Source organism: Paenibacillus cineris (genome assembly GCF_018333335.1).
GTDB lineage: Bacteria > Bacillota > Bacilli > Paenibacillales > Paenibacillaceae > Paenibacillus_AQ > Paenibacillus_AQ favisporus.
The window spans coordinates 3,970,700-4,028,370 of record NZ_BORU01000001.1 but is presented as its reverse complement, the minus strand read 5'-3'; the positions used below and the strand labels follow the sequence as shown (position 1 = coordinate 4,028,370).

55 protein-coding genes (2 of these 55 running past the window's edge) are annotated in these 57,671 nt (G+C 54.9%); 42 read left to right on the top strand and 13 right to left on the bottom strand.

What is annotated here, in order from left to right:
- From KI379_RS18790 to KI379_RS18755, 8 genes are all read left to right on the top strand, one after another.
- Positions 1 to 91 carry the final stretch of a DAK2 domain-containing protein gene (locus KI379_RS18790; protein ID WP_212984406.1) on the top strand. The gene continues 1,715 nt to the left of window position 1, outside the view, so the window shows 91 of its 1,806 coding nt (coding positions 1,716-1,806); its start codon lies beyond the left edge, outside the window; its stop codon occupies positions 89 to 91.
- Between the two features lie 58 nt (positions 92 to 149).
- A complete protein-coding gene (locus tag KI379_RS18785) occupies positions 150 to 1,007 on the top strand; it encodes a DegV family protein (RefSeq protein WP_212984405.1) in 858 nt (285 codons plus the stop codon).
- Positions 1,008 to 1,020: 13 nt separating this feature from the next.
- Entirely contained in the window at positions 1,021 to 3,072 is a 2,052-nt protein-coding gene (recG, locus tag KI379_RS18780) for an ATP-dependent DNA helicase RecG (RefSeq protein ID WP_212984404.1), read from the top strand.
- A gap of 62 nt (positions 3,073 to 3,134) precedes the next feature.
- Complete coding sequence (locus KI379_RS18775; protein WP_212984403.1) at positions 3,135 to 3,422, top strand: stage VI sporulation protein F; 288 nt, start codon at positions 3,135 to 3,137, stop codon at positions 3,420 to 3,422.
- Between the two features lie 309 nt (positions 3,423 to 3,731).
- Positions 3,732 to 4,520, top strand: coding sequence for a gluconate 2-dehydrogenase subunit 3 family protein (locus KI379_RS18770; protein WP_212984402.1), 789 nt, complete (start codon positions 3,732 to 3,734; stop codon positions 4,518 to 4,520).
- A gap of 67 nt (positions 4,521 to 4,587) precedes the next feature.
- On the top strand, positions 4,588 to 6,267 hold the full coding sequence (locus KI379_RS18765) for a GMC family oxidoreductase (protein WP_076169949.1): 1,680 nt from the start codon (positions 4,588 to 4,590) through the stop codon (positions 6,265 to 6,267).
- A 68-nt stretch (positions 6,268 to 6,335) separates the two neighbouring features.
- Entirely contained in the window at positions 6,336 to 6,527 is a 192-nt protein-coding gene (tatA, locus tag KI379_RS18760) for a twin-arginine translocase TatA/TatE family subunit (RefSeq protein WP_076169950.1), read from the top strand.
- A gap of 42 nt (positions 6,528 to 6,569) precedes the next feature.
- Complete coding sequence (locus tag KI379_RS18755) at positions 6,570 to 6,956, top strand: cupredoxin domain-containing protein (RefSeq protein WP_076169951.1); 387 nt, start codon at positions 6,570 to 6,572, stop codon at positions 6,954 to 6,956.
- Positions 6,957 to 7,083: 127 nt separating this feature from the next.
- Here KI379_RS18755 and KI379_RS18750 read toward each other — a convergent pair whose 3' ends face one another.
- Positions 7,084 to 7,758, bottom strand: coding sequence for an SOS response-associated peptidase (locus KI379_RS18750; protein WP_089548130.1), 675 nt, complete (start codon positions 7,756 to 7,758; stop codon positions 7,084 to 7,086).
- 302 nt (positions 7,759 to 8,060) lie between these two features.
- On the opposite strand from KI379_RS18750, the gene KI379_RS18745 reads away from it, so the two are divergent.
- The 8 genes from KI379_RS18745 (at position 8,061) to KI379_RS18710 (ending at position 18,790) form a co-directional block, all read left to right on the top strand.
- Entirely contained in the window at positions 8,061 to 9,329 is a 1,269-nt protein-coding gene (locus tag KI379_RS18745) for a DNA polymerase IV (protein ID WP_212984401.1), read from the top strand.
- A complete protein-coding gene (locus KI379_RS18740) occupies positions 9,326 to 9,820 on the top strand; it encodes a hypothetical protein (protein WP_212984400.1) in 495 nt (164 codons plus the stop codon). Before KI379_RS18745 ends, KI379_RS18740 begins: the two co-directional genes overlap by 4 nt.
- A gap of 876 nt (positions 9,821 to 10,696) precedes the next feature.
- Positions 10,697 to 12,931, top strand: coding sequence for a hypothetical protein (locus KI379_RS18735; protein WP_076169955.1), 2,235 nt, complete (start codon positions 10,697 to 10,699; stop codon positions 12,929 to 12,931).
- A gap of 36 nt (positions 12,932 to 12,967) precedes the next feature.
- Complete coding sequence (locus KI379_RS18730; protein ID WP_076169956.1) at positions 12,968 to 14,161, top strand: HEAT repeat domain-containing protein; 1,194 nt, start codon at positions 12,968 to 12,970, stop codon at positions 14,159 to 14,161.
- Positions 14,162 to 14,204: 43 nt separating this feature from the next.
- Complete coding sequence (locus tag KI379_RS18725) at positions 14,205 to 15,572, top strand: glycosyltransferase family 2 protein (protein WP_179232149.1); 1,368 nt, start codon at positions 14,205 to 14,207, stop codon at positions 15,570 to 15,572.
- A gap of 49 nt (positions 15,573 to 15,621) precedes the next feature.
- A complete protein-coding gene (locus KI379_RS18720) occupies positions 15,622 to 16,428 on the top strand; it encodes a response regulator (protein ID WP_116229606.1) in 807 nt (268 codons plus the stop codon).
- A 69-nt stretch (positions 16,429 to 16,497) separates the two neighbouring features.
- Positions 16,498 to 17,859: a nucleotide sugar dehydrogenase gene (locus KI379_RS18715; protein WP_076169958.1), complete on the top strand. Its 1,362-nt coding sequence runs from the start codon at positions 16,498 to 16,500 to the stop codon at positions 17,857 to 17,859.
- A 16-nt stretch (positions 17,860 to 17,875) separates the two neighbouring features.
- Positions 17,876 to 18,790, top strand: a complete 915-nt coding sequence (locus KI379_RS18710) for a hypothetical protein (RefSeq protein WP_076169959.1) — start codon at positions 17,876 to 17,878, stop codon at positions 18,788 to 18,790.
- Positions 18,791 to 18,924: 134 nt separating this feature from the next.
- On the opposite strand, the gene KI379_RS18705 is transcribed toward KI379_RS18710, so the two are convergent.
- Positions 18,925 to 19,308, bottom strand: coding sequence for a hypothetical protein (locus KI379_RS18705; protein ID WP_105444604.1), 384 nt, complete (start codon positions 19,306 to 19,308; stop codon positions 18,925 to 18,927).
- A 221-nt stretch (positions 19,309 to 19,529) separates the two neighbouring features.
- Between KI379_RS18705 and KI379_RS18700 the strand changes: the two genes are divergently transcribed.
- Positions 19,530 to 20,027, top strand: a complete 498-nt coding sequence (locus KI379_RS18700) for a Crp/Fnr family transcriptional regulator (RefSeq protein ID WP_076169961.1) — start codon at positions 19,530 to 19,532, stop codon at positions 20,025 to 20,027.
- 286 nt (positions 20,028 to 20,313) lie between these two features.
- Here KI379_RS18700 and hmpA read toward each other — a convergent pair whose 3' ends face one another.
- Complete coding sequence (gene hmpA, locus KI379_RS18695; protein ID WP_089548125.1) at positions 20,314 to 21,516, bottom strand: NO-inducible flavohemoprotein; 1,203 nt, start codon at positions 21,514 to 21,516, stop codon at positions 20,314 to 20,316.
- A gap of 654 nt (positions 21,517 to 22,170) precedes the next feature.
- Between hmpA and KI379_RS18690 the strand changes: the two genes are divergently transcribed.
- On the top strand, positions 22,171 to 22,875 hold the full coding sequence (locus tag KI379_RS18690) for a YitT family protein (protein ID WP_212984399.1): 705 nt from the start codon (positions 22,171 to 22,173) through the stop codon (positions 22,873 to 22,875).
- A 150-nt stretch (positions 22,876 to 23,025) separates the two neighbouring features.
- Here the strand turns inward: KI379_RS18690 and KI379_RS18685 are convergent, their stop codons facing one another.
- Positions 23,026 to 23,490, bottom strand: coding sequence for a DUF2188 domain-containing protein (locus KI379_RS18685; RefSeq protein ID WP_076169964.1), 465 nt, complete (start codon positions 23,488 to 23,490; stop codon positions 23,026 to 23,028).
- 127 nt (positions 23,491 to 23,617) lie between these two features.
- On the opposite strand from KI379_RS18685, the gene KI379_RS18680 reads away from it, so the two are divergent.
- Positions 23,618 to 24,409, top strand: a complete 792-nt coding sequence (locus KI379_RS18680; protein ID WP_089548123.1) for a lipid II flippase family protein — start codon at positions 23,618 to 23,620, stop codon at positions 24,407 to 24,409.
- Between the two features lie 130 nt (positions 24,410 to 24,539).
- On the opposite strand, the gene msrA is transcribed toward KI379_RS18680, so the two are convergent.
- Both msrA and KI379_RS18670 read right to left on the bottom strand, forming a co-directional pair.
- Entirely contained in the window at positions 24,540 to 25,505 is a 966-nt protein-coding gene (gene msrA / locus KI379_RS18675; RefSeq protein WP_212984398.1) for a peptide-methionine (S)-S-oxide reductase MsrA, read from the bottom strand.
- Between the two features lie 84 nt (positions 25,506 to 25,589).
- Entirely contained in the window at positions 25,590 to 26,204 is a 615-nt protein-coding gene (locus KI379_RS18670; protein ID WP_145947556.1) for a TVP38/TMEM64 family protein, read from the bottom strand.
- 398 nt (positions 26,205 to 26,602) lie between these two features.
- Between KI379_RS18670 and KI379_RS18665 the strand changes: the two genes are divergently transcribed.
- The 3 genes from KI379_RS18665 to KI379_RS18655 all read left to right on the top strand — a co-directional run bounded on the left by KI379_RS18665 (position 26,603) and on the right by KI379_RS18655 (position 28,648).
- Positions 26,603 to 27,289, top strand: coding sequence for a TerC family protein (locus KI379_RS18665; protein WP_076169968.1), 687 nt, complete (start codon positions 26,603 to 26,605; stop codon positions 27,287 to 27,289).
- Between the two features lie 92 nt (positions 27,290 to 27,381).
- Positions 27,382 to 28,347 carry a Gfo/Idh/MocA family protein gene (locus KI379_RS18660; RefSeq protein ID WP_212984397.1) on the top strand — a complete coding sequence of 322 codons (966 nt, stop codon included), beginning with the start codon at positions 27,382 to 27,384 and terminating at the stop codon, positions 28,345 to 28,347.
- The gene (locus KI379_RS18655; protein WP_076169969.1) at positions 28,340 to 28,648 is read left to right on the top strand and encodes a hypothetical protein; all 309 of its coding nucleotides are present in this window, start codon (positions 28,340 to 28,342) and stop codon (positions 28,646 to 28,648) included. The genes KI379_RS18660 and KI379_RS18655 overlap by 8 nt, the downstream gene beginning before the upstream one ends.
- Before the next feature lie 99 nt (positions 28,649 to 28,747).
- On the opposite strand, the gene KI379_RS18650 is transcribed toward KI379_RS18655, so the two are convergent.
- From KI379_RS18650 to KI379_RS18640, 3 genes are all read right to left on the bottom strand, one after another.
- A complete protein-coding gene (locus tag KI379_RS18650) occupies positions 28,748 to 29,821 on the bottom strand; it encodes a glycosyltransferase WbsX family protein (RefSeq protein ID WP_212984396.1) in 1,074 nt (357 codons plus the stop codon).
- Between the two features lie 75 nt (positions 29,822 to 29,896).
- Positions 29,897 to 31,072 (bottom strand): glycosyltransferase family protein, encoded by a 1,176-nt coding sequence (locus KI379_RS18645; protein ID WP_212984395.1) that lies wholly within the window; start codon positions 31,070 to 31,072, stop codon positions 29,897 to 29,899.
- A gap of 179 nt (positions 31,073 to 31,251) precedes the next feature.
- Entirely contained in the window at positions 31,252 to 32,100 is an 849-nt protein-coding gene (locus tag KI379_RS18640; RefSeq protein WP_076169972.1) for an AraC family transcriptional regulator, read from the bottom strand.
- 155 nt (positions 32,101 to 32,255) lie between these two features.
- On the opposite strand from KI379_RS18640, the gene KI379_RS18635 reads away from it, so the two are divergent.
- The 9 genes from KI379_RS18635 (at position 32,256) to infC (ending at position 39,920) form a co-directional block, all read left to right on the top strand.
- On the top strand, positions 32,256 to 33,305 hold the full coding sequence (locus tag KI379_RS18635; protein WP_076170166.1) for a Gfo/Idh/MocA family protein: 1,050 nt from the start codon (positions 32,256 to 32,258) through the stop codon (positions 33,303 to 33,305).
- A 49-nt stretch (positions 33,306 to 33,354) separates the two neighbouring features.
- Positions 33,355 to 34,122 (top strand): sugar phosphate isomerase/epimerase family protein, encoded by a 768-nt coding sequence (locus KI379_RS18630; RefSeq protein ID WP_076169973.1) that lies wholly within the window; start codon positions 33,355 to 33,357, stop codon positions 34,120 to 34,122.
- A complete protein-coding gene (locus KI379_RS18625) occupies positions 34,115 to 35,209 on the top strand; it encodes a Gfo/Idh/MocA family protein (protein WP_076169974.1) in 1,095 nt (364 codons plus the stop codon). Before KI379_RS18630 ends, KI379_RS18625 begins: the two co-directional genes overlap by 8 nt.
- Before the next feature lie 62 nt (positions 35,210 to 35,271).
- A complete protein-coding gene (locus tag KI379_RS18620) occupies positions 35,272 to 36,240 on the top strand; it encodes a sugar phosphate isomerase/epimerase family protein (protein WP_089548117.1) in 969 nt (322 codons plus the stop codon).
- A 12-nt stretch (positions 36,241 to 36,252) separates the two neighbouring features.
- Entirely contained in the window at positions 36,253 to 36,984 is a 732-nt protein-coding gene (locus KI379_RS18615) for a ThuA domain-containing protein (RefSeq protein WP_076169976.1), read from the top strand.
- Positions 36,985 to 37,257: 273 nt separating this feature from the next.
- A complete protein-coding gene (locus KI379_RS18610; RefSeq protein ID WP_076169977.1) occupies positions 37,258 to 37,578 on the top strand; it encodes a winged helix-turn-helix transcriptional regulator in 321 nt (106 codons plus the stop codon).
- A gap of 165 nt (positions 37,579 to 37,743) precedes the next feature.
- On the top strand, positions 37,744 to 38,466 hold the full coding sequence (locus KI379_RS18605; protein ID WP_212984394.1) for a hypothetical protein: 723 nt from the start codon (positions 37,744 to 37,746) through the stop codon (positions 38,464 to 38,466).
- A 130-nt stretch (positions 38,467 to 38,596) separates the two neighbouring features.
- Positions 38,597 to 39,325, top strand: coding sequence for a hypothetical protein (locus KI379_RS18600; RefSeq protein ID WP_076169979.1), 729 nt, complete (start codon positions 38,597 to 38,599; stop codon positions 39,323 to 39,325).
- Positions 39,326 to 39,437: 112 nt separating this feature from the next.
- Positions 39,438 to 39,920, top strand: coding sequence for a translation initiation factor IF-3 (gene infC, locus KI379_RS18595; protein WP_089548114.1), 483 nt, complete (start codon positions 39,438 to 39,440; stop codon positions 39,918 to 39,920).
- 63 nt (positions 39,921 to 39,983) lie between these two features.
- On the opposite strand, the gene KI379_RS18590 is transcribed toward infC, so the two are convergent.
- Positions 39,984 to 40,868: a hypothetical protein gene (locus KI379_RS18590; protein ID WP_212984393.1), complete on the bottom strand. Its 885-nt coding sequence runs from the start codon at positions 40,866 to 40,868 to the stop codon at positions 39,984 to 39,986.
- Between the two features lie 435 nt (positions 40,869 to 41,303).
- Positions 41,304 to 42,020 (bottom strand): Crp/Fnr family transcriptional regulator, encoded by a 717-nt coding sequence (locus KI379_RS18585; RefSeq protein ID WP_145131877.1) that lies wholly within the window; start codon positions 42,018 to 42,020, stop codon positions 41,304 to 41,306.
- Between the two features lie 246 nt (positions 42,021 to 42,266).
- Here KI379_RS18585 and KI379_RS18580 point away from each other — a divergent pair, with 246 nt between their 5' ends.
- From KI379_RS18580 to KI379_RS18550, 7 genes are all read left to right on the top strand, one after another.
- Entirely contained in the window at positions 42,267 to 43,652 is a 1,386-nt protein-coding gene (locus tag KI379_RS18580) for an ABC transporter substrate-binding protein (protein WP_179232148.1), read from the top strand.
- A gap of 126 nt (positions 43,653 to 43,778) precedes the next feature.
- Positions 43,779 to 44,663: a carbohydrate ABC transporter permease gene (locus tag KI379_RS18575; protein WP_076169984.1), complete on the top strand. Its 885-nt coding sequence runs from the start codon at positions 43,779 to 43,781 to the stop codon at positions 44,661 to 44,663.
- Complete coding sequence (locus KI379_RS18570) at positions 44,663 to 45,490, top strand: carbohydrate ABC transporter permease (protein WP_089548111.1); 828 nt, start codon at positions 44,663 to 44,665, stop codon at positions 45,488 to 45,490. The genes KI379_RS18575 and KI379_RS18570 overlap by 1 nt, the downstream gene beginning before the upstream one ends.
- A gap of 25 nt (positions 45,491 to 45,515) precedes the next feature.
- Positions 45,516 to 47,363, top strand: coding sequence for a cache domain-containing sensor histidine kinase (locus tag KI379_RS18565; protein WP_212984392.1), 1,848 nt, complete (start codon positions 45,516 to 45,518; stop codon positions 47,361 to 47,363).
- A complete protein-coding gene (locus KI379_RS18560) occupies positions 47,338 to 48,126 on the top strand; it encodes a response regulator transcription factor (RefSeq protein ID WP_306433679.1) in 789 nt (262 codons plus the stop codon). Before KI379_RS18565 ends, KI379_RS18560 begins: the two co-directional genes overlap by 26 nt.
- A 45-nt stretch (positions 48,127 to 48,171) precedes the next feature.
- Entirely contained in the window at positions 48,172 to 49,785 is a 1,614-nt protein-coding gene (gene nagZ / locus KI379_RS18555; protein WP_212984391.1) for a beta-N-acetylhexosaminidase, read from the top strand.
- Between the two features lie 286 nt (positions 49,786 to 50,071).
- Positions 50,072 to 52,558: a stalk domain-containing protein gene (locus KI379_RS18550; RefSeq protein WP_212984390.1), complete on the top strand. Its 2,487-nt coding sequence runs from the start codon at positions 50,072 to 50,074 to the stop codon at positions 52,556 to 52,558.
- Positions 52,559 to 52,704: 146 nt separating this feature from the next.
- On the opposite strand, the gene KI379_RS18545 is transcribed toward KI379_RS18550, so the two are convergent.
- Together KI379_RS18545 and KI379_RS18540 are read right to left on the bottom strand one after the other, a co-directional pair.
- Complete coding sequence (locus KI379_RS18545; protein ID WP_244879330.1) at positions 52,705 to 53,763, bottom strand: FecCD family ABC transporter permease; 1,059 nt, start codon at positions 53,761 to 53,763, stop codon at positions 52,705 to 52,707.
- Positions 53,760 to 54,773, bottom strand: coding sequence for a FecCD family ABC transporter permease (locus KI379_RS18540; protein WP_076169990.1), 1,014 nt, complete (start codon positions 54,771 to 54,773; stop codon positions 53,760 to 53,762). The genes KI379_RS18545 and KI379_RS18540 overlap by 4 nt, the downstream gene beginning before the upstream one ends.
- 300 nt (positions 54,774 to 55,073) lie before the next feature.
- On the opposite strand from KI379_RS18540, the gene KI379_RS18535 reads away from it, so the two are divergent.
- The 4 genes from KI379_RS18535 to metG form a co-directional block, all read left to right on the top strand.
- A complete protein-coding gene (locus KI379_RS18535; RefSeq protein ID WP_076169991.1) occupies positions 55,074 to 56,051 on the top strand; it encodes an ABC transporter substrate-binding protein in 978 nt (325 codons plus the stop codon).
- A gap of 140 nt (positions 56,052 to 56,191) precedes the next feature.
- Entirely contained in the window at positions 56,192 to 56,659 is a 468-nt protein-coding gene (locus tag KI379_RS18530) for a Fur family transcriptional regulator (RefSeq protein ID WP_076169992.1), read from the top strand.
- Between the two features lie 4 nt (positions 56,660 to 56,663).
- Positions 56,664 to 56,945, top strand: coding sequence for a membrane protein insertion efficiency factor YidD (gene yidD / locus KI379_RS18525; RefSeq protein ID WP_212984389.1), 282 nt, complete (start codon positions 56,664 to 56,666; stop codon positions 56,943 to 56,945).
- A 447-nt stretch (positions 56,946 to 57,392) separates the two neighbouring features.
- Positions 57,393 to 57,671, top strand: the beginning of a protein-coding gene (gene metG / locus KI379_RS18520) for a methionine--tRNA ligase (protein ID WP_212984388.1). It continues 1,704 nt past the right edge of the window; 279 of the gene's 1,983 nt are visible here — the first part of the coding sequence; its start codon is at positions 57,393 to 57,395; the stop codon falls past the right edge of the window.

The window sequence follows — 57,671 nt, the reverse complement described above, 5'->3', positions numbered from 1 at the left end:
GTGGCTGGCAGAGCAGTACCCGGATGCGGAAATTGAAGTGCATCAGGGCGGACAGCCGCTGTACTATTACATTTTTTCAGTGGAATCTTGAAGAGCAGCCTTGGGACCGAAAATCGAAGTTTGAATGAAAATGAAGGAGGCCCCATTCGATGACCCAACCGGTAATTGTAACGGACAGTACGGCCGACATACCCGAGGATATCGCGAAGCAGCATGACATTCACGTCGTTCCGCTCCGGCTGATGTTCGGCGAGGATACCTTTGAAGACGGCGTGGATATTTCCGCTGAGGTGTTCTACAAACGGCTTGTCCAGTCCGAGCAGCTTCCGACTACGTCGCAGGCTTCTCCAGCAGATTATATGCAGGTTTATCAAGAAATTATGAATGAATATCCGGGCTCGCCGATTATTTCCTTTCATATTTCTTCCGGGCTGAGCGGCACGTATCAATCGGCCACGATTGCCAAGTCCATGCTGGAGGGCGACCCGGATATTACGATCGTCGATTCCAAATCGGCGTCCTACGGATTCGGCCTGCTGGTCGTGCATGCAGCCAGACTGGCTGCCGAAGGCAAAACTGTAGAGGAAATCGTGCGTTCCGTTGAAGAGGTACGCAGGCAGCGCAAGCTGTATTTTCTCGTGGACACGCTGGAATATTTGCAAAAGGGAGGACGAATCGGCAAGGCGGCGGCCATGATCGGCAACCTGCTGAACATCAAGCCGATTCTGTCCATTGACGAAGAAGGCATTATTTATGCGGTGGAGAAGGTCAGAGGCCGCAAGAAGGCGCTGGCCCGGATCCTGGAGCGTTTTCGGGAGGATTTGGGCGGCGTTCAAAACATCAATGTGGCAGTGGGCCATACGGCCGACCCGGCTTCAGCCGAGCCCGTGCTTGAGGATCTGTCGCGGGACTTCCGGCTGCAGGAGGTCATTCTGACGAACATCGGACCGGTCGTCGGAACCCATGTCGGGCCCGGGACGCTGGCCGTGTTTATATGGCCCGCTTAAATGAGGGATAACCATGAGTCTGAGTCTTGAACAAATATCGGTACGGCAGGTCCGCGGCGTGAGCGCCCTCAAGGAAGGGGAGCTTCACGCCTTTGGCATCTTTACGGTGAAGGATTTGCTGGAATATTATCCGTTCCGGTACGAGGATTACCGGCTCCGTTCGCTGCAGGACGTGAAGGACGGGGACAAAATTACGATCCAGGCGAAGGTGATGGGCGTTCCCGTACTGCAGCGGTACGGGCGAAAGTCCCGCCTCAGCTGCAAAATGATGGCTGAGGAATGGATGTTCACCGCCACCTGGTTCAATCGGCATTTTCTGAAGGATCAGCTGACCTCCGGGCGCGAAATCGTGCTCGTCGGCAAATGGGACCAGCGCCGTATGCAGCTGACCGTGTCGGAATCGGAGTTTCCGGACCAGGGGGCATGGCGCAGCGGTACGGTGCAGCCGGTCTATTCGGTCGGGGGCAAGATTACGCAGACCTGGATGCGCAAAACGATGACCCAGGCGCTCGAGCAGTACGGGGAAATGATCCCGGAAATTTTGCCGGAGGAACTGCTGCGGAGGTACCATCTGATGCCGCGGAAAAAGGCGATCGCCACGATCCACCAGCCCCAGGATACCGGGGAAGGGCAGCAGGGGCGCGAGCGGATGGTCTATGAGGAGCTGTTTCTGTTTCAGTTGAAAATGCAGGCGTTCCGCGCCCTGAACCGGGAGCGGATGGACGGCGTCGTCCATACGGTGGACAACAAAACGATGCGCGAGTTCGTGCGCAGCCTGCCGTTCGAGCTCACCGATGCGCAGAAGAAGGTCGAGCTCGAAATTTTGCAGGATATGCGCTCGCCGCACTGCATGAACCGGCTGTTGCAGGGAGACGTCGGCTCCGGCAAAACGGTGCTGGCCGCGATCGCCTTGTACGCGTCGGTGCGTTCGGGCTATCAGGGCGCGCTGATGGTGCCGACCGAAATTTTGGCCGAGCAGCATACGCGCTCGCTGCAGAAGCTGTTTGAGCCGTTCGGCATCACCGTCGGCCTGCTGACCGGCAGCGTTACGGGGCGCAAGCGCAAGGACCTGCTCGCCTCGCTGCAGATGGGCTTGACCGACATCGTCGTCGGAACGCACGCCCTGATCCAGGAGGACGTGTTTTTCCGCAAGCTGGGCGTGGTGGTTACCGACGAGCAGCACCGGTTCGGTGTCAACCAGCGCGGCATTCTGCGGCGCAAGGGGTATAATCCGGACGTGCTGACGATGACCGCGACGCCGATCCCGCGGACGCTGGCGATTACAGCGTTCGGCGATATGGACGTGTCCACGCTGTCGGAGCGCCCGAAAGGACGGATCCCGATCACGACGTACTGGGTCAAGCACAATATGCTCGACCGGGTGCTGGGCTTCATCGCCCGCGAGGTGGACCAGGGGCGCCAGGCGTACCTGATCTGTCCGCTGATCGAGGAGTCGGACAAGCTGGACGTGCAGAACGCGATCGATCTGCATGTCCAAATGCAGCAGGCGTTCCCTTCCTACAAGGTGGGCCTGCTGCACGGCCGTATGACGCCGGCGGAGAAGGAGGAAGTGATGCGGGCCTTCTATGAAAACGAGGTGCAGCTGCTCGTCTCGACCACGGTCGTCGAGGTCGGGGTGGACGTGCCGAACGCGACGCTGATGGTCATTATGGACGCGGACCGTTTCGGCCTGTCACAGCTGCATCAGCTTCGGGGCCGTGTCGGACGCGGCGAGCACGCTTCCTACTGCGTGCTGATCGCCGATCCGAAGTCGGAGGTCGGTCAGGAGCGCATGAACGTCATGACCGAGACCGACGACGGCTTTGAAGTATCCCGGCGCGACCTGGATCTTCGCGGACCGGGAGATTTCTTCGGCACGAAGCAGAGCGGTCTGCCCGAGTTCCGCCTGGCGGACATGGTGAGTGACTTTGCCGTGCTGGAGCAGGCGAGGGATGACGCCGCCCGGCTGGTGGCGGATCCGGCGTTTTGGACCTCCCCGGCATACGGGCCGCTGCGGGACTATTTGCAGCAGGAGCAGATTTTTCAAGGAGATTTGGTCGATTAGGTCAGTGGACAACCCCTCCCGTCATATACTTAGTTGGACTGCATTAGACGGGAGGTGCCAATATGGGTTATCAGCAGTACGGAATCAGCCCCCAATTGGTCGCACGGATCAAGCTGAAGATGAAAAATCCGGCCACCAAGGAGCGCATTAAAAAATTGATCGAAGGCGTAAACAAACAGGACCTGCAGGATCCGGCCAGGGTACAGCGGCTGGTCAAGTCGGCATCGTCCATCATGAACGAGAAGCTGACCGGCGCCGAGGAAGGACAAATCGTCCGGTTTGTGATCGCCCAAAAGATCGATCCCAATAATACGTTCCACCTGATCAAGTTGTGGGGAATGTTTCGCTAAAAAAGCATACAAGCGCTTAGAATGCAGCCCTCCGGGAGAAACCCGGGGGGCTTTTTTTTGTATTCAAAGCAGGCAGCAGCGAGACCTGCCCGAACTTCTTGACGTATTAGGCTGTCAGGTGATTTGCGGACTCTCTTCCTTTGAAGATCATTGCAGCGGTTGTGATGGAAACCGCGAGGTTAGTCCTAGTCATTTGGTCGCAATATGACGTCTGATGTCAGATATTGCGTTTGAAACAGAGAAATTTTGGGTAACTGATTCGAAGTGGTCTTCTTTATTGCATCCACAATATTCATAATTGGAGGGATCATGTTGCCAGGACTGAAATTGGGGAAGAGCAGCAAGCCGGCCCGGTCGAAAGAACCGGATGAATCCCGGCGGAAATTTTTGAAAGCCTCGGGAATGACGCTTGGCGGTCTGGTCGTCGGCGGTGTGTTCGGGGGCGTCCTGACGGACAGTCTGGAGAAAAATCAGGCCCCCAAGACGGCGCCTGCCGACAGCAAGCCTGAGGCTTCGCTGCAGGATGCGCTGATGTTCTTTAACCAGGAGCAGTTTAAAATGACCGAAGCGGCGGCCGAAAGGATTTATCCCGAAGATGAGAACGGTCCCGGTGCCAAGGCGCTGGGCGTCGCCTTTTTTATTGATCATCAGCTCGCAGGACCATGGGGCTATAACGCGCGGGACTATATGATGGGTCCTTTTGTCCAGGCCAAGGCAACGCAGGGGGAGCAGTCGCGGCTGAAGCGCAATGAGATGTTCACGCTGGGCCTGGAAGGACTGAAGAGCTACTGCCAGCAAAAGCACCAAAAGGCTTTTACGGAGCTTGAGGGCCAGCAGCAGGACGAAGTACTGACCGCCATGGAGAAAGGGGACAAATTCCCCATGCGCGGGGTGACGAGCAGCAGCTTCTTCAACATGCTGAAAAATTTGACGATCGAGGGCGTATACGCCGATCCGCTCTATGGCGGCAACCGGAATATGAACGGGTGGAAGATGCGGAATTTTCCGGGCAACCAGATGAGCTACGCCCAGCAGATTACGAAGGAAGGGCTGGTCCAGATCCAGCCGAAAAGCCTGCAGGCTCACATGAGCGAATAAATTTCACAGATATAAGGGGACATCAGAATTGGCCAAATTACCTAAAGTACCAGTGGTTATTGTTGGAATGGGCTGGGTCGGCGGCATCATTGCGGCCGAGCTGACCAAAGCGGGCGTCCAGGTCGTCGGACTGGAGCGCGGAAAAAGCCGGAGTACGGAAGATTATTTCATGGATCATGATGAGCTGCGGTATGCGCGGCGTTTTGAACTGATGCAGGACTTGTCCAAGGAAACGATCACGTTCCGCAATACGGAATCGATGAGGGCGCTGCCGATGCGCAGCTATGGATCTTTTCTGCTGGGGGACGGGCTCGGCGGTGCCGGATCGCATTGGAACGGGCAGACGCACCGCTTCCTGCCGTATGACTTTGAGATTTACAGCCAGACGGTCGATCGGTACGGAAAAGGCAAAATCCCCGCCGGCATGCAGCTGCAGGACTGGGGAATCACGTATGATGAAATCGAGCCGTATTACGACAAGTTCGAGCAGATGGCCGGCATTTCCGGGGAATCGGAAGCGAACCCGATGCTTGGCAAACGGTCCCACCCGTTTCCGACGCCGCCGATGAAAAAAACGCCTATCCTGCAAAGGTTCGAGGAGGCTTCCAAAAAGCTCGGGTACCATCCGTACATGATCCCTTCGGCCAACCTGAGCGAGAACTACAAAAATCCGGACGGCGTCTCCCGTGCGGCCTGCCAGTACTGCGGATTTTGCGAGCGGTTCGGCTGCGAGTACGGCGCCAAGGCGGATCCGGTCGTGACGGTGATCCCGACGGCGATGGCCACCGGCAAGCTGGAGGTGCGCACGTTCTCAAACGTGACCGAAATTCTCCATGACGGCAAAAAGGCGACCGGGGTTGTGTACATCAACACGGTAACCGGGGAAGAGGTGACCCAGCCGGCGGACGTGGTCATTCTCGGCAGCTTCGTGCTGAATAACGTGCGCCTGCTGCTGAGCTCCAAGCTCGGAACGCCCTATGACCGGAAAACCGGCCGGGGAACGATCGGCCGGAATTATGCGTATCAGGTCAACTCCGGGCACGCGGTCGGCTTTTACGATGATGAGGAATTCAGCACGTTCATGGGCGCCGGGGCGCTCGGGATGGAGTTCGACGACTTCAACGGGGACAACTTTGACCATTCCGATTTGAAGTTTCTGCACGGGGCGGGCATCCGGATCAGCCAGAACGGCCTGCGCCCGATTGAGAACAATCCGGCGCCGAAGGGCACGCCGACCTGGGGCAAGGAATGGAAGAAGACCACGCTGAAGTACGCCAACCGCGTGCTGACCGTTGCGACGCAGGGGGCAAGCTTGCCCTGGAAGCACCACTATTTGGATCTCGATCCGACCTATAAGGATATTTACGGCAAACCGCTGCTGCGGATTACGTTTGATTTCGAAGATCAGGACCGTGAGCTGACGAAGTTTCTGGCAGACAAGGCCGGTGAGGTCATGAAGGAGATGGGTCCTTCCCATGTGGAGGTCAAGGACAAGCTCGATCCGTACAATATCGTTCCTTACCAATCCACTCACAATACCGGGGGGGTCATTATGGGCGCGGACCCGGAAACGTCGGCGGTGAACAGTTACCTGCAGATGTGGGAAGCGGAGAACGTGTTTGTGGTAGGTGCTTCGGCATTTCCGCATAACAGCGGCTACAATCCGACCGATACCGTCGGCGCGCTTGCCTACCGGGCGGCGGAAGGGATCCAGAAGTATTTGAAACAGGGAGGCATGCTTGTCTGAACAGGCAGTGCTTTCGGGCTACTGCGTGACGGTCATGCGACTTCAAAATGGAAAAGGAGGGATCGGCCATGCTTTCGACGATCGGAATACCGGGGCTGCTGCTGTTGCTGCTGCTCGTCCTGCTGCTGTTCGGGCCGTCCAAGCTGCCGCAGCTCGGCAAGGCGGTGGGAACGACGCTTCACGAATTCCGCAGCTCTGCGCGGCAACTGACGGAAGAGGATGAGGAGAAGCAAGATGCGGGGCGCCGCCAGGAAGGATAAACAGAACAACATACTTATTTATTTTAAATGGAGGGATTTAACATGAAAAAATGGATGCTGATGGGACTTACACTGCTGCTGGTTTTTGTGCTTAGCGCCTGCGGAAGCAGCGGCGGAAGCGGGAGCGGCTCGTCGGACGAGTCTTCGTCTTCCGGCGGCTCGGACGGCGTGAAAGAAATTAAGGTGACGGCGTCAAACTTTAAGTTTGAGCCATCCGAGATCAAGGTCAAAAAAGGCGAAAAAGTCAAAATTACGCTGGAGAACAAAGATGGAAACCACGGTCTGGCCATTCCCGATTTCAACGTGGACCTGCAGAAGCCAAGCTCGGCAGAATTTACTGCCGATCAAGCAGGTGAGCATGAGTTCCACTGCTCCGTCATGTGCGGTGCCGGCCACAGCGATATGAAGGGGACCCTGATTGTTGAATAAATTGACTTGGCAGATGATGGAGCACCGGACTGCCTTCTGACGACACAGGAGGCAGAATCGAGAAAGCGCCGCCCAGCCGGACCGTAAAGGTTCGCGCAAGGCGGCGCTTTTTTTTGCATATATACGGTTACGCGCCTTCCGGCACCCGTTCGATGCAATCGGGCGTATCGTTTTTAACCGAATTGACCGTCCTTGCGACCGGGTAAGCTTCCATTTCCTCCGCAGGATAGGGCACCAGCAGCTTCTGCAGGGCGTTTACGTCCGTCTGCCCTCGGTCCAGCCAGGCCATTTCGTCCTCCGGGCGCAAAATGACGGGCATCCGGTCATGGATCGGCGCCATCAGCGCATTGGGCCCGGAAGTGATGACTGTGCAGGTGCTCAGCTTGCTGCCGTCCTCCTGCAGCCAGGTGTCGTAGAGGCCGGCCATGCTGAAGATTCCCCCACCCCGGAGGGTAATCCGGTAAGGGACTTTGCCGCTGTCGGTTTTCATCCATTCATAAAATCCGTCGGCTGGGATCAGGCACCGCTTCCTCGCAAAAGGCAGCTTATAGGCCGGCTTGTCCGCCAGCGTTTCGCTTCTGGCGTTGATCATCCTGCTCCCCATGCTGCTGTCCTTGGCCCAGGACGGGACCAGTCCCCATTTAAGCTGACCGGCGCGAAGGCTGCTTCCATCATGAATGACGGCCAGTACGTTCTGCGCCGGAGCGATATTGTAACGGGGATGAAAGTTCAGCGCAAGCTCAAGCTCATAGCGCAGCATCAATTCTTCCATCGACACGGTCAGTGTATAACGGCCGCACATCAGGCACTCCCCCTTTTGTGGAATGATCGTTGTAAACAGTGTACCGCGGGATGCCGGTTTACGCCAGCCTGTCTGCCAGCAGCAAGGGAAGGCTGTCAAAAAATACATTTGCATAGAGAACATGTGTTTGGTATATAATACGAATATACGTTCGCTTACCGAGTGAGCATGCTTCGTGGAGAGGGAAGCGGCCCGGATCGTTTTTTTCGACGAGCGGTCTTTAGGGTGCTGGAGCTTCTCGGAGCTGCCCGGCCCAAACCGGTTTAACGAAATGCCAAAGTGGATGTGGAGGGTGTGTGCGCTTGAGCAGATCAAAGGAGAGAATTATATTTTTGGCCGATTGTCAGAGCTTTTATGCAAGCGTAGAGAAGGCGGATCATCCGGAGTATAAAGACAGGCCGCTCGCCGTTGCCGGAGACCCGATGCGCAGATCGGGCATCATTCTTGCCGCATGCCCGATCGCCAAGAGCTACGGGGTATCGACCGCCGAACGGCTGGGGGAGGCGCTCAAGAAGTGCCCGGATCTCGTCATTATGCGTCCAAGAATGCAGCATTATATCGATGTCTCGCTTCAGATTACCCGGATTTACGAGGAATATACCGATCTGGTCGAAATATTCAGCATCGACGAGCAGTTTCTGGACGTGACCGGCAGCCTGGCTCTCTTCGGCGACCCTGTGAGCATTGCGAAATCGATCCAGCAGAAGGTGATGGAGGAGACGGGAGTCTGGGTGCGGGTCGGCATCAGCTCGAACAAAATTTTGGCTAAAATCGCCACCGACATTTGGGCGAAGAAGAACAAGGAGGGCATTTTTATACTGCCCAAAGCCGACATCGAGAAGAATCTGTGGCCGCAGCCGGTCCATAAAATGTTTGGAGTGGGCTCGCGCATGACGGCCCATTTTGCCAAGCTCGGCATGACGACGATCGGGGATGTGGCGAGAACGCCTCTTCCCCAGCTGAAGGATAAATTCCGGGCCCGGTTCGGCAAGCAGTCGGATATCCAGGCCGAAGTGATGTGGCGCACCGCCAACGGCATGGACGACAGCAAGGTGACCCCGGAAACGTTCGACAAGCCTCCCAAATCGGTCGGGCATATGATGACGCTGCCCCGGGACTACGTCATCCCCAAGGAGGTCGACACGATCCTGCTGGAGCTGACGGAAGAAGTATGCCGCGACTGCCGCCGGAAGGGCTATATGGGCTCGGTCGTCACAGTCAGCTGCATGTGCAGCCCTTATGACGCGCCGACAGGCTTTTCCCGGCAAATGAAAATGCCGGATCCCACGAACAACACGAACAAGGTGTATGAAGCCGTAAAAGCGATTTTTTATAAGCACTGGGACCGCATGCCCGTTAGGCGCGCCGGGGTCATGCTGAGCGAGCTCAGCGACGACCGGAATTACCAGCTGACGCTGTTTGAAGACCAGGAGCGGCTGCGGGCTCTGGAAAAGGCGACGGACCATATCAAGCAGCGGTACGGCAGCATGGCGATCGTAAGAGCCTCTTCCCTTACGGGCGCCGGCCAGGCGGCGGAGCGGTCCATGAAAATCGGGGGGCATTATAAATGAGCAAGAAGCTTGAGAATAACGGGATTTGGGAATCCAGCCGCATGATGCTGCCACAGCACCGGGAGGAACTGCTGAAGCGGCGCTCGCAGCAGCCGGAGGAGCACCGGCCGCCCCGCAGGGAGGACCTGGAGCTGATGCGGGACAGAATCCTGCTGCCGGTCATGATATCGATTGTGAAGAAGCGGATCCAGGCGATCGAGGCGTCAAGCGAGGCCTTGAAGCACCTTTATTCGAAGGTGGCCCAGGTCCTGCTGCAGGACATCCAGAAGGATTTGTCCAAGGTGGAGCAAACCATGCTCGATGAGCGCATCGATCTGACCCAGGAGGGAAAGGACACCCAGATGATCTGGTACCGGTATTCGTTTCATGGGTATGAGGATACCTTCACGATCACGCGGGATTATATGCGCACGGAGGTCAGCGTAAGAATCGGACGGTACTCGGACCGGCTGATTACGGCATTGTACGCCCGTCTGCAGGATCATAAGTAGAAATAACCGAATGGAGCCCGTTGTCTTGTCTGGGAGACAACGGGCTTTTGGCCGTGTCGTATCTGGGCGAGATCAAGATCGGCGGACATCCAGGCCGCTGTGGCCATAACGATGGATAGGAAGCGTACAGCAGAAATTACCAGGTTCAGCCGCCGGGATTCAGGGTAGGTATGGGAGTGGAACGCCCAGGAACGGAATGGGGCCTGTTTCCTATTTTGGAAATCCGGGGGATCATACGTTTTGCAATTCGGCGGGAAAAAGGCCGCCAATGGTAAATTTCAACAAATTGCGATTTTAAAAAAAGCCCCCATATCGATTGATTTTTGAAAAACCTGCCCGATGATCCTAGTCAAAAAGGAGCGGGGGAACGGGGAGGAAGGACCACAAAAATGACCGAAAAGTCTGGTAATTGAAATCCAGTAAATGGAATGATTTGGTGAAAAAAAGACAGGAGGTCCTACCCGGGACCACGTTCTCATTTTTGTAATGTGACATAAATTGGCAAACGTTGATGTGACGCGGTTTTTCGCTGTCGCTTTATCGGACTATGGTATCAATTTTGTAATCTTTATGGATAAAGCTGTTAAATAGACCACAACTTTAGCAATTTTGAGGCGTATAAATGTCCAGTTAACCTGTCGCCTCAAGGCTTGGTTTACGTTTCTTTGTTATTCGTAACGGGGCCGGTTGACAGGGGATGGCAGGGCTCTATGGTCCGCACGAGGGAGTGGCGGGCTAGGTCGACGGGGTGGGAAATTTCCAACTACTAGCCTAGTTTACAGATCGGGGCCGAATAGTTAAAAATTAGATTTAGGCGAAGGCCAAGCCCCGGACCGATGAGGCAAAAATCGAAAACGAGGTGGGAACGAAGAGGCGATGATCAGACGTAAAACACTATTTATTTGGATCACGGCGGCTGCGGTTCTCATAGCCGGAGGCGGGGCGGCGGGACTGATGTTGAAGAACCCGACGGCTGCGGCCTACAAAGATCCGGACGGTACGAGATTTACGTTTAAAACCCAGGGGGACCGTTTCCTGAAGTACGAGAAGGACGGGACATGGAAAGAGATATTCGTTAAAGGCGTTAATCTTGGCGCCACGGTACCGGGACATTTTCCGGGGGAGCTGCCGGCGACCGAGGAAGATTATCTGCGCTGGTTTAAAGAAATTGACGACATGGGCGCTAACGTCATACGGGTCTATACGATTCACCAGCCCGTATTCTATCAGGCTCTCGTCAAGTACAACAAAGACAAGGGGGACGACCCTCTGTATTTTATGCAGGGGATCTGGTCGCCTGAAGAACAGCTGATCGAGCAGCAGGACGCCTATTCGGGGGATATTACGAAACAGTTCAAAGAGGAAATCAAGAAAGCGGTGGCCGCGGTATACGGCGATGTCACGATCCCGCAGAAGCAGGGTGCGGCAAGCGGGGAGTACAAGGCGAATGCCGGCAAGTACTTGATGGCATGGCATCTTGGAACCGAATGGGACCCGGGTATGGTCAAAAATACGAACAAGGTGCACAGCGACGTGAAGGCCTATCAGGGCAAGTATTTTTCGGGTACAAAAGACGCGGCTCCGTTCGAAAACTGGCTGGCCAGCTTGCTTGACTATACGGCCGAGCAGGAGGAGCATTACGGTTGGGAGCATCCCGTGACTTTCACCAACTGGGTCACGACCGATGTGCTCAGCCACCCTGGCGAACCGCTGTTCGAGGAAGACATGGCGAGCGTTGATGCCCGGCATGTTCAGCCTACCGGCTGGAAAGGCGGTTATTTTGCGGCCTATCACGTCTATCCGTATTACCCGGACTTTTTCCGGACGGATTCGACGCTCCAGACGATCAAGGACGACCAGGGGAACTACAATACCTACAAAGCTTATCTCCGTCAGCTAAAGGCCAAGTATAAGGACATGCCGCTGATGGTCACGGAGTACGGTGTTCCTTCTTCTGTCGGCGTGTCGCATTTTGGCGCCGGAGGGCGCGACCAAGGCGGCCATAACGAACAGGAACAGGGAGTGATCGATGCATCCCTGACCAAAGACATTCACGACGAAGGCTACGCTGGCGCCATCCTGTTCATGTGGCAGGACGAATGGTTCAAGAAAACCTGGAACACGATGCCGATGGAGCTGCCTGAAGACCGGAGGTCCTATTGGATCAATGTTCTGACCAATGAGAAAATGTTCGGCCTGCTCGGCATGCTGCCGGGCAAGGAGAAGCTGATTACGATTGACGGCAATCTCACCGACTGGGACAGGCTCCCGGAAGGGGAAGTACAGCACTGGCAGGGCAAGATCCCGGGAGTCCAGGATATGAAAATTACGCATGATGAGGGCTACCTGTACATCGGCATGAAGCTGGATCATCCATTTGATCCCGCCAAGTCGAAGCTCTACATCGGTGCCGACACGATCACAGGCGGCAACCAGCCGTCCGCGAAGCAGCTTCCCGGGAGGAAGCTGGAAGGCGGGGCGCCCGAGACGCTGATCGAAATCGGCAAGGACGAGGAGTCCCAGGTGGAAATCGCGGCCGATTATGATTTTCACCAGCGGCTGTACGGCAAAGACGGTTATTGGATGCTGCCCGAGGCCGAGGCAGGAAACACGGCGCCGTTCCATCCGTGGAAGCTGGCGATCAGCCTGCTCATGAATCCGCCGGATACGCGCTTTTCGCATCCGTTCATCGACAAGACGATTGGTACGCTGAAAAGAGGGACGACGGACCGCAGCAAGGAGACGTTCGACTCGCTGACTTCTTGGCAGTACAGCGGTGATTCGATAGAGATGCGAATCCCGTGGATGCTGCTGGGCTTCTCGGATCCGAGCTCCCTTCAGGTCATCGACTACGGTCCGCTGAAGGAACGGAGTTACTTCGGCACGACCACAACCGACGGGATACGGCTTATTCCGTGGATCGTCCAGCGTGACGGAAGCGGCGTGTCCTGGCCCGGAGGAGACCAGAAGACGCTGAACGTGCAAAGCCTGCCGCTGTATACCTGGAAGCAGTGGGACACGGTGCAGTACAGTGAACAGTTGAAGCAGAGCTATTACATCATGAAGGATGCTTTTACGAAAATTTCCGGCCCTAAAGAGAAAAAGGAGTAGGAGAATTGACTTTCTAAAAAGGAGGAACCTGCTAACATGTTTCATTTAACCGTTGCCTATATTTTCATCTATGTGTGCCTCGGCTTGATTGCCCTAGGGATTCTGCTGTTGTTCCAGATGAAAATATCGCATAACCGGGAACAGCGGAACCGTGAAGCGTATGCGAAGAAGCATCATGACTACTTTGTGTACGTTCAAGCCAATCTGCAGGACAATGTCGAATTGAGGCTTCCGCCCGGCAAGCTGAAGAAGCTTGAGAAGAGAGTGATTCAAGATAAATTCATCGAGTGGATCGAGCAGTTTAAAGGGGATTACCGTTCCAAGCTGATCGAGCTGTGCCGTGAGGCCGGCTTTGTGGAGGAGGACCTGAAAGCACTCCGCAGCATCCGGTACGGCCGGAGGCTGGAGGCGGCCTACCGTTTGGGAGGCATGCGCGCACCGGAGGCGGTGCCGATGCTGCAGAACATCCTGCAAAAACGCAAATACAGCTCGCTGTCGATCGTTCTGGCCCGCTCTATTGCGAAAGCGGCTGATAACAGCGAGGATCTGCTCCAGATGCTGCGCGCCCTCTTGTCTCACGGCAAGCCGATCCATAACCTGGCGGCGGATATTATGCTGGAGACGGGGCTCGATTCGAGTGCGATTTTGCTCAAGCTGCTGAACGACTCCGATTCCGCGCTGGTCAAGGTGGGACTGGTGGCCATGTGGGGACAGGCTGTACCGGAAGTCATGCCGGTTCTGGGACGTTTGGTCGGTGCGGAAGAGAAGGACGTTCGCGCCGAAGCGGTCAAGCTGTATCTCACTACAAATCCAGCGCTCAAGGACGATACGATCGCCCAGCTGATGAGCGACCGAAGCTGGGAGGTCCGGGCCGAGGCGGCGAGAGCGCTTGGCCAGCTGCACGCCGCAGGCAGCATTCCGCTGCTGACCGATGCGCTCCGCGACTCCAGCTGGAAGGTGCGCTATAACAGCGCCGAGAGCTTGGCGGAGCTGGGAGAAGCCGGCTTTGAGGCCCTGTGCCAGGCCGCGCTGACCGGCGCCGGCATCCAGCGCGAGGCTGCGCTGCACCGGATCGAGCTGGTGATGGAAAAGGAGCGCGAGCACAGCGCGATCGAACAAATGGTGGCTTACAACAAGAAACGGCTTCTGTACGACCGTTATTTCGGCGTGAAGCAGCCGGCCAAACGGGTTGGCGGGGTAGCCGCTGTAGGAGGGGATTACTCTGCTTAGAGACATACTAATGTATTACGGCATGGTCGCCGTGTATTACGTCATGATCGTTAACATTTTGTACTTTACCATTATGATCCTATCGTACCGGAATATCGGGACCATCTACCGGAGGTCCAAATATTCCAATTACAATACGCTGTCCGGCTCGGAGCTGGTGCCGCCGGTATCGCTGCTGGTGCCGGCCTTCAATGAGGAACTGACCATCAGCGAGAACGTCAACTGCCTGCTGACGCTCAACTATCCGACCTACGAGGTCATCGTCATTAACGACGGGTCCAGCGACAATACGGTGGATGTGCTCATCAAGGAGTTTCGGCTCAAGAAAATGCCGAATCCGGAGTTCCGGGGGACGATCGACACGCAGGAGATTCGAGGCGTTTATCATAATCCCGATTATCCCTCCCTGTTTGTAATAGATAAGGAAAACGGCGGAAAGGCCGATTCGCTGAATGCCGGTATCAACTTGTCGCATTATCCGCTGATCTCTTCCATCGACGCGGACTCGCTGCTGGAGAAGGATGCCCTGATCCGCATGGCCCGCATGTACATGGAGAATCCGGAGGAAATGGTGGCGATCGGCGGCGACGTGCGTATTGCCAACGGCTGTCTGATCGAGAACGGTGCGGTGCAGAAAGTGTCGCTGCCGCGCAAAATCTGGCCGATGTTCCAGTCCATCGAGTATATGAAAGCCTTCCTGGGCGGACGGATCGGCTGGAGCCACATGAACGGCCTGATCATTGTCTCGGGCGCGTTCGGCCTGTTCCGCAAGGACTATGTCATTGCTGTCGGCGGGTACCGCGGCGGTTATCCGGGAGAAGACATGAACATCATCATCAAGCTTCACCGGTACATGCTCAGCCATAAAATCCCGTACAAGGTAGCTTTTTGCCCTGAAGCGGTCTGCTGGACGCAGGCACCGGATACGTACAAGATTATCTCCAACCAGCGCAAGCGCTGGGGGCGGGGAAATCTGAAGAACATGATCGAGAACCGCGGAATGCTGTTCAATCCGAAGTACAAGGTCATGGGTATGATCACGATGCCTTACAACGTCCTGTTTGAAACGTTAAACCCTTATTTTAGAATCACGGGCCTATTGGCTCTGGTAGGATATACGCTGCTGGACATGACTCACTGGCGCATTCTATTGACTTTCTTCCTTCTGAACTTCCTGAGCGGCTATCTGCTCAGCGTCGGTGCCATCATCCTGGAGGAAATCGCCTTCCGGCGATACAAGAAATTGTCCGATCTGTGGAAAATGCTGCTGTTCTCCGCGCTGAAGTTTTTCGGTTACCATCAGCTCGGCGTGCTGTGGCGCGTCCAAGGACATATCCAGTATCTCCAGAACAACAATTCCTGGGGAACGATGACCCGGCAAAGCTGGAGTGAAGAAAGCAAAACGGCCTGATGGGCCCCGATTCAAAGATTTATACATTTGAGAGAGGTGGGAGTGGATTATGCCGCAAACCGTAACTTTACAGAGAGAACAGACGACCGATGTGTACCACCATCTGGGAGAACGTTTGAAGGAAACGTCGCCGGACACTTGCGGAATCATGTTTCTGTACAGCAGTGCGAACCCTCCGCAGCTGGAAGAGCGGGTTCGGGAGATTTTGCAGCATGGTTCCGGGCTCGACTATGAGGTGCTGAAGGATGCGCAAACCCGGACGCTGGCGATTCTGCTGCCGGGACTTACGCTGGATGCGGCCCATTACCAGGCGCTGCTTCTGAAGCAGCAGCTGCAGGAGACGGTGAAGGATGCCGATCCGCGGATTACGCTGACCGTATTCCCGGGGCAGGTCGAACCTACGCCTGGCGTTCTCAAACAGATGGCCGAGTCTACAAAGCTCAGCACATCGTCCGATATTCATATATTTACGAAAGAGGAGGCCGCGGAAGAGGCCGGAAGAATTTTGATCGTCGACAATGACGCCACCGTCCGCGAGTTTCTCCAGATTCGTCTGAAAATGCAGGGCTACGAGACGCTGGCCGCTCATGACGGCACGTCCGCCCTGGAACTGATCGAGAAATGGGAGCCGGATCTGGTGCTGACGGAGCTCAACCTTTACGGGATTGACGGGCTGCCGTTCATTCACCAAATCCAGCAGCTGCCGGTCGACAACACGCCGAAAATCGTCGTGCTGACCGAACAGCGCGTGGAGCAAACCATCAGCCAGTGCTTTAAACACGGAGTAGACGACTATGTGACCAAGCCTTTCTCTCCGGTAGAGCTGGATGCCCGTATACACCGGTGCTTTCACTAAATCATCCGCTTTTCTTGAGCGTTACTTAGCAGCAGACCAAAACTTACATCTAATGGAGGTTGAGTGCTTGTGAATCACGAATATGAGCAGTTGTTGGAAGGAATTAAAACCAAAAAGGCCGTATTGGGCGTAGTAGGACTGGGATACGTAGGACTTCCGCTGGCCGTGGAAATGGTCAAGCAGGGCTTTACCGTAATCGGTATCGACGTGGATCCTGCGAAAATCGATAAAATCTATCAGGGCGAATCCTATATCACGGATATCTCTTCTGAAGACTTGGCCGCGGTCGTGGCTAGCGGACGCTTCAAGCCGACGACGGACTACAGCATGATCGCCGTCATCGACGCGCTCAGCATTTGCGTGCCGACACCGCTCAGCGAAAACCAGGATCCGGATACGTCCTACATTACGAGCGTTGTGGATCAAATCAAGCTGCACATGAAAAAAGGCATGCTGATTACCCTGGAAAGCACGACTTACCCGGGTACGACCGAAGAGCTGATCCAGACGGAAATCGAAGCGCTCGGCTACAAGGTGGGCGAAGACTTCTTCCTCTGCTTCTCTCCGGAGCGGGTGGACCCTTCCAATGTGCGCTTTAACACCTTCAATACGCCAAAAGTTATCGGCGGTACGACCGAAGCCTGCCTTGAGCTGGGGACGGCGCTCTACTCCCAGTATGTACAGACGGTGGTGCCCGTCACTTCGCCGAAAGTGGCCGAAATGTCCAAGCTGCTGGAAAACACGTTCCGCAGCGTAAACATTGCCTTCATCAACGAAATGGCCATGATGTGCGACCGCATGGGCATCGACATTTGGGAAGTCATCGACGCAGCGGCAACCAAGCCGTTCGGCTTTATGCCGTTCTATCCGGGTCCTGGCATCGGTGGACACTGCATTCCGCTCGATCCGATGTACCTGTCTTGGAAGGCGAAAGGCTTCCGCTTCTACAGCAAATTTATCGAGCTGGCACAGTCGACCAACGACAACATGCCGTATTACGTTATCGGCAAGACGTCGACGATTCTGAATGAATACGCGAAGTCTATCAAGAAATCGTCGATTCTCATCCTCGGCATGGCTTACAAGCCGGACATCAGCGACCTGCGCGAATCTCCGGGGCTTGAAGTCTACGAACTGTTCAAAGAGAACGGCGCGAATGTGGAATACTACGATCCGTACGCTGTCAGTTTCCGCGACAAACACGGCGAGACCGTGCACAGCGTAGCCTACGATCCGGCGCAGTTTAAAAAATACGACTGCATGGTGCTGATCACCAATCACAGCGGACTCGACTACGGCGAAATCGCGGCGATGGGCGTGCCGATCATCGATACGCGCAATGCATTCAAAAACTACACCCTGCCTCATATTTATAAAATCGGACATTCGGTGCAGCACGTGGAAGAGCCGGATGTGGCGTTAATCGTATAATAAAGGAGGGGATGGTTTGGGAGAGCTGCTCAAAAAAGCGAAAATCCCGGTGATCATAGTCATCTGCGGCTTGCTGCTCCTGCCTCTCCTGTTAAAATCGTCAACAATGGAAGATCAAAAAGCGACCTGGCTGTGGGATACCGAGCTGATCAAGGATCCCGGCAAAATTATAGCATTCTGCAGGGAGCAGAACGTAGGCACGATCTTCCTTCAGGTTCAGAAAAAGGTTAGCGATGAGGACTACCGCCGCTTTATTGCGGCAGCCTATGAGGAAGGCATTGCCGTGCATGCGCTGGACGGGCAGCCCGATTGGGCCTATGAACGCCAGAGCAGGGAGGCGGATCAATTTCTGCAGTGGGTGTTTGATTATAATGCAAAAGCAGCCCCAAGCGAGAAGTTTACCGGCATCCAGCTGGATGTGGAGCCCTATCAGTTAAGACGCTGGCAGAGGGATCAGGACGGCGTAGTCCGCGAATGGAGCAGCAATGTGGAAAAATGGGTAGCCCAGGGCAAGGAGAATGGCCTGTACATGAGTGCGGCCGTTCCCTTCTGGCTGGGCAACGTTAAGGATGCCAACGGCAGCGGGAACCTGAGCCGGTGGATGATCAGCCAGTTTGATGCCGTCGCCGTCATGTCGTACCGGGACAGTGGACGGAAGATTTACGATGTGGCCCGCGAGCAGTTGGATGAAGCGGACCAGCTCGGTAAATCGGTATGGATCGGCATGGAGCTGGGCGACACCGAAGAAGGTTCGCACATCACGTTTTTTGGCAAGGCCGTGCCTGTGATGGAGGAAGAGATGAAGTCTGTGAACAGTTTGGGCGACAGCCATCCTTCCTTTGCCGGACTGGCGGTACACCATTATGAAATTTGGCAGGACAAAATCGCTTCAGCGGCTTCGGACGAGAAGCCCGAGAAGTCCAATCAGTAAATGAAATCAGGCGTGCGAAGAGGGAAACCATTCGCACGCTTTTTTTCGTGGATGGAGAGCAGCCTCGGCACCGCACAAGGTTGAACGCATATCGCACACCGATATAAAAGACCCCGCTTGCCGGGGGCTTCACTTCAGGCATCCGGCAGCCGGATGCCGAGATAACGGCTGAGCACGAGGCCCGATTCCGCCTGCACGTACGTCCAGAGCATGGCGAACCGCCGCTGGTATCCGCGGCATAGATACGACGCCTCAATGCCCTTGGCGGTCCGGGTTTCCTCGTAGACCCGAATGCCTCGGGCCTTCATCTCGCGGCGGATCGACGTCAGGCTCGCCATAATCTGATCCTGGATGGACGACAGGGCGCGGATATACAGCTGTGCCATCTTCAGCGGGACCGTGCCGATCAGGCGAACGTCCTGCTCCAGCGCATCAAGCAAAACCACGTGCAGCAGGTAGGCTTTGACCAGACGGCCGTCTTCTTCCGAGGGGGCCGGAGGGGAGAGGGATGCTTTCATGAGGCATGGCACTTCCTTACTAACAGTATAGGAACATACGTTCTAATTATACTCATGTTAAGGCAAAAGTATTCGGGAAGGCAATAACGAATTTATGGAAGCGCGCAGAGTTTCGGTCCGGACGGGTGGATTTGGTATAATAATGAGAAGCGTAGCTTCGCAGAAGCGGCATTGAACAAAAGAAACTTGGAATCGCGGAACTTTAGGTTGGAGGAAAAATCATGTTTTTGAACAAAGGAGAAATATTATTCAGACAGGGGGACAGCGGGGAGTTTTTATACCATATCAAGAGCGGCTTGTTCAAGGTAACACGGCTCCATAAAAACGGGAACAGCGTTCTGTTTAACGTGCTTTATCCGGGGGAAACGGTGCCTCACCATTCGTTGATCACCCCGAAGGATACCCACGGTACGGCAACGGCCCTGATGCGCAGCGAAGTCGAGAAAATTCCGGCAGAGGAGTGGTACCGCGAGCTCAGGGAGCATCCGGAGAAGGCGCTTGAAATCGCCCTTTTGCTGCAGGAAAAGGTGCGCTTTATGCAGCAGCGGATCGACCACTTAACCGTCGGAACTCCGGCCGAGAGGCTGGCGCTGCTGACCGATTGGCTGGACAGCTACGCCCACGGTATCCACTTTACCGAGCTGCTGACCCAGGAGGAGATCGGCCAGCTGATCGGGGTACGCAGGGAAACGATCAACCGGCTGCTTCGAGGGCATTAACATAGCGCCATCCACTCATCCGCCATACGCAAACGGTCCGGTAAACAAACAAAAGGGCTGCCCATTCAGGTTCTCTGAACCTGGGGCAGCCCTTTTGTGCATTTTAGTAAATCGTATTGGCCGGTTTGGAAATCGCATAGGCTAACTCAGTGCATTGCATTTGCTAAATCAGCGCATCGCATTGACCAATCCGTGCGTTGCATTGGCTTCAAATGACACCGTAGTCCGATAGGCGGGTTATCCCGCGAGCTGACAAGCTAACCGAGCTTGGCCCGCCGCCGATACGTTAGTCGAGCTGGCCTGCCGGGCCGAAAAATTCGTAATGGATCCGCTCTGCGGGGATTCCCAGCTCCTTAAGGGCGCTGTAGACGGTGCGCATGAACGGAACCGGACCGCAGAAGTAAAAATCAGCGTTTGGATCGACGATTTGCTGCAGCCATGCAGCGTCGATATATCCGGTTTTATGGCAGCTGTCGCCTTCAAGCGGTGTCTCATAGCAGAGGTAGGAGGACATTTGCGGATGCGCGCCTTCAAGGTCGGCGATATGCTCCTTCATCGCATGATGGCTTCCGTTTATCGCGGCGTGAACATAAGTGACTTTACGGGCCGGCTGTTCTTTCAGCAGCGTCTCCAGCATGCTGACCATTGGCGTCAGGCCGACCCCGCCGCTGATCAGCACGACGGGAATGTCTTGGGTCTGATCCAGCGTAAACGTGCCTGCCGGTGCACTGATTTCAAGGACGGTGCCTTCTTGGGCATGCTCGTGCAGATAGTTGGAGACGACGCCTGCCGGTTTACCCGGCGCGGCATCTTCGCGGCGCACCGAAATCCGGTAGGAAGAACCGCCCGGCGCAGTGGACAAGCTGTAGTGGCGGATCTGTGTATACGGCTGGCCTTCAGGCTGAACGCGGACCGTGATGTATTGTCCCGGTAAATAAGAGGCGATCGGTCCGCCGTCTTGCGGTTTTAAATAGAAGGAAGTGATCACTTCGCTCTCCTTCACTCTCCGTTCCACGACGAATGGGCGGAAACCGGACCAGCCTCCCGGTGCGGCTTCAGCTTCCCGGTACATTTCCGCTTCCACGCTGATAAATGCGTTTGCAATGACGCCGTAAGCCTCTTTCCAGGCTTCAAGAATTTCCGGTGTGGCCGCGTCGCCAAGAACTTCCTTGATGGCCCCAAGCAAATACTGCCCGACGATCGGGTAATGCTCCGGCTTGATTTGCAGCGCCCGGTGCTTCTGCCCGATCTGCTTGACGGCTGGAATAATATCCTCGAGATGATCGATATGCGCGGCTGCGGCATAGACGGCGCCCGCCAAGGCGGCCGACTGCCGTCCTTGACGCTGGTTGGCATGGTTGAATATGTTCAGAAGCTCCGGATGATCCTTGAAGAGATTGTTATAAAAGACGGATGTAATGGACTGTCCGTGTACTTCCAGTACCGGAACGGTCGATTTGATCGTATCAATGGTTTGTTGGCTCAGCATAAAGGGTTCCTTCTTTCAACGTAATATTTAACGATTTCATACGTTAAGTATAGAAAAGCCGACCACCCTTTATTGTGATTTCAGTCACATAAAAAATTGACATTGTGTGAACTTGAATTTACGTTCTGAAGACATGATCCGACGGAATAGGGCATAGGATATGACACGGTATCACGGTATCATTCCTGAAATCTGGATGACAGCGCCTGCGGCATAGAAGCCCTTCTTTTAGATATAAGAAAAGGTATAAGTTTCGGAGACTGGTTTCCTTATATCGCAACCAAAACTATCATATAAACGCGGTCCGGCTTCTTGGAATGCACGACGATAGACGTTTCTAACGCATTCTCCTCAGCAAGCTGTTTAGCAGGCAGTGCAACTGTGGTATAATAAGTATAGAAGTTATCAAACAAAAGAAAGGATCAGGATACCATGTGTCCCCGAAGGAACATTCCCCAAAGGACGATTTGGAAACGTTATGATCTCTCTTACACTTAGCTTCCATCGTAGAGAACAAGCGCCCGGATATTGGGTTGTGACAAACTTCTCGCGAAAGAAGGAAGCTTAAGATGCGAAGGACTCGGTCCTACAGGTTTCTTCCCGCGGAAGTTAGTCGCGTCCCTGACCAACTAACTACGATGAGGGGTAACCTGTATGAGGAAGAAAGACCATGTAATTTCAACGCTTCGATCAATCGCTATTATGATGTTAGGTACTTTTTTGCTGGCTTTTACGTATTATCACATTAATTTTCAGAATCATCTGTCCGAGGGCGGCTTCGTTGGCCTGTCGCTGCTCGGCAAGTACGCATTCGGATTTGACCCGGCAGTGACCGTGCTGATCCTGGATATTCCGGTGATCCTCGTTGCGCTGCTGCTGAATGGACGCAAATTTATTGTGAACACGCTTGTGGCGACCGTTTCGTTTTCCGTTTTTTACGATCTGATGGAACGCTACTCTGCGCTTGACATCAATCTTCACGGCAACCTGCTGCTTGCAGCGCTGCTGTCAGGCGTCTTGTCCGGCTTTGCAACCGGACTGGTACTGCGGTTCGGAGGAGCGACAGGCGGCGACGATATCGTGTCACTGCTGCTCAGCCGTCTCACCGGCCTTAAAGTCGGCACCGTATTTATTCTGCTCGATGCGGCCGTCCTGCTCGTGTCCTTGTTCTACCTGCCTCTGCAGGAAACGTTGTTTACGATTTTGGCCGTGAGCATTGCAGGGAAAATGATTACGTATACGGTCTCGTTTCGTGCGCATCGTACCTCGCCGGCAGCGGGAGATGCGGCACCTAAGATGACCGCGGGTCAGAAACAGCCTGCAGCCAAACCCGTTCACAAAGTTCGGAGTGTCCACTGATAGATAACCGCCTGGTTCCTGAGGGAATCAGGCGGTTTGCTGTTTATGGCAGGTATGGCAGGGCGGGGGCACCGTAAGGAGCCTCCCCGCGAAGACATACCACGAATCGCTCGATTTTGCCGTCTTGTGTAAACACTGGCATGAACAGGGTCACGAATAACTTCGATTGCTCTCGATTTTGCCGTCTTTGCCGTGAACGATGGCATGGACATCGTGTTTCGAGGCGTAGTCTTCCGCCTCGTCCATGGCTTCCTTCTTCGATCCAAAAGTCGACAAGGGCTTGTCTTTGCCTTCCACCTTGAGCGCCCATCCGTCCTCATGGGTGACGACATGGACGTCGGCATCGCCGCCCCGGCCGCTGCGGGAACGGGAAGTCTTGCCTGCGTGCTCGTCCCGCTCGTCATCCGAACGGCCGGATGCATGCTTCGATTGCCCTTCCTCACCGGCAGGGTGGTCCTCATTCCACTTTTCCGCCTGAGCGGTGCCGATGGCAATGGCGCGCCCTTCCTCATAGCCTTCCTCGAGCAGCGCATTGGCGATTTCGACCGCCTTATTCCGCACCCGGGGCTCCAGGTTTTTCATGGATACTGGGTAATCATGCTTATTCCAAGGCATTGTCAATCCCTCCAAACCAGTTCTCGTTTACCCCTATATTACCCGGCGCCGCGCGAATCAAACGATGTTCATCCGCCCGATATGCATTATAATGGAAAAGATTGAGAATAAAGGAGTGGGAAGCGTGATGATGCAGATGCTGCTGGTACTGCTCTTGACGGGGATCATCCATACCGTGGACAGCCTTTCCTATGCTCTGCGGCTCGGCGGGCTGCGCAGCCGGCGGATTACGCTGGCCCTGTCCCTGTCGGGGCTGCTTGTGATCGTGTCGAGGACTTCCAACATGGCGCAGGGGCCGATGGTCGGCAGCATGGTGGACAAGGCGCTGGCGTCGGCCTCCTTTCATTTGGAGTCGAGGCTGCATTGGATCATCGCCGCCGCCACAGCCGGTACAGCAGCAGCCATGCTGCTGTTTCCGAGCGTGGTGCGGATTTGCTCGCGGCTGGTCGTCCATTTGGAAGCTGCCGGTTCCATTCCGCAAATGGTAAGGCAGCTGACTGCCGGGCGAAAATGGAAGAACGGGGCGGCGTACGTCAAGCTGCCGAATCTCCAGATGCTGCGCAGCCTCTTTCAAGGCCGCCTGCCCAGACGCCTGATGGCGATCAATATGGCCGTCACGGCCATTTATACCGTCGGCGTGCTGTCCGCGCTGTATGCCGCCTATCTATGGCCGGCTTCCCGGCTGGCGGCATCGACCTCCTCCGGTCTGATCAACGGGGTGGCGACGATTCTGCTGACGCTGCTCGTCGACCCGCGGATCGCCCTGCTGTCGGACCGGACATTGCGGGGAGAGTCACGTCTGGGGCGGATGAATCAGGTGCTCGGCCTGATGCTCGTGTCCCGCTGCGCCGGGACGATCGCGGCCCAGCTGCTGCTCGTTCCCTGCGCATTCTGGATCGGCTGGCTTATCTCCGGCTGACCTCATGCAGCTGGAAAAAGGGAACGCGCATGAAAAAGAGGGTAAGGCTGCAAGCCTTACCCTCTTTTCGTATAAAGAACGAACCTCAGCGCCTATCGCTTGCTGGTCTCGCATAGAACGGCAGAACCGTTTATTCAAACAGCACTTTATATTCGGAATATCCTTCCTTATCCAGGTCTTCCTTCGGAATAAAGCGAAGCGCCGCGGAGTTGATGCAGTAGCGGAGGCCGTTCGGCCCCGGCCCATCGTCAAATACATGGCCAAGATGCGAATCCGAGCCTTTGCTGCGCACTTCGGTCCGTACCATCATATGGCTCAGGTCCAGCTTCTCTTTAATGTGGTAATCGCGGATCGGCCGGGTAAAGCTCGGCCAGCCGCAGCCCGAATCATATTTGTCCGTGGAGCTGAACAGCGGCTCGCCGGACACGATGTCGACGTAAATGCCGTCGCCGTGATGATCCCAGAACTCGTTTTGGAACGGCCGCTCCGTGGCGTTGTTCTGGGTGACTTCGTATTGAAGCGGCGTCAGGCGCTGTTTCAGTTCTTCCTTGTTTATCTTGGGAGCCCAGTGCTTCTCCAGGAAGTCATCGCGGCCCGATCCTTTCCGGTACCGTTTGTAATGTCCAGGGTTTTTCTTGTGGTAGTCCTGGTGGTAATCTTCCGCTTCATAGAACGGGCCGGCAGGCAAAATCGGCGTAACGATCGGCTTGTCAAAGCGGCCGCTTCTTTCGAGCGCCTGCTTGGACGCTTCTGCCTTCTCGCGCTGCTCCTCGCTGTGATAGAAAATAGCGGTCTGGTAGGAAGAGCCGCGATCGTAGAACTGCCCGCCCGCATCGGTTGGATCGATCTGCTGCCAGAACAGCTCGAGCAGCTTTTCATAAGGAAAAATGTCCGGGTTGAACGTAATCTGCACCGCCTCCACATGCCCCGTCGTTTCAGAGCATACTTCCTCGTAAGTCGGGTTCGGCTTATGGCCGCCGGTATACCCGGACACGATGCTGACGATGCCCGGCAGCTCCTCAAACGGGGTTACCATGCACCAAAAGCATCCACCCGCAAAAGTGGCTTTATGTTCAACTGGCTGTACGTCGCTCATGATATCACTCCGTTTCTTTCAAATCGTAAGTAAGGTGTACAACTCCATTATAATCCATCCGCGCAAGGGAACCAAGGAGCCCGGTTATTTCGGTCTCGTGCGGGAGAGTCGGCGGTACATTACCGCGATCAGTCCGAGCAAGAGGACATAAGCGGAGGCCGCAGCGGCAGAGATCCACGGGTGCGCAGACAGATTGCCGCCCAGGTAGGCATACAGCAGGATGCCCGGCACTTTGCCGATCCCGGAAGCGGCGGTGTAGCTCCAGAAGGGAAGCGCGGCGGCCCCGGCGAATATGTTGACCGCCATCTGCGGAACGATCGGAATAACCCGCGCGGCGGCGATACTGACAAACGGATGCGTTTCAATGAATGCGGTGAAAGTCTGCAGCGGCTTGATCCGTTCCAGATACCTCCTGCCACGGTCCCGAAACAGGTAGCGGACAAGTCCGTACAGAATCGTGGCCGCCAGCATCGTTCCGATCCAGGAGACGACCGCCGCCCACAGGGTCCCGTAAGCGTAACCGAGCGCTGCGATGACCAGCTTATAGGGAACGACAGGGAACAGGGCGACCAGGGCAGCAATTCCGACCAGCAGAAGGAAGGACGGCCTTTCGCCCAGCGCCTCCATGATCGCGTCCCGGTACAGGAAAGCCCAAACGAGCAGAAGGATGTACAAGAGGGGCAGCAGCCATTTTTTCATGGTGATTTCCTTTCCACTTAGCCTATAATCTCCATCATACCAAAAATTAATGAATAAAAATCATAGTAATTGCCTTAGAGTTTTGCTATAATGGTTTCAACAAGTGAATAGTTCCCAAAGGGGAGTAGCTCATGCAATAAAGTCGTCATTACGGGATCGGTATCCCCGGCTTTATTGGCAACGATTATGTTGTTTTGCGAGACCTTTGCCTGATTTTTCATTAGGTAAAGGTCTTTTTTGGTGGGCAAAAAAGCGCCATTTTACCTAATGAAGGTAAGGGGCGCTTTTTTTAGTGCGGCGACTAATCATTCTATCTATATAGAATGAACTAAAGAAATGAACGTTATAGGTAAAACTTTAGTTCATTCTATCTCAAACAACAGAAAGGTGGAAATCGTATGGAATTGTTTACTATGGCATTTTGGGCAGCGCTCATGTCCATCGTCATCATTGACCTGGTTCTTGCCGGCGATAACGCCATTGTAATCGGGCTCGCCGCACGGAACGTCAAAAAAGAAGACCAGAAAAAAGTCATTATTTGGGGGACCGTGGGCGCTGTCGTCATCCGGGTCATCGCCACGCTGCTCGTCGTGCAGCTGCTGCTGATTCCGGGACTGCGGCTTGTCGGGGGAATCGCGCTTGTATGGATTGCGTATAAGCTGCTGATTGACGAAAAAAAGCACGACATATCCGCAGGCAACCAAATGTGGGCGGCCATCCGCACGATCATTATCGCCGATGCCATGATGGGTCTCGACAACGTGCTGGCGGTAGCCGGAGCGGCCCATGGAGACTTCCTGCTCGTCATTATCGGACTGGCGATTTCGGTGCCGATTATGGTATGGGGCAGCACGATCATCCTGAAGCTGACGGAACGCTTCCCGGTCATTATTACGATCGGTGCGGCGGTGCTCGCCTGGACGGCATCCAAAATGCTGGTGGAAGAGCCGCTGATTCACGACTGGTTTGCCAGCCCGATCCTGAAGTACGGGTTTGAAGTGGTGGTCATTGCCGCCGTCGTTGCTTTGGGACTGATGACCAAAAAGAAAAAGCAGAAGGAAAACCGGGCGGCAGAGTCGATGTAACGGCTTAAATTTGCCGGCCAAAAGCGGTATAATGGGTATCTGTCCGGCATGTCCGGAAGGTTCGTTGGATGGAAGAAAGGTGGACCATAGGCATGAATGTAATAAACCGTAAGCGGAAGGTTGCGCTGGCGGGGCTCGGTGATATCGCCCACAAGGTATATCTTCCGCTGCTGGCCCACCACGAGAAGGTGGAGGTTGCCGGGGTGATGAGCCGCTCCGAAGCTACGGTGCAGCGCGTGACGCAGAATTACCGGTTTCCTCTGGGGACGACCGATCTGGAAGAACTGCTGTCATGGGACCTGGATGCCGTTTTTGTCCACAGCCCGACAGAAACCCATTATGACGTGGTTAAAGCCTGTTTGGAACGCGGGGTATCCGTCTATGTCGACAAGCCGCTGACGACGGATCTCACCAAGTCCAGGGAACTGGCCGCCCTGGCTTCAAAGAAAGGCCTGCTGCTCGCGGTAGGCTTTAACCGCCGGTTTGCTCCATTATATGTGCGGGCAAAGGCATGGGTCGAGGAGACCGGCGGATTTGTCCAGGCCGCTGCAGCCAAGCACCGGACCACCCTGCAGAAAGGGAGCAGCAGCGACACGATTTACGACGATCTGATCCATATGCTGGACCTGCTGCTCTGGCTGGGCGGAAGTGACTACGAGCTGCTTCATCACCATCTAAGCGAAGATGAACAGGGCCGGCTGCTGCACACCTCCGGCGAGCTGGGCCTCGGTCGGAACGTCACAGGAAGGTACAGTATGATCCGGCAGGCCGGAGCGGATATGGAGAAGCTCGAGCTGCACGGAAGCGGCCGGTCGGCGGAAATCGTAAATCTGGAGCGTGCGGTTTTGTGTGAGCATGGAAGGCCGCCCGAAACCCGCGAATTTGGAAGCTGGGAACCGATCCTGCATCGGCGCGGCTTCAGCGGGGCCGTGGATCATTTTCTGGAACATCTTGCTTCTCCGGAAGACTGTACTATTCGCGCTGAGCGGGTCATGCGCAGCCATGAGCTGGCATCAAGACTGGCGGAGCAGCAGAAGGGGGGGACTGACAATGGATGAACGGCAGAAGTCGCTGGAAGAAGGCATCGTGGAAAGCTACCGGCAGGATGAGGATATGATGATCCTGGTTTTTGCCCAGTGGTGCGTCAATCACGGGTTGGACCCCCTGGAGCTGTACCGGCAGGCGTACCCGCAGCAGGGTGACAACGAGCGGCTGCAGCGGGTGCTGGACCTGACCGTACCTAAAGAGGAGGCCGGGCCGATTCCGGACGATACTGTGCTTGGCGTGTTGTCGCTGTTCGGCAACGAAGACTTGGCGTTTGTCGTATCCGAAACGATCGCGGCGAGAGCCAAAAAATAAGCACCAGCACTTTTGGCTGCAGCTTAAATGGTAAAAGCAGCCCAGAAGCCATGCCCCATATCCGGGGCATGGCTTCTTTGCTCATAGGGCGGGAGAGCGTTATTTGCGGCCGGTATAACTCGCGGATGCTTCCAGCGCACTTTTCACCGCCTTCAAATATTGATAGCCGTGATGCCGGTCCGGTTCAAGGTAAGCTCCCTCTGCCCATTCGTTCCAGGCGTTGATAAACAGAAACTCGCTGCGGTACAGCCGGCTTGCCCTTTCGATCTGTCTCGCCAGATACCAGCCGAACTTGCGCGGGGAAGCCCCCATGCTGCTTTGCCCGTGGGCGCCGAGCCGCGGCGTGTTGTCCCAGTTGACGAAAGCGCCCGGGAAAATCGTCTCCCCGGCACGATGAGGCGAACGGTTCAATATGTTTTCCCAGACATGATCATAATCCACAACGATGTGCGGGTCGCCGCCGTACGTATTGACATAGCTCCAGATTTGCTGGGAACGGCTGTGACCGAACGTATAGTGCGGTTCGAACTCCAGGCTTGCTTCGAAGCCAGCTTGGTTGGGAAGGGGGAACCCCCCTAGCGTGCGTACAAAATAAATGCCTTCAAGCCCGTTTCTCCGGGCCAAATCGTTCCATAACCGGATCATCTCCTCGCATCGGGGGATGTTTCCGGGCCGATAGATGATAAACATCGGTTTCTCTTGAATACGGATGTATCTCTCATCCCGGAAGGCATCCAGCAGCGCATAAAAGTGCTCTTCCCAGTCACGTTCATCCCCGTAATCCTGCGGCATCAGCAGGTGATGATCACCGCCGTCCCACCTCCGGGTCCACGGCTCGTTGGCCCAGGACAGGCAGAACGGGATCCGGGGCTCACCCAGCCGCAGCACTTCGTTAAAAGGCTTTTCGAGCAGCCGCTTTCCTTTGAACCAGTAGTGGTAATAACAAAAGCCGTAAATGCCGTAGGACTGGGCGGTGTCCGCCTGCCACATCCGCGCGGCAGGGTCGGTCAAATCGTAGTAATACTGATCGAAGGGCTCATTGGGCTGCTTGTGCCCCGGGTACAAGGGGACGGCCTTTCGGGTATTTGTCCACTCGGTAAAACCCTCCCCCCACCACAAATCGTTTTCAGGTATCGGGTGAAACTGCGGCAGTAAAAATGCGATAAGCTTCAAGTTGACTTACCTCCCATACAACTTCGACGGCGGCTCAATCCTGATCCCGGCAGGCTGCCCGGATGGTTTGCATTCCTAGCGCCGAGCGGCGAGATGGAGCAGCTTCAGCACCATTTGCAGGCACGAATTGCGGTATTTGCTGCCGTACAGAGCGTTGGTCGACACATACCGCATGAGCTCAGGCCGGTCCCAATAATAGCCGAGTTTTTCCTGCAGGTCGCCGGCGGAGCGGAAGATGACGATATCTTCGTCCGGCCGCATGTACTCGTATAGATTGGGATCGTTCTCCGCCAGCAGAAAGCCTCCGCACGCGCCAATGGCCAAAACCTGCCCGGGCTCCGGCTGCGCATAAATGATTACGGTGGCCCCGTTATAATATTCCTGGATATCGGCAAGCGGCCGCACGCAGGTTACGCCGTCTTCGGGCTGCCATCCTAAGCCCATGGCAAACACTTTTTTGTCCGCGAGCAGCGGCTTCATGCCGGCGAACATCTCCCGGGTACGCGGATCCGCATTTCCGATGAACAGAATGTCGGATTGATACGCGATATTCACGGCTTTGGGGAAATACACGGATGGATCCGCGGCAAAAGGCAAATATACGATCTGTCTGCAGCCCATATAGCGGTACAGAGGAATGTGGTTGATATTTTGCGTGAATACGAGGTCGAATGCATCCGCAATCGAAGCCAGCTGTTCGGCAGGCGCAGCGGCATCCGCCAGCCAGACCGCTTTTACCGGGGAGCCGGACAGGACCGGATCCCGCAATTCGTCAAAAAAGTTCGCATCGGGATTGCCGAGCACCAGCAGGAGATCGAACGGAATGGCAGTCAGCCCTGCGGGCAGGTTATAGAGGTGCTTCACGGGAGCGGCCGCCTGTGTGACCAGCCTGAGCCCGTCAAGAATGGACTGTTCGGTATGCCAATGGCTATCTTCCGAGAGCAGCGACCGCACAAGAACTTTCATTTGTTTGGTATCCACCGGGCCTGGGGGGGTGCGTGCTCCGTCCAATTCAACCAGAACGGGTGGCGCTGCGGCCGGTTGTTCGGAAGGGACGGTTTCCGTTTCGGCAGCAACGGGGGGGCCTGGCAGACTTGGGGCTGCGCCGGGAAGGGGAGCTGGTACGTGCGGTGTTCCACCGCCGTTTTTCTTCAGCACGCGGACCACCATTTTGGCGATGCGCTGCTCGGTAACGGGATGCAAACGGATGTGGGTGCGGCGGGGGCGCTCGCGGCTCCTTTTTTTGTTCATGGCGTTTGATTTCCCTCCTCATCGCCTTAGCATAGTGTCATACCAGTGTATGGTTGTATCGTGAAAGCTGCCCCACGGACAACTGACCTGAAAAGGAAAAAAAGGGCGGATGCTGAAGCCGGCAGCACAAAAAAACCGGCGCTTATCCGCGCCGGCTTCAGCCTGTCTTATCCGATGTTCTAGTTCGGCGAACGGACGCCGATCCCGGTCTGGATCTGCTCCCTGTTCTCCATGCGGTATTCCTTGGGCGACTTGCCGAACCGGGACCGGAATACCCGGTGGAAATACGTATAGCTGCCGAATCCCGAAGTTTCCGCAATGTCTTCGAGCGACATCGGACTAAACACGATCCGCTCGCGGGCCATTTCCAGCCGGACGTCCAGCGTATATTGCATAATGCTCGTCCCGAAGGCCTCCTTAAACAGATGGACCGCCCTCGAGACGCTGATGCCGACATGTGAAGCGACATCCTCCAGCTTGAAGGATAACGAGGCGTGTTCTTCAATAAAATGCTTCATGCGGTAAGCCAGGTACGTTCTCGGGGTCGTGGAGGGATGCTCGCTAAGGAGGCGGTCCGTTTCGAGGCATAAAATCCGCATATAGTATCCGGATATTTCGGGATACGGGTTGGACATTCTCCGCTGCTCCAGCACGATCTGGCGGAACAGGCTGATCAGGCTCTCGTTAAGCGGGACGCGGATACGCGTCGGCCGTTTCTGCTTGGCCCACCACTGGTCGATCCATTCCCCGCCGAAGAAAATATGATAGTCGCCGCTTTCTACGGCAAGCTCGCCCTGAGCGTTCGGCTCCTCGCCGATCAACAGCTCGTACGGCTCGTCAGGGGAATAAATCAACAGATCGCCCGATTCGACGGGAACAAGCTCACCGTCTACCAGTGCGCGGCATCTTCCGTCGGTCTGCAGACGCATGAGGTAATTTTTAACGCCGTCCATCTCGCTCATGTAGAACGGTTTATGATGAAATGAAAATCCTGCTGTATAAATGTGCACTGAATCTTGGGTGGACATGATAGGGCTCCCTTTGCAATCCAAAAAATAATGACCAGATTGTTCATGTTTCGATCATATAATTCATTTTAATATAAATAAATTCGGAATACCATGTTACTAGATTGTTGAATACGCATTCAGCATCGTAAGGAGTGACTTTCGTGGAGAACAAAATGAAAGCCGGCATTATCGGCTGCGGCAACATCAGTGCCATTTACCTGGAGAATTTAAAGAAAAGCCCGGTTGTTGAAGTGGTGGCGGTTGCCGATCTGGTGACTGAACGCGCCCAGGCGCGGGCTGAAGAGTTTGGGATTGCAAACGCATACACCGTGGATGAGCTGCTCGGTGACAAAGAGATTGAGCTCGTCATCAACCTGACGATTCCCGGCAGCCATGCCTCCATCGATTTGGCGGCGCTTGAAGCCGGCAAGCATGTATACGCAGAGAAGCCGCTGGCGACCTCGCTGCAGGACGGCAAGCGCGTGGTTGAACTGGCCGAGCAGAAAGGACTGCGCGCCGGAAGCGCGCCGGATACGTTCCTCGGATCAGGCGTGCAGACCGCCAAAGCGGCGATCGAAGCCGGAAAGATCGGCATACCGGTGGCGGCAACCGCATTTATGATGGGCGGCGGCCCGGAGGGCTGGCATCCGGACCCTGAATTTTTCTACGCGCCGGGCGGCGGTCCGATGCTGGACATGGGTCCGTATTACCTGACGGCGCTGGTTGAGCTGCTGGGTTCGATCCGCCGGATCAGCGCTTCGGTAGGTGCCCAGATCCCGATGCGGACCATCGGCTCGGGGCCGAAGAGCGGCCAGCAGATTCAGGTGCAGACACCGACCCATCTGGCAGGCACCATCGATTTTAAACAAGGCGCCATCGCCACGATGATAACCAGCTTTGATATTAAAGCCGGGGCCAATCTGCCGTGGATTGAAATTTACGGTACGGAAGGAACGCTCAGCCTGCCGGATCCGAACTTCTTTAACGGCGACGTCAAGCTCCGCCGAAGCGGTTCCAGCGAATGGGAAGTGCTGACGCCCGTTTTTGAGAGCACCCAGAACGAACGCGGCCGCGGTGTAAACGACATGGTCGAAGCGATCCGCTCGGGGCGTAAACACCGGGCCAACGGCAACCTGGCCTACCACGTGCTGGAAGCCATGTATGCTTTTGAAGAGTCATCCATCAGCGGCAGCCATGTCGTACTTGCGAGCAGCCATGAATAACGGTCATCCCAATAAGGTGACCTATAAGCGAATACAGGGGTGAACCAATATGTTGAAGCTTGGCCTGCAGTTATATACGGTTCGTGAAGAAATGGAAAAGGATTTTGAGGGTACGTTGAAGAAAGTAGCAGAGCTGGGTTATCAGGGCGTGGAATTCCACACCTTCTTCGGACGCTCCAGCGCCGAGGTCAAGAAGCTGCTGGACGAGAACGGTCTGGTCGCCATCGGGACCCATACGCCGTACGACCGGATGCAAAACGCACTGGACGAGGAAATCGCCTATAACAAGGAGATCGGCAGCAGCAGCCTGATCGTTCCTTACCTTGGTGAGGAGCAGCGCAAGTGGGACGAAGTGTTTGACAACCTGAAGCGTATCGGTGAGAAATGCGCCGCGCAGGGGGCCACACTGCTGTACCATAACCACGATTTTGAATTTACGGAAACACGCGGCGAGGAAACGGTGTTCGACGCGATGTACGAAGCGGTGCCCGCCGACCTGCTGAAGGTGGAGCTGGATACGTGCTGGGTATATTTTGCCGGCTACGATCCGGTGGAGTACATCGAGAAGTATGCGGGACGCCTTCCGATTGTGCACTGGAAGGACGTCAAGCGGAAAGAGGACGGCACGCCGCAGACAGTCGAGCTCGGCGCAGGCGAAGTCAACCTGGAAGCCGTAGCCGAAGCAGCGGACCAAGCCGGCGTGGAATGGATCGTTGTGGAGCAGGATTTCTGTGAAAGACCACCGCTCGAAAGCATTGCAGCCAGCATGGAATGGATCAAATCTTATGCCAGAAACGGAGGACCCGTAAATGTCTAGCTCAAGCAAAACCCTGAAAATCGGCATCATCGGCTGCGGAGGAATCGCAAACGGCAAGCATATGCCGAGTCTCAAGAAGCAGCCACAGGCGGAAATGGTTGCGTTCTGCGATATCGTGCAGGAGCGCGCAGAGAAGGCCGCTGCCGAATTCGGCGCAGAAGGCGCCAAAGTGTATACAGATTTCCGCGAACTGCTGAAGGACGCAAGCATCGACGTCATTCATGTATGTACGCCGAACGATTCCCACTCCGTCATTTCAGTGGCGGCACTGGAAGCCGGCAAGCATGTCATGTGCGAGAAGCCGATGGCCAAGACGGCCGCCGAGGCCAAAGCGATGGTGGAAGCCGCCAAGCGCACCGGCAAGAAGCTGACGATCGGCTACCAGAACCGCTTCCGCAACGACAGCCAATACTTGAAGGAGCTGTGCGAGAACGGGGAGCTCGGCGACATATATTACGGTAAAGCGCTGGCCATCCGCCGCCGTGCCGTTCCGACCTGGGGCGTGTTCCTTGACGAAGAGAAGCAGGGCGGGGGACCGCTGATCGATATCGGCACCCACGCGCTCGACCTGACGCTGTGGCTGATGGACAACTATAAGCCGAAGAGCGTGCTCGGGAGCACCTTCCACAAGCTGGGCCATAAAGAGAATGCGGCCAACGCGTTCGGCCCTTGGAATCCGGAAGAGTTCAAGGTAGAGGATTCCGCATTCGGTTTCATCACGATGCAGAACGGCGCAACGATCGTGCTGGAGTCCAGCTGGGCGCTGAACGTCGTGGAAACCGGGGAAGCGAAGACGGTTCTTGCCGGCACGGAAGGCGGGGCTGACATGAAAGACGGCCTGCGCATCAACGGCGAGAAAATGAGCCGCCTCTATGAAACCACGGTGGATCTGAACGCCGGCGGCGTAGCCTTCTACTCCGGGTCGGCAGAGACCGATGCCGACAAGGAGCAGCGCCTGTGGCTCGAAGCCATCCTGGAAGATAAAGAGCCGGTGGTCAAGCCGGAGCAGGCCTATGTGGTCACGCAGATCCTCGAAGCCATTTACGAGTCTGCCAAAACAGGCAAAGCCGTTTATTTTGAGGAATAGTCATCCTTTGCATAGAAGCAATTATTTATAGCTACGATAACCAAGAATGAGGAGGAGTACACTTGAAACTGGGAGTATTTATGGTATTGTTTGGTGGACGCAAACTGGAGGACGCTTTGGACTATGTCGTCTCCAAAGGATTGAAGGCTGTTGAAATCGGAACAGGGGGCAATCCCGGCAACGCACACTGCAAGCCGGCGGAGCTGCTGAAGGACGAAGCCGCATTGAAGCAATTCAAGGACGCAATCGAGTCCCGCGGCCTGACGATCAGCTCGCTGAGCTGCCACGGCAACCCGCTGCATCCGCAGAAGCATCTGGCTCAGGCCGACCACGAGGATTTCGTGAACTCGGTGCTGCTGGCTGAGAAATTGGGCGTTGAAGTGGTCACCACGTTCTCCGGATGCCCTGGCGACCATGAGGATGCCAAATATCCGAACTGGCCGGTAGCGCCTTGGCCAAACGATTATCAGGAAGTGCTCGCATGGCAGTGGGAGAACAAAGTTATCCCTTACTGGACCGAACAAGCGAAGTTTGCCAAAGAGCATAATGTAAAAATCGCGCTTGAGCTCCACGGCGGATTCTCGGTGCATACACCTGCGACACTGCTCCGCCTGCGCGAAGCTGCCGGCGAAACGATCGGCGCCAACCTAGATCCGAGCCACATGTGGTGGCAGGGCATCGATCCGGTGCAGGCGATCCACATTTTGGGCCGTGAGGGTGCGATCCATCACTTCCATGCAAAGGATACCGTGATCGATCCGATCAATGTTAACAAATACGGCCTGACCGATATGCAGTCCTACACGAACATGCTGGACCGCGCTTGGCAGTTCCGCAGCGTAGGCTACGGACACGATGTAAAAACGTGGGCTGACATTATCAGCGCACTGCGCCTCGTCGGCTATGATTATGTCGTCAGCATCGAGCATGAAGACGGCCTGATGTCTGTTGAAGAAGGCTTCTCCAAAGCCGTTCAAAACCTGCAGCAAGTACTTATTGAAGAGCCACTCGGCGAGATGTGGTGGGTCTAGGGGGATAAACCATTGATTAATGTAACCATTTGGAACGAATTCGTTCATGAAAATATTCACGACGAAGTGAAGGCAGTCTATCCGGAAGGCATTCATGCCGCACTGGCCGCAGGGCTGGACGGGAACGGCTTTGCGATTACAACGGCGACGCTGGACCAGCCGGAGCATGGATTGACCGAAGAAGTGCTGAATGCCACGGACGTGCTCGTATGGTGGGGCCATATGGCCCACGACCAGGTCAGCGACGAAGTGGTGGCGCGTGTCGTAAAACGCGTGCTAGGCGGCATGGGACTCATCGTGCTGCACTCCGGCCATTTCTCCAAACCGTTTAAAGCGTTGATGGGAACCTCCTGCGACCTCAAGTGGAGAGAAGCAGGGGAGCAGGAAATCATTTGGAACGTGAACCCGTCCCATCCGATTTCCATGGGCATTGACGCCAAAATTATCCTCGAGCATGAGGAAATGTACGGCGAATTTTTCGATATTCCGGCTCCGGATGAACTCGTGTTTATCAGTAATTTTGAAGGTGGCGAAGTGTTCAGAAGCGGATGCACTTTCCGCAGAGGCCAAGGGAAGATCTTCTATTTCCGTCCAGGCCATGAGACGTTCCCGACCTATTACCAGCCGGAAATCCTGAAAGTCATCGCCAACGCGATCAATTGGGCGTATCCTCTCCAAACGCCGGCTCCGGTATTCGGCAACATGCAGCCGGTCAGAGAACTGAAGCCGGCGGCAGTATTGTAAGTTTTCGCAAGGCGCATCAGCCTAAAGCGGCGGTCCAACCGCCGCTTTTTTGCTTGCTTGCAGAGCATGCATGATTTTCGGATGATCTGTAGATCATGGGATCAGCAAGGAATCGGGAGTCCCGTTTTGAAAGGGAGAGAACATTTGCGGAGCTTTCCAGCAGTTGTCTTGTTTCATTTTGCGCAAAAATGTGGTAAAATGAAATATACTAACTTAATGTAAGCGTTCATGAGACGTAACTGTTTACATGGATTCTGTAAAGAGGTGAAGATCATGAATCAACAACAATTTAACATGTGTCCGCGATTCGAAAATGCTTTCTCCATATTAGGGAAACGCTGGAACGGCTTGATCGTCTTTTCCCTGATGGATGGTCCGAAACGGTTCAAGGATATATCGAAATTAATTCCTTCGATGAGCGATAAGATGCTGTCCGAACGCATGAAAGACTTGGAAACGGAAGGAATTCTGGTTCGGCACGTTTATCCCGAAACGCCTGTCCGTATCGAATATGAGCTGACGGATAAAGGCCGAGCGCTGCGTCCCGTTATGGAGCAGGTTCAAGAGTGGGCAGAACAGTGGGTTGAGCTGTAAAACCGTCCGAAAGGTACGGTTCTGCGGGAAACCCGTTAACGACAAACCTTCCTTCCATTAAGGAGGGTTTTTGTTAATTATAGGAAAAGACTTGCACCAAATGACGGAGTCTGTAGTATAATTGGTAAAAAACTGCCTTTTCGGCGTATAAGGAGGCGGATGACGATGAGGAAGATCATATTCTCCCAGGGAATCGGGTACGGCAAGGACGATGTACACGAGCTTGAAAGCGCTTCGGTCAAGGTTCGGGGCATTTACGACAAGACACTCAGCATGCTTAGCCGGTATTGGCCGGAATCGATTTGGAAACGCTGGACCTTAGACAGGCCTGCTCAGGCGTCACCTGCCGACGAAGACAAAGACAAGAGCAGTACGATTTTTCAAAAATGGATTCAAGGTCCTACGGGCTGGAAATGCATCGGCTGTGAGCGGCATAATGTCGAGAGCCTTGTTGCGAATCATGCCTCGGACGGAACGTCCAAGCATGAATACATCTTTCACAACGGCCGGTATCAGAGCATGCTGCTGCAGGTCATCATTTGGTCCCAGTACGAAGAAATCACCATGTTTCACCCCTTTCTCGGTGACACTCCTTTTTTCACGGAAGAAGAACTGGAGGTCATCTCCACTTATTTTGTGCCTACCTATGTCCATGAAGCCCCTCTGATCCAGCTTGGCAAAAGTTACAAGAAACACAACACGAAATTTCCGATCTACCAGGAATATATTTCAGCTCCGCCGCTGATGCTGCAGTTTGGGGGAGAGGTGCTGGAGGGTACGTGGATGACAGGCGTATACGTGGACCAGGCGAATTTTCTCGGTTTGGGCCCTTATTTGAAAAATACCGACGGCACTCGGACGTTCATGGAGCCTCTTATCGATTCATAGGAAACATCTGCCGGAATGCGCGGATTATGCGGGCCCGGCTCGAATATGGTAAAATAGAGTCCTCAGGGGAGGGCTCTATTTGCGTTTTGGAAGAGTCCTGCGAGATTGCGGAAGCAAAGGTGGTTATTCGATGAGGAAGCCGGTTTTACACGCTGCATTCATCATGTTGATCATAGCAGCACTGCTGCTGACAGGCTGCAAACAAGCCGACCAGGAGGAGGCATCGGCCAACGTTTATTCGAATGACGTCAATGGGGAGGTCTCTCTCTCGGAAAAAGACGGCTTCTTCTCACCGGCGGTCATCCAAAATTTACAGCAATATTTGCAGCAGGGCGTGACGGTCCGGGAAGGGCTGAAGAGAAGCGGCATTGTCGGTTTCAGCGACAACGGAAGCGTCCTGACGATCAGCCAGGTGTCCCTGGATCCTTTATTTGAGTGGGCATTTGAAATCAATGGCAAGAAGCTGGGCAAGGATAATCTCGACACCGTCCTGCAGGACCATGATGAAATTTCCATCAACATTCAGTACGCTGATCCCAAAAAGGACGGGAAAGATGCAAAGGCTCCCGAATTTACCGTGCTGAAGCTGGACGGCGGGTCCATGAAGCCTGATATGACGCATTCTTATGTATTTCCGTACACCAATAATCAAAGCGTCAGGGACGTTATGGCGCACAGCGGTTTCGTGAAGCTGACGGACAATAAAATGTACGTAGACACCGTCCAGGGGTACAGTCCCAAATCGGTGGAGAAGTGGGTCGTCAAGGTGAACGGGAAGGAACTGGTGGACAGCGGTTTGGAAATGAAGCTGACGCCGCAGGATGAAGTGGAAATCAGGCTGGAACGGGCAAGCGTATAATGGACAAACCCAATAGAAGCAAATGGACAAGCACGAATTGGGCTGACAGCGAATTTGAAATGAAAATCCAGAATAAATGATACATGTCGTGTGTAAAAGGAAGGGTACCCCTATGTGGATGAATGAGAAGATCAAGGCTTCTGAGGTGGAATTAACCGGCTTGAACGGCGAGGATATCGGAATCGTCCCGACCAGGGAAGCGTTGGCCATGGCCCGCAAGCTGAAAGTAGACCTCGTCTGCACGTCGCTGATGAGCAGTCCGCCGCCGTGCCGGCTGGTGGCTGCCGCCGACGCCAAGAAGGAAGCCCAGGCAGCCAAAGCCAAATCTTCCGACCGGGTAGTAAAGGTGAAGGAGATCCGGCTGACCCCGAACATCGAGGAGCACGATCTGGACACGAAGAAGCAGCAGGCCGCGCGAATATTACAAGCGGGAAATGCCGTCATGCTGGTGGTCCGGGTGCAGGGCAAGGAGGGCGCCGCCGCCAAGGTCCTGCTGGAGGACCTGGTTCGGGAATTAAAGGAGTGGGGCCGCGCCAAAACAGGCATCCAGGTGAGCGGCAAGCAGGCTGCCGTACAGATCGATCCGGTCGCATAAATAAAAGACAAAGCCCCCGGGCGCCGTTAATTCAGGCACTCAGGGGCTTTTCTGCGGTTCGGATTAGTCTATAAGCGATCTCCAGCCGTCGAGGTCGTGGACGGACACCCCTGCGAATGAGGTGTTGACCTGCGCCAATTGCTGCAGCTTGCCCAGCTGGGAGTCCATATAAGCTTTTCCTTCCTCATAGAAGGTAATAAATTCGCCTTCGCTGCTCGGCTTCGTTTCGACAGAAGCAAAGGCCGGCTTGCCGAGATAGTTCGCCTCTTCCAGTTCGCGCTTGGCGGTGCTGTAGATGCCGTCGGCGGTATCCCGGTAGGACATGATCGCAACGGCGTCATATTGACTGATCATGAAGCGGCTCAGCGTGCTTGTTCCGTCCGCTGTCGTATAGTTGCAGAGCCAAAACGGAATATCGGCGGCAACTGGAAGATTCATTTCACGCACATTATCGGTTAAATACTGGACGTTTTCCTGCCATTGGCGGATGACTGAGGTCTGGTCCGTCTTCCATTGAGGCAGCACGTGGGGTTCGATGTCGACATGAACGCCCTGGAACTTCTCGTCCTCTGCAGCGCCGTTCTGGTACGCCTTCACCCAATCGAGGAAGCTTGTGATTTTGTAACGTTCCGACGTAAGTCCCCAGGACGGGGCGCCGCTGAGCGCATCGACCCGGATATCCAAAGCTCCGGCCTGTTTGATGAAGCTCTTATAGTAGGAAGCAGGAATATCGCTGTTGGTCTGGAGATAAATCGTCCGGACGCCGTGATCGGCCGAAAATTTCAGCATCTCCTTGGCTTCCGTCTTGATCAGCACCGTGTTCCACAGCCAGGTGGCTTTGGTGTAACCTTCCGCTTTAGCCTCATTTCCGGGGAAGAGACCCGCGGCAAACCATAATACAACGAAGGCAGCAATCCATCCTGAACGCAATGAATATTTACTTGACATGACAATCGTACACTCCTTTATGTGATATGCGGTACTACCTGATTCAATGGACCCTCTTTCACGACAAATACGATTCCTTATGACCAGATCTGGCAGCGGGTAATACATATGATGTTCCTGGTTTTGGCGGATCTCAGTCCTCCTTACAAGGATCTGTAGTCTGATAGCAGGCCCACGTCACGATAGGTAGATCTGCGTAGTGGATGAGTCCTTGGAAATAGGTGCTATCCAATTGATCGGTTCTTTATTCCGCATTATATATAGGTCTTAAGAATCATTTAATAGTATATGAAGAAAGCGCTTTAATGAATATAGGTATTTGGAAGGGTGAAAAGAGAAAAATTAGAGGGTGGTAGAGAGGAATCGAAGAGATACAGTCCTTTTAGCTCATGAAATACCCCCTGCGCTGCACGCAGAGGGTAGTGATGATTTCTCTTAAATCCGGCATATTTCCTTCGGGCAATGCTCACAGTGACAGATGCCCTGCAGATGAGAAATGTCGTTAATGACAATCAGGCCGTCCACAATGTCCACCGCACCGCATTTGCGGAGGTCGCCCAGCATCCGGTTGACGCTTTCGCGCGTAGCTCCGATCAGGTTCGAAAGATCCGTGTTGGTAAGCTTTTTATGGATGATGATACGTCCACCGGTATGTTCTCCGTACGTATTGCCGAGCCGGATCAGTGTCGAACAGAGCGCGCCGGGCTTGCCGTACATCATGAGATCCCGGAACTTGGTCTGCGTGAGGCGGTGATGGTTGCCCATCCATTTCATAAAGTCCATCGCAAAAGATCCGTCCTGGCAAATGAGGAATTCCATATCCTGCTGGTCGATCACGCCGACGACGCTGTCCTCAAGCACCTCGGCGGTATAGCTGTGCGTACGGCTGCCGATCGGGTCGGCCTGGCCGACGATATCGCCGCTTGTATACATATAGACGATAAGCTCTTTCCCTTCGACCGAGGATTTGCTTAATTTAACGCATCCGCTGTAGATATAGTAAAATCTGTCGGCAGCATCCCCTTCCCAGAACAGGTGGGAACCCGCAGGCATCTTTATTTCCGTCATCATGGAAAGCATCCGTGTGAAATTGGCGTCCGAGAAGCAGCATGTATTCCGTACCGTGTCCTCGAGTGCAGGCAGTGTGCTCATCGTTCATTTCCCCTTTTTGGCTTGCTGTAATGTGATTGCCTTTATCCATATTATAGCGGGAATACGAGCGGCTGAGTGCGCGCCGGGCGGGCGAAAAGTGTCAAATTTCTAACAATGTGATTATTTTCACTTGGTGTAGAGGATTTTCCCCCTGCATTAGCGGAATATTCTCCTTACGGATCTGGCGGCCGCTTCTTATAATTAAGGATGTAAACCAGATTGCTAAGGGGGGCTAACCAGATGAAGATGAAAAGAAGTTTGATGCTGCTGATCTCGTTATGTTTTGCGGCGTCGCTCGCGTTATCCGGTTGTGGAAGCGATAACAAATCGGCCGGAGAGACGGGCGGGGGTTCATCGGGAACGGAGCCGAAGACGGAGGAAGCGCAAAAGGCCGAACCGTTCGAGCTGACACTGAGACATACGCAGGTTGGCCAGGACAAAGAGAAGCGTTTTGCCATTTTGCAGGACGTCGTGAAAAAGACGGAGGGCGAAATCGAAGGGTTAACGTTCAAGCTGGATGGCGTGGAATCCGACGTCAACCGGAAAGAGAAGCTGCGCGGCGAAATGGCGGCAGGCAACCCGCCGGATATTTTCGACCTGTTCGGCAGCCCCGATTCCAAAGTGTACGCCAAGGAGGGCAAGCTGCTTGATTTGACGCCGATCATTGAGGAGCTGGGGATCAAGGATAAGTTCAGCTCGCTCGAGCCGTTCACTTACGAAGGTAAGGTCTACGGGCTGCCGATCGGCGGATCCGGCGAAGGCTTCTTCTACAACAAGGAGTATTACGATAAAAAGGGCTGGGCGCCGCCTAAAACGTTCGCCGAGCTGGAAGAGCAGCTGGCCGCGATCAAGGCCGACGGCAAGGTGCCTATGGCGGCAGCTTCCAAGGCAGGCTGGGTGCCGCTGATGCTGACTAACCATCTGTGGTCGCGCTACGCGGGACCGGACATTACGAATAAATTCGCTACCGGCGAAGCCAAATGGAACGATCCGAACATGGTCAAGGCGTTTGCGAAGCATAAGGAATGGGTCGACAAGGGCTATTTCAAAAAGGGCGAGCTGGGCTTTGAATACGCTGAGTACACGACCCAATTTACGAGCGGGGAAGCCATTTTGATGTATGACGGAACCTGGAAGTCTTCGGTGTTCAAGCAAGGGGAATCCGGCGAAGGCATGATCGGTAAAGTCGGCTTCTTCAACCTTCCGCCGGTGGACGGCGGTGTAGGCGATCAGACGGCGCTGATGCGCGACGTCAACAACGGCTACGGCTTCTCGTCCGCGGTCGCCAAGGATCCGCGCAAGCTGGAAGCAGTGAAAGCGTTTATCAAGAACCTGTTTAATGAGGAAATGCAGATCCGCGGTTTGGTGGAAGACGGGGTCCTGCCGGCCATGAAGCTGGACGCATCTGTGCTGGAGTCGAGCATTACTGACGATCTGATGAAGCAAATCGTCGACGTGCTGAACTCGGCCCAATCCTCCTTCCCGGCATTCGACTCGCTCGTACAGGCTGACGTGACGACGGAAATCAGCAACATTCAGATTCAAAAGCTGATCGGCAACCAGACGACGCCTGAGAAGATGGGCGAAGCGCTCCAGAAGGCACAAGAGGAAGCGAATTCACTGGAAGAATAACGGCAGCTGATGCGGTGTGCCTCGGGTTAAACCGGGGCACCTGTTTTTTACTCAACCCCCTCAAGTCTGAGGGAGCATGACATTTTTTCGGGCGGACGACCAAGCGCCCGCGTTGGGAGGAACTCCATGAACAAAGCATTGAAGAATCCTGCGCTCTACGTCCTGTTTATTCTTCCCTGCTTGATTTTGTTTGCCATGTTTTTTCTGTATCCGATTGTAAGCTCGATCCGTTACAGCCTGACGAGCTGGAACGGCGTATCCAGCGATCCGAAATTCATCGGCTTCGACAACTTCGTGAAGGCGCTGACGGAGAAGCGGTTTTGGACCGCAGTCCGAAACAACGGCTATTTCATTTTGTTTTCCTGTGGAATCCAAGTGCCGCTGATCGTCTTTTTTTCGCTCCTGATCGCCCATGTCAAAAAATTGAAGGGGCTGTACAAGACGGCGGTATTTTTGCCTTCGATTATGTCCACCGCCGTGATCGGCATCCTCTGGGGATTTATTTATGAGCCGAACATCGGGCTGCTGAACAATATTTTGAAAGTGTTCGGCATCGAACCGCTGTATTGGCTGTCCGACGAAAAATACGCGATGCTGTCCATCCTGATTACCAATGCCTGGCAGTGGACCGGCTTTTATATCGTCATGGTTCTCGCCGCCATTATTTCCATTCCCCGCGAGCTGGACGAAGCCGCCGCCATCGACGGGGCAACGGCTGTACAGCGGGCGTTCTCCATTACGCTGCCGCTCATTAAGCCGATCATCTCCGTCGTCATTATGCTGTCCATCGCCGGCGCGATGAAAGCCGCGGACATCGTCATCGTCATGACGAAGGGCGGACCGGCGGGTTCGACCGACGTGATGGCCACCTACATGATCAAATATGCCATTACCAACTTCAAATACGGGTACGGCAACAGCATTTCCGTTCTCATCTTCGTCTTTACATTAATACTGACCGCCCTGTACCAACTGTTGATTGCAAGGCGCAGCGAAAGGATTGAATACTGATGACCAGGCTCAAAAAACTGCTGCCCCACATCGTCTTGATGGCCTACTTATTGGTTATTCTTTTCCCGTTCCTGTTCGTGCTTTTCTCTTCGGTCAAAAAGGATAACAATGCGATCGCCCTGAACCCGTTCGGCATACCAAAGCAGTTTGCGCTAGGTAATTACGTGGAGGCATGGGTCAACGCCAAGATCAGCACCTATTTTTTCAACAGTCTGTATATCTCGATTCTGTCGGCCGTCGTATCGATCCTGATCGCCGCGATGTTTGCGTTTGCGATCACCCGCATGCGGCATTTCAAAATCAGCGCGCTGCTGTCCGGCCTGATCCTGGTCGGCATGCTCATCCCGAACAACGCGCTCATGCTCCCGATTTATCTGCTCGTACGCAAGCTTGGGATCCTGGATACGCATCTGGCGCTCATCATTCCTTACATCGCCAATGCGCTCCCGTTCTCGGTCATCATTCTGGCGGCGTTCATGCGGTCCCTGCCCGGCGAAATCGAGGAAGCAGCCGTCATGGACGGGTTGAAAGCCCAGGGTATATTTGCTAGAATTGTCGTACCCCTGACGGTTCCGGCCATGGTTACGGTGTTTATCGTGAACTTCCTCGGCAACTGGAACGAATTTTTGCTAGCCAACTACTTCCTCTCCAATGATTCGCTGCGGACCCTTCCGGTCGGGATGGTGCAGTTCCGGGATCAATACCAGATGAATTACGCGCAGATGTCAGCCGGCATCGTCTACAGCGTCGTACCGGTCATCGTGATTTACGCGATCCTTCAGGAGAAAATCATTGAAGGCGTTACAGCAGGCAGTGTTAAGGGATAACATGCGAAGAAACGGATGAATGCCAATGAATTTGCGGGTAAAATTGTTTACGGCATTTGTTACACTGATCATCGTTCCGCTGTGCGTGCTGGGCGTCGTCACCTTTATGGTGACCTCTCATTCGATTGAGACCAAATACAGCAGGCAGACGGAATATTCCCTTAAAGCGATCAGCTACAGCATCAACAGCGTGCTGAAGCAGATGGACAACGTGACGGATAACGGCATCGCGACCTCGGTGTTTCATATGGCGCTCATCGCCAAGGACCCGACCAAACAGGATTTGAACGATGCCGAGCAGCTGAACCTGAACAACAGCCAGCGCAACTTCCGGAGCCTGCTGTACAACCATCCTGCCATCAGTTATGCCTATCTGTACAACCTGCAGGGCAGCGGGCCGTCGAGCACGGTCTCCATTTTCACCAAGGAAGACTTTAATACGCTGTCATTCGAAGAGTTTAAAGCCCATCCGTTATATCAAGAAGTTATGGCCCTGAATGGGGTCCCCAAATGGCTCGGACCGCATGAATACCCGGAAATCACCGGATCCGACCCGGTGTTTACACAAATTCGGCTCATCAAGGAGCTGAGCTATTTTAAAAATATCGGGATTTTGGTGACCCAAATCAAAAACTGGGATATCGAGCTGATCTTCCGCAACCTGTCTTTAAACCGCGATATGCAGTCCACCGATTTTATGCTCGTGAACGATAAAGGACTTATTCTGTATGATCCGAATAAAATGCTGGACGGCCAGCCAATCCAGTCCGTGATGAAGAGGGACGTCAAGTTCGGCGGTGATTTTCAGAGCTTCAAGACGGCGTTTAACGGGGAAAAAAGCATCGTTTCGATTTATCATATGAAAGAATACAATTGGAGTCTCGTTTCCGTCACTTCGTGGAGCTCCCTGTCACAGGAAACGCTGGTCTTTGCCAAATGGTTTATCGGCATTACGCTCGTCTGCCTTTTGGCGGCGGTGACCTTCAACATGGTCTTCATGAACCGGATTACCGGCTCGATCGCGGTCATCGTCCGCTTCATGCGTAAAGTGGAAGGCGGGGACTTCAATGTCCAGGTGCATCACCGGGGCAAAGACGAGCTGCATATTCTGGCGAAGGGCTTTAACGATCTGGTTGAACGGGTCAACGGCCTGTTCCAACAGATCCAGAAGGAGCAGAAGCAGAAGGCGAAGGCAGAGCTGCGGGTGCTCCAGGCCCAGATCAAGCCGCATTTTCTGTTCAATACGCTCGAGTCGATCAATGTCCTTGCGGTTCAGAACGAAGGGGAGAAGGTCAGCGAAATGGTGCACCGGCTTGGCAACATTTTGCGGATCAGCATCCAGGACAATGAGGAGATTACGCTTGGCCAGGAAATCGAGCATTTGCAGAGCTATTTGGAAATCCAGAAATTCAGGTTTCAGGATTTGTTTGAATATGAGATCGATATTCCGCCGGAGCTGCGGAGCCGCAGCGTGCTGAAGCTGACCCTGCAGCCGCTCGTCGAGAACTGCATCCAGCACGGCTTTGAAGGGATCGGCTATAAGGGCATGATTTATGTGTCCTGCTGGAAAGAGCGCGGCCGGCTCGTACTGCAGGTACAGGACAACGGCATCGGCATCAGTCCGCGGCAGCTGGCGGCTTTTGAATACATGAAGAGCGATGGCGGGGAACCGCCGGAAGCGAAGGATATGCAGGTGAACCACGAGCGGAGGGGACTCGGCGTACGCAGCGTTGCCGACCGCATCCGGATTCACTACGGCGATGTATACGGGTTGTTCATTTGTTCGTCCGGGACCACCGGAACGATAATCCAATGTATCATACCAGACAACGAGTGGAGGGACATGGATGATTCTGAACGTGCTGCTGGTTGATGATGAAGCCCCGATTCTGAACAATCTGAAAAGCGTTATTCCGTGGAACGACATGCAGATGCAGGTCTATACCGCCCGGAGCGGACAGGAGGCGTTGGACATTTGCGGTCTCCATACCCCCGATATCGTGCTGTGCGACATTCGCATGCCGGTGATGGACGGCCTGACCCTGATCGGCGAGCTGCGCAAAGGCGGATCTGCCGCCGAAATCATTCTGCTAACGGGATATCAGGAATTTGAGTATGCCCGGCAGGCGATCAAGTATAATGTCAGGGAGTACATCTGCAAGCCGATCCATTACAAGGAGCTGGAGAATACGATTCGCTCCGCCCGTGAGGATATTCTCCGGAAACGGCGGAGCGATCCGTTCCAGGTGACCGTTGCCCGGATAGAGGAGGACAACAGCGACAGCGGGGCAAGAAAGACCCCGCAGCAGCTAATGTCGGAAGCGATTCTTTATATCGGCGAGCGGCTGGGCAGCGATCTGGGCATCGAGGAGCTGGCGGGACACCTGGGCATCAGCTGCAGCTATTTTTGCCTGCTGTTCAAAAATCATCTCGGCGTCACCTTTGTCGAATATTTGACAGGGAAACGGATCGAAACCGCTAAATATTTGCTTACCCACAGCGACAAAAGCATCACGCAAATCGGCAGCAGCATCGGCTACCAGGAGCGGAGGTACTTTACCAAAGTGTTCCAGCGTCATACCGGGCTGACACCGTCCGAATTCCGTGACCAGACGAAGGGAAGAACGGCGGGGTAGCGGACGGATCGGCGGAGCAATATATGAATAGGGAGTGGGCATGTCATGTTAGTATCGGATCTAACGCTTGAGCAAAAAATCGGGCAAATGTTCATCTGCGGGTTCCACGCGCAGGAGCCGGATGAGCAAATCCGCCGTCTGATCGAAGAATACCATGTAGGCGGCGTCATCTATTTCCGCCGGAACATCGGCGAGCCGGAACAGGTGGCCTCGATGTCTTCCTCCCTGCAGGAGATGGCCGCGAAGCAGGGGAAGCTGCCGCTGTGGATCGCCATCGACCAGGAAGGCGGCATGGTGGCCCGCATCGACCATCGCAGGGTGAGCCGCATTCCGGGAAACATGTCACTTGGGGCGACGGGAAACCCGGATTTTACCTACCGGGTGTCCGCTATAAGTGCCCAGGAGCTGCATGCGCTTGGGATCAATATGAACTTCGCGCCTGTGCTTGACGTGAACAACAACCCGCGGAATCCGGTCATCGGCGTCCGATCGTTCGGCGAAGATCCGGAGCAGGTGGCTGAGCACGGCTCGGCCGCCATTCGGGCGTACCAGGAGCACGGCGTATCGGCGGCAGCGAAGCATTTTCCGGGGCATGGCGATACCAGCGTCGACAGCCATCTGGGGTTGGCATCGGTAGAGCACGGCATGGAGCGGCTGCGCGAGGTGGAGCTGAAGCCGTTCGTCCGGGCGATTCGGGACGGGGTGGACGTCATTATGACGGCACATGTCGTCTTCCCGGCCATCGAGAAGGAGGCGGTTCCGGCGACGTTGTCCAAAGCAGTGCTCACCGGTTTGCTCCGCGACCAGCTCGGTTACGAGGGCGTCATCGTGACCGACTGCCTGGAAATGCACGCGATTGCCAAGCATTTTGGCGTGGGCGAAGGCGCGGTGCTTGCCGTGGAAGCGGGAGCGGACATCGTCTTGGTCAGCCATACGCTTCAGGATCAAATCGAAGCGGTTGAAGCGGTCACGGCGGCTGTGCGCAGCGGAAGAATTCCGGAGAGCGTTATTGACGCTGCGGTGAGCCGGGTTCTGAAACTGAAGGAGAAGCGGCTGCAGCCTTCGGGTACCCAGGAAAGCGCGCCAGCCTTCCTTGAACGGCACGAAAAGCCGGAAACCGAGCGGCTGCTGAGGGAAGTGGCAGCGGGCAGCATTACGCTCGTCAAAGACGATGGTCAGCTGCCGCTTCAGGAAGACGAGCCGGTCCTTGTCGTGTGGCCGGAGCTCCGCTCGGAAACACAGGTGGATGAGCCATGGACGGAAGCGAAGACCCTCGGGCAGGCGCTGTCGGAATACATACAGGACGTAAATGAGCTGACGATCAGCGCGGAGCCGGACCTGCACGAGGTTGAACAGGTGCTGGCCGCCGCCAAAGGATATCGTCAGGTCGTCGTCGCTACATACACGGCCGGCAGCGAGCTTCCTGCAGGTCAGCGCAAGCTCGTCGAAGGGCTGATCGCGCTTCAGCCGCAGCGGCTCGTGGTGGCCTCCACACGCAACCCGTACGATCTGGCAGCGGTACCGGCCTCGCCGGCATACCTGTGCTGCTACGAAAATACGCCTTATTTTATGGAAGGGCTGGCTTCCATTCTAACGGGGCATGCTAAGGCCGGAGGGACGCTGCCGGTTAGCCTTGGCAGTCAAACCACGGCGTCCTAGTGAACGGGATAATCCGCAAGAAAAAGGCATGCGGTATAGATTTACCAAAGGTTGGATGCCCATTTGGGATATCCTTCCTTTTTTCTTTTGGAGATCTGTAAAATCGAGAGCAACTTTTCAGGGAATGAAGCGTCTAATACTATGTCTTTTCAATGATATCAGAAAAAAATAAGCTTGATGGATCTGATGTCGGGGGGAACTAGCGTCAGCCTCTTTTTTTGTATGGGGTCAGGAGGCTCGTTAGAACAGAACGTGATTTAAAAATGGGAGCAGAAGGAGTCTGGAGATGAATTTCAAGAAATTGACCATGATTGCAGTGTTAGCTGCATCACAAACCGCTCTGGTCTTGCCGGCCGGCGCGGAAACCGCGGTACAGGTCCAGCAAAATGCGGGGACGGTCCAAGGTGTAGACAATGCAGCGGCAAGCGCAGTCACCAATAACATCACGAGCAGCACGACCAATACTGGCAATTCCAGCAATTCGGGCGCTGCAAGCACGAACGGAACAACAGGAACTGCAGGCACGTCCAGCACGACAGGTACAACCGGAAATGCAGGGGGAACGAACGGCACGACGGGAACGGAAAGCGGTACAAGCACCACTACGACAACTTCCGGCCAAGACTCCACAGGCTCGGGAACCGCAGGAACGACCGGAAACACAAGTAACACCGGGCAAGGCGCTGTGCAGAACGGCGGCACGACAGACGGAACAAGCACTTCCGGTCAAACCGACGGCAGCACCGGGAACACGAATGACGGTGGCCAAGCGGCGGACGGCCAAAATGCCGGCACGCAAGGAAACGAAGGACAGTCCGAAGGGACGGCAGGCGGCACCACAACAACCACCGATCCGCAGGGAATTACGGCGACGGGAAGCTCGACAACCGGTCAGGCCGGCCAGCTGATCCTCATGATGAACAGCAACAAAATGTACCAGGACGGCAAACTGTACTTGGCCGGCCAGCCAATGGCCGTCAAGAACGGTGTATCTTACGTGGCGATCCGCGCCATGGTGGAGCGCGTCGGTCTGAAGCTGACGTATGACGCCAAGACGAAAGAAACGATTATTATTAAAGATAACAACGAGCTCCGGTTCAAAACGAACAGCAGCAGCTACCGCGTCAACGGAGTGGCGAAACCGATGAAGGGCCCTGCGTATCAGTACAAAAATACGTTTATGGTTCCGCTCACGTCGATCACGCAGGCGCTTGGCATTCCTTACACGGTCGACCAGCCCGGAAAGCGCGTCATTTTGAACCTGTCGACGAAGCCGGTAGCCACGTTCAGCGTTGGCCCAACTGAAATTTTTGCAGGTGAGACGACGGTGAACTACATTTCCCAAGCGACCTCTCCAAGCGGACTGCCAATTGTTGACGAGCGCTGGGAAGGGAAAGAGGACATTTTCCAAGAACCCGGACTGCATACAGTGACCCACTATGTTCAGGATTCCAGCGGACAGTGGAGTGATCCGTACAGCATCACGGTGAACGTGCTCAAGCCGAACGAGCCGCCGGTGGCTAGTTTTACAACCGACAAAGAACAATACAAAATGGGTGAATTGATCACCATTACCGATCAGAGTACGGATGATGAAGACGCGATCGTCAGCCGCGAATGGCTGAACGACCGCAAGGCGTTCTTCCAGCCTGGACCGCAGACAATCCGGCTCAAAGTAACGGACAAACACGGAGCGATAAGCGAGTTTCAGAAGACCGTTGTCATTACGAACGAAACGTTGTACACCGAAGACGAGTTCAACAAGCTCTTTACGCCGGTGGGAGACAAATTTACGTTCAACGGCGGATCAGTGCCTAGCTGGAAAACGGCGACCTTTACGACAACTTCCGATCCAGCCACGCTGATCCGCAGCAACAGTCCGGAGACGGTATATTCCGAAGGCCTCCTGTATCAGGAAACGGCGCTCGGAAGCACCCGGTTTATGCTCCACCATGTCAATGCTACGAATAAAAACATGCAGGTTTACGTCATCGCCACCAACACGATGCTGGATATGAGCAGCACGATCAACATCCAGAACTTCGGCATGGGGGGACCTAGCCCGTATGCGACGGGCCACGGCAGAGCATCCGTGATGCGCTACTTTGATTCCATGACGAGCGGTTCGGGCCGTCAGGATATCACCCTCGCCCCTGGCGAGAGCAAGGTCATTATGACGAATATCAACAACATTAAAATGAAACCGGGTGAAGGCATTTCCGTTCTGGCGGACGCATTCAGCAACTATCCGGTAAAATACAGCGTCATTATGCTCGACGCAACGAAGGATCCGCTGCAGTCGCTGCCATTCCTTCCGGCCCTTGACCGCGACGTACACAACCGGGGCACGTATCCGAATTCCGTCGTGAACATGTCGACCGACGAAGTGCTTGGCAGCACCGAGACACGTATCGTTCTCGGCGACAATAACATCGATCCGAACCTGAAGGGACTGGACGGAATCTATGGAACCGAAGCTTCGAATGCAGGCAACTTTGGTGTATTGTACAAAATCAAGCTGAACCACGTCGCTCCGAATACGCTGATTACGCTTAACCCTCGCGGCGGCGTATACAACGGCATTTTTCTGGTGAACGGCCAGCAGGTGCAGGCAGCGAACAACACCCAGGATGTCAACGCCCCGAACGAAACGAGCGTTCTGTACCGTACCGGAAACTATGAGCAAAGCGTAGAAATTTGGTACACGGCGGCGCCGGGCAGCAACCTGCCGATTAACCTGCTCCTGATGCCGATGCCGCAGATGAAGCAGTAAACAAAAGCAGTAACGGATTATGATTACCGGAGACAGCAATAATTCTTTCTCATTCTTATGGCAATGAAAAGACCCCCATCCACTGCAGCTGCGGTAGATGGGGGTCTTCTTTGTCTTTTTTTAATGCATTCGCTGCCGTATTCGTACTAGGAAGAGCTGCGGCTCTTCCATAACAGGAATATGAAGAACGGCGCACCGACAGCCGATGTAAACACGCCGACCGGAATATCCAGCGGGGTGAACAGGTTGCGGGCGAGGACATCCGCCACGACAACGATGATGGCCCCGCTTAGAGCGCTGGCCGGAAGCAGGGAGCCGTAAGACGATCCGATCAGCTTCCGGGCGATGTGGGGGGCGAGGAGGGCAACAAAGCCGATCGCTCCGCCGACGGAGATGCCGGCCCCGGCAAGCCCGACGGCCATGAAGAGCAGGATCGTCCGGTCGCGCTCCACCCGGCTGCCGGCCCCGGCGGCCAAGTCGTCGCCGAGCTGCAGCATGTTGATGCGCCGGGCGAAGATCAGGCTGAGCGCGCCCAGCGCGATGAACCAGGGCAGCATCATGTTGACATGCTTCCAGGAGCTGCCGTATACGCTGCCCAGCAGCCAGTTGAAGGCTTTCTGGGCGACGTCCGTCGGGCCTGTGACGAGCAGCATCGTGGAGATGGCCGAAGCGACCGCCCCGATGCCGACGCCGATCAGGACCAGCATGAGCGGGTTGACGCCCTTTTTCCACGAGAGCACATAAATCAGCAGCGTGGTGAGCGCGGCGCCGACAAAGGCGGCCGGCGGCAGCCAGAAGACGCTGGCCGACGGAATCAGCGTAATGATGGCCGTCGTCGCGACAGAGGCGCCGCTCGTCACGCCCATGACGTCTGGAGAAGCCAGCGGATTCCGGATCAGTCCCTGCGTGATCGCCCCGGACATGGCAAGGCAGGCCCCGACCAATGCGCCGACGATGACCCTGGGAAGCCGGAGCTTCTGCACGACCACAACGTCCAGTTTGTTCCCTTGGCCGAAGATCGCCTGGGTCACCTCCCAGGGATTCACGTATTTGGTGCCGAAGCCGATGCTGATGATGACCGCAAGTAAAAGGACAATGGCTAGAATGCACAGAATGGCAATCTGGCGCTTCGATGTGAGAAAGGAAATCGCATCCCCGCCCATGCGGACGCTGATGGGGCCTTTCGGTCTGGATGAACGGCTCATTGGCGAAGCAACCCCTTTCTCGCAGCGTGGATGAAGAATGGCACTCCGATGATCGCCGTCATGACGCCGATGGGGATCTCCCGGGGCATGGCGATAAAGCGGGACGCAATATCCGCAAGAAGGAGCAGAATGCCGCCCAACAGAGCGCTGTAGGCGACCAGCCAGCGGGTATCCCGGCCGACGAGAGCTCTGGCGATGTGCGGGATAACGAGCCCGACAAACCCGATCGGTCCGGCGACGGCGACCGAGCTGCCTGCCAGCACGACGATAAGCAGGCCCATGGTCAGCTTGAGGAGTACGGTTTTCTGCCCTAGGCTGCGTGCCACGTCCTCGCCGAGCATGAGCGTGTTGACGGACGACGCGATAAGAAGGGCGACAATCCAGGCGGCAAGCATGTAAGGCAGAAGGCCCAGCAATATGCTCAGGCTCCGGCCTTCAACGGAACCGGACATCCAGAACAGCACTTCTTCCATGGCCCGGCCGCTAATGATGAGCATGCCGTTGGTCAGTGAGCTGCAGAAGGCGGTAATGGCCGCCCCGGCAAGCGTGATTTTCAGCGGCGTTAAGCCTTGCCTCCCGGCGGAGCCGAGAATAAATACGAACAGGCAGCTGACAGCTGCCCCGAGGAAAGCGATCCAGGTGAAGGATGCGAGCGAGCTGACGCCGAGCAGGACGAATGAAGCTACGACAAGCAGGGAGGCGCCGGCATTAATGCCGAATATCCCTGCATCCGCAAGCGGATTTTTGGTCAGGGATTGCAGCAGCACGCCGCAAATTCCCAGGCTTCCGCCGACAAAGGCGGCGATCAGCGCGCGCGGCACGCGGACGTCCCGGACGATAATGTGTTCATTGCTTCCATTAAACGAAGTAAAGGCTTCGACAACTTCCCTCCAATTGGTGCTGTGCACGCCAAAGAGGATGCTCGCAGCAACACATAAGAGCAGGAGGACGAGCCCTGCGATCAAACCGGTCCATTTGGCAGATGATCTATGTAACCATTCCGGCTGCACGGCATACCCCTCTTTTCAATCAGGCTGTAAATAAATAGAATTGAACTAAAGTTGTGCATTGAACTTCCTGTTATAAGGGCCTGATACGGCCTATATCATTCATTTCTTTAGTTCATTCTATGTAACATATTAAAGTTTAAGTGGAGCGCATAGGCTTGTCAATGAGGCTGATTCTCAATTTCAATATCCGTTTTTGCACTTCCATACAGGAAGTTTATTGACATTACAGGCGCTATGAATTAGGATTAGGACGATACTGAGAATCATTATCAGGAGATTAGAAGGGGAGAGCTTTTACTTATGAGAAAATGGAACGGCCTTATACTTATGCTGTTGGCTGCTGTGCTGGTACTGTCCGCATGCGGCAAAGACAGCGGCAGCGGCAGCACCGCTTCCGGAAGTACAGGAGAGAGCAGTACGGAAGCGGGAGCTGCGAACGATGCAGATCGCACAATTGAGACGGTTATGGGGCAGGTCAAAGTACCGGCACATCCGAAGAAAATCGTCGTGTTGACCAATGAAGGAACCGAGGCGCTGCTGTCCATGGGCATCAAACCGGTGGGCGCCGTCAAATCTTGGACCGGCGATCCATGGTATCCCCATATTAAGGATCAAATGCAGGGCGTTGAAAATGTAGGCGACGAGGGCCAGCCGAACGTGGAAGCGATCGCTGCGCTCGAACCGGACCTCATCCTGGGCACGAAAATGCGCCAGGAGAAAATTTACGAGCAGCTGTCCGCCATCGCTCCAACCGTATTTTCCGAAACGCTCCGCGGTGAGTGGAAGGAGAACTTCAAGTTGTGGGCCGACGCGGTCGATGAGAAAGAGAAGGGCGACCAGGTACTGGCCGACTATGATAAGCATGTGGCTGACGTGAAAGCGCAGATCGGCGACAAATTGAGCACGAAAGTGTCGATGGTCCGGTTTATGCCGGGCAAGGCACGGATTTACTATAACGACACGTTCTCCGGCATCATTTTGAAGGAAGTGGGCCTCGCCCGTCCGGCGGTGCAGGATAATCCCGGGTTCTCCGACGATGTCGGCAAAGAGCGCATTCCGGACATGAACGGCGACATTCTGTTCTACTTTACCTATGAAACCGGCGACGGCGAAGGCAGCAAGATGGAGAAGGAATGGACAGAAGACAAACTTTGGAAAAACCTTGAGGTGGTCAAGAAGGGCAACGCGCACCGCGTGGACGACGCCATCTGGAACACCGCAGGCGGGGTCCTTGCGGCCAATCTGATGCTAGACCAGCTGGCATCCTACTTTAAATAAAATCTAAGCGCACAGGGGGCTCCGTCAGGGGTCCCCTGCTTCATTGACGGAGGCCCGGATTTGAGGCATTATTAATAGAAGACAAATGTTGTAAACAAGAGTGGCTTACGGCTTTAAGCATAGAATGGGAGGATGAGCGTATGCTTTCGACGGAGAAGATTATTGACGCCATGTCCGAGCAGGGACTGCGCATAACCGACCAGCGCAAGACGCTCGCCAAATTATTTGGTGAACATTCGGGTTATTTGTCAGCCAAGGATGTCTATGAGTTTATGGGCAAAAAATACAGCGGACTCAGTTTCGATACCGTATACCGCAATCTGCGGGTCATGCAGGAGCTGGGCGTTCTCGAACAGATCGTGTTTGAGGACGGGGTCAAATTCAAAGCCAGCTGCAGCGAAGACCACCACCATCATCACATGATCTGCCTGCAATGCGAGAAGACGTATCCGATCAGCTTCTGCCCGGTGTCGATGGCGGATACGCCCGACGAATTTCAGGTCGTGAAGCATAAATTTGAAGTATTCGGTTATTGTAAAGACTGCCGGCAGCCTGCGGATGCGGGGCTGAGTGTCAATCCGCTGTCCGGGCACACCGGGGAGCATTAATGCTATGGGCGTATCCCGAAGAATCGTCCAAGGCCCCATCGTCATTTACCGCAAATACATTTCGCCGTTAAAACCGCCGACCTGCCGTTTCTACCCGACATGCTCGGCGTACGCAATGGAAGCGATCGAGGTGCACGGGGCCGCCAAAGGATCGTGGCTCGCCATGAAACGGATCGCCAAGTGCCATCCGTTTCATCCGGGGGGCGTGGATCTGGTTCCCCCGCGGAAGGAGAAGGGGGGCGCAGGCGCCTCTCATCCTTCCGAAGGCGAGGGACACCTGACTTGACACGCGGTATCCGGGTTCAGTATATTATGGAATATATGACATTTCCGAGGAACGGATGAGTACGAGAACAGTAGCTTATTGCAGAGAGCCGGGGCAGCTGAGAGCCGGTATAAGCGAAGTCTCCGAAGATGGTCCGGGAGGAACCGCTTTCGAGCAGCATCCTGAATCAGAGGATGCGTAAGGGAGCGGCGTGATCCAGCGATAATGGACAGTGCGCGGCTGAGACATGCCGGTACTGATGGAGCCTGCCGCCTGCGAGGGCGCAGGGAATTTGGGTGGTAACACGTGAGGAATCTCTCGTCCCATTAGGGGCGGGAGTTTTTTGTATCCTCGGGGCCCCCGCATAGAACCTGAACAGGGTATCACAGCAAAAGCCCCACTTCGTGGGGTTATTTTGTGTTCACACAGAAGATACAGGAACGCTGATTTTGGAAAGGAAGATGAACGATGGCTGACAAGAAAACATTTTATTTGACGACGCCGATCTATTATCCCAGCGACAAGCTGCATATCGGGCATGCATACACGACCGTGGCCGGCGACGCGATGGTTCGTTACAAGAAGCTGCGCGGCTACGATGTGCGCTATTTGACAGGAACCGACGAGCATGGTCAGAAGATTGAGCGCAAGGCTGCTGAAGCGGGCAAAACGCCGCAGCAGTTCGTCGACGACATCGTGGCGGGGATCAAGGAGCTGTGGAAGAAGCTCGACATCTCCAACGATGAC

Coding starts and splice junctions, on each gene's coding strand:
- KI379_RS18740 (WP_212984400.1), top strand. CDS start 9,326: ATGAGCAAGAAGCTTGAGAATAACGGGATTTGGGAATCCAGCCGCATG.
- KI379_RS18660 (WP_212984397.1), top strand. CDS start 27,382: ATGAATGTAATAAACCGTAAGCGGAAGGTTGCGCTGGCGGGGCTCGGT.
- KI379_RS18585 (WP_145131877.1), bottom strand. CDS start 42,020: ATGAGCACACTGCCTGCACTCGAGGACACGGTACGGAATACATGCTGC.
- KI379_RS18575 (WP_076169984.1), top strand. CDS start 43,779: ATGAACAAAGCATTGAAGAATCCTGCGCTCTACGTCCTGTTTATTCTT.
- KI379_RS18685 (WP_076169964.1), bottom strand. CDS start 23,490: ATGCCTTGGAATAAGCATGATTACCCAGTATCCATGAAAAACCTGGAG.
- KI379_RS18545 (WP_244879330.1), bottom strand. CDS start 53,763: ATGAGCCGTTCATCCAGACCGAAAGGCCCCATCAGCGTCCGCATGGGC.
- KI379_RS18670 (WP_145947556.1), bottom strand. CDS start 26,204: ATGAAAAAATGGCTGCTGCCCCTCTTGTACATCCTTCTGCTCGTTTGG.
- infC (WP_089548114.1), top strand. CDS start 39,438: ATGTGGATGAATGAGAAGATCAAGGCTTCTGAGGTGGAATTAACCGGC.
- KI379_RS18680 (WP_089548123.1), top strand. CDS start 23,618: ATGATGCAGATGCTGCTGGTACTGCTCTTGACGGGGATCATCCATACC.
- KI379_RS18600 (WP_076169979.1), top strand. CDS start 38,597: ATGAGGAAGCCGGTTTTACACGCTGCATTCATCATGTTGATCATAGCA.
- KI379_RS18750 (WP_089548130.1), bottom strand. CDS start 7,758: ATGTGCGGCCGTTATACACTGACCGTGTCGATGGAAGAATTGATGCTG.
- KI379_RS18725 (WP_179232149.1), top strand. CDS start 14,205: ATGATCGTTAACATTTTGTACTTTACCATTATGATCCTATCGTACCGG.
- KI379_RS18535 (WP_076169991.1), top strand. CDS start 55,074: ATGAGAAAATGGAACGGCCTTATACTTATGCTGTTGGCTGCTGTGCTG.
- KI379_RS18665 (WP_076169968.1), top strand. CDS start 26,603: ATGGAATTGTTTACTATGGCATTTTGGGCAGCGCTCATGTCCATCGTC.
- KI379_RS18560 (WP_306433679.1), top strand. CDS start 47,338: ATGATTCTGAACGTGCTGCTGGTTGATGATGAAGCCCCGATTCTGAAC.
- KI379_RS18625 (WP_076169974.1), top strand. CDS start 34,115: ATGTCTAGCTCAAGCAAAACCCTGAAAATCGGCATCATCGGCTGCGGA.
- tatA (WP_076169950.1), top strand. CDS start 6,336: ATGCTTTCGACGATCGGAATACCGGGGCTGCTGCTGTTGCTGCTGCTC.
- hmpA (WP_089548125.1), bottom strand. CDS start 21,516: ATGCTGAGCCAACAAACCATTGATACGATCAAATCGACCGTTCCGGTA.
- KI379_RS18655 (WP_076169969.1), top strand. CDS start 28,340: ATGGATGAACGGCAGAAGTCGCTGGAAGAAGGCATCGTGGAAAGCTAC.
- KI379_RS18755 (WP_076169951.1), top strand. CDS start 6,570: ATGAAAAAATGGATGCTGATGGGACTTACACTGCTGCTGGTTTTTGTG.
- KI379_RS18785 (WP_212984405.1), top strand. CDS start 150: ATGACCCAACCGGTAATTGTAACGGACAGTACGGCCGACATACCCGAG.
- KI379_RS18640 (WP_076169972.1), bottom strand. CDS start 32,100: ATGTCCACCCAAGATTCAGTGCACATTTATACAGCAGGATTTTCATTT.
- KI379_RS18530 (WP_076169992.1), top strand. CDS start 56,192: ATGCTTTCGACGGAGAAGATTATTGACGCCATGTCCGAGCAGGGACTG.
- KI379_RS18570 (WP_089548111.1), top strand. CDS start 44,663: ATGACCAGGCTCAAAAAACTGCTGCCCCACATCGTCTTGATGGCCTAC.
- KI379_RS18730 (WP_076169956.1), top strand. CDS start 12,968: ATGTTTCATTTAACCGTTGCCTATATTTTCATCTATGTGTGCCTCGGC.
- KI379_RS18775 (WP_212984403.1), top strand. CDS start 3,135: ATGGGTTATCAGCAGTACGGAATCAGCCCCCAATTGGTCGCACGGATC.
- KI379_RS18735 (WP_076169955.1), top strand. CDS start 10,697: ATGATCAGACGTAAAACACTATTTATTTGGATCACGGCGGCTGCGGTT.
- KI379_RS18705 (WP_105444604.1), bottom strand. CDS start 19,308: ATGAAAGCATCCCTCTCCCCTCCGGCCCCCTCGGAAGAAGACGGCCGT.
- KI379_RS18765 (WP_076169949.1), top strand. CDS start 4,588: ATGGGCTGGGTCGGCGGCATCATTGCGGCCGAGCTGACCAAAGCGGGC.
- KI379_RS18550 (WP_212984390.1), top strand. CDS start 50,072: ATGAATTTCAAGAAATTGACCATGATTGCAGTGTTAGCTGCATCACAA.
- recG (WP_212984404.1), top strand. CDS start 1,021: ATGAGTCTGAGTCTTGAACAAATATCGGTACGGCAGGTCCGCGGCGTG.
- KI379_RS18610 (WP_076169977.1), top strand. CDS start 37,258: ATGAATCAACAACAATTTAACATGTGTCCGCGATTCGAAAATGCTTTC.
- yidD (WP_212984389.1), top strand. CDS start 56,664: ATGGGCGTATCCCGAAGAATCGTCCAAGGCCCCATCGTCATTTACCGC.
- KI379_RS18630 (WP_076169973.1), top strand. CDS start 33,355: ATGTTGAAGCTTGGCCTGCAGTTATATACGGTTCGTGAAGAAATGGAA.
- KI379_RS18590 (WP_212984393.1), bottom strand. CDS start 40,868: ATGTCAAGTAAATATTCATTGCGTTCAGGATGGATTGCTGCCTTCGTT.
- KI379_RS18645 (WP_212984395.1), bottom strand. CDS start 31,072: ATGAACAAAAAAAGGAGCCGCGAGCGCCCCCGCCGCACCCACATCCGT.
- KI379_RS18720 (WP_116229606.1), top strand. CDS start 15,622: ATGCCGCAAACCGTAACTTTACAGAGAGAACAGACGACCGATGTGTAC.
- KI379_RS18700 (WP_076169961.1), top strand. CDS start 19,530: ATGTTTTTGAACAAAGGAGAAATATTATTCAGACAGGGGGACAGCGGG.
- KI379_RS18770 (WP_212984402.1), top strand. CDS start 3,732: ATGTTGCCAGGACTGAAATTGGGGAAGAGCAGCAAGCCGGCCCGGTCG.
- KI379_RS18605 (WP_212984394.1), top strand. CDS start 37,744: ATGAGGAAGATCATATTCTCCCAGGGAATCGGGTACGGCAAGGACGAT.
- nagZ (WP_212984391.1), top strand. CDS start 48,172: ATGTTAGTATCGGATCTAACGCTTGAGCAAAAAATCGGGCAAATGTTC.
- msrA (WP_212984398.1), bottom strand. CDS start 25,505: ATGAGCGACGTACAGCCAGTTGAACATAAAGCCACTTTTGCGGGTGGA.
- KI379_RS18690 (WP_212984399.1), top strand. CDS start 22,171: ATGAGGAAGAAAGACCATGTAATTTCAACGCTTCGATCAATCGCTATT.
- KI379_RS18565 (WP_212984392.1), top strand. CDS start 45,516: ATGAATTTGCGGGTAAAATTGTTTACGGCATTTGTTACACTGATCATC.
- KI379_RS18635 (WP_076170166.1), top strand. CDS start 32,256: ATGAAAGCCGGCATTATCGGCTGCGGCAACATCAGTGCCATTTACCTG.
- KI379_RS18580 (WP_179232148.1), top strand. CDS start 42,267: ATGAAAAGAAGTTTGATGCTGCTGATCTCGTTATGTTTTGCGGCGTCG.